Origin of the sequence: Neobacillus muris (assembly GCF_943193175.1) — a bacterium.
Lineage (GTDB): Bacteria > Bacillota > Bacilli > Bacillales > Cytobacillaceae > Neobacillus > Neobacillus muris.
In genome coordinates, this window is the sequence record NZ_CALPDF010000003.1 from 173015 (window position 1) to 230685 (window position 57671).

Annotated in this window: 59 protein-coding genes, 1 other RNA gene and 1 other annotated feature (2 of these 61 running past the window's edge); of the genes, 15 read left to right on the top strand and 45 right to left on the bottom strand. The window is 42.2% G+C overall.

Annotation, left to right across the window (positions count from 1 at the left end; all coding sequences use genetic code 11):
• From accA to dnaE, 5 genes are all read right to left on the bottom strand, one after another.
• Nucleotides 1–951: the 5' portion of an acetyl-CoA carboxylase carboxyl transferase subunit alpha gene (gene accA / locus NFS43_RS03595; RefSeq protein WP_251549549.1), read on the bottom strand. 27 nt of this gene lie to the left of the window's left edge; 951 of the gene's 978 nt are visible here — the first part of the coding sequence; its start codon is at nt 949–951; its stop codon lies beyond the left edge, outside the window.
• Entirely contained in the window at nt 945–1823 is an 879-nt protein-coding gene (gene accD / locus NFS43_RS03600; RefSeq protein ID WP_251549551.1) for an acetyl-CoA carboxylase, carboxyltransferase subunit beta, read from the bottom strand. The genes accA and accD overlap by 7 nt, the downstream gene beginning before the upstream one ends.
• 188 nt (nt 1824–2011) lie before the next feature.
• Nucleotides 2012–2590, bottom strand: coding sequence for a FadR/GntR family transcriptional regulator (locus NFS43_RS03605; RefSeq protein WP_420910287.1), 579 nt, complete (start codon nt 2588–2590; stop codon nt 2012–2014).
• A 56-nt stretch (nt 2591–2646) separates the two neighbouring features.
• Nucleotides 2647–3885 carry an NADP-dependent malic enzyme gene (gene ystJ, locus NFS43_RS03610; protein ID WP_251549555.1) on the bottom strand — a complete coding sequence of 413 codons (1239 nt, stop codon included), beginning with the start codon at nt 3883–3885 and terminating at the stop codon, nt 2647–2649.
• A 128-nt stretch (nt 3886–4013) separates the two neighbouring features.
• Nucleotides 4014–7379: a DNA polymerase III subunit alpha gene (gene dnaE, locus NFS43_RS03615; protein ID WP_251549557.1), complete on the bottom strand. Its 3366-nt coding sequence runs from the start codon at nt 7377–7379 to the stop codon at nt 4014–4016.
• A gap of 195 nt (nt 7380–7574) precedes the next feature.
• On the opposite strand from dnaE, the gene ytrH reads away from it, so the two are divergent.
• Together ytrH and ytrI are read left to right on the top strand one after the other, a co-directional pair.
• Nucleotides 7575–7913, top strand: coding sequence for a sporulation membrane protein YtrH (ytrH, locus tag NFS43_RS03620; protein WP_251549559.1), 339 nt, complete (start codon nt 7575–7577; stop codon nt 7911–7913).
• Nucleotides 7910–8413: a sporulation membrane protein YtrI gene (gene ytrI, locus NFS43_RS03625; protein ID WP_251549561.1), complete on the top strand. Its 504-nt coding sequence runs from the start codon at nt 7910–7912 to the stop codon at nt 8411–8413. The genes ytrH and ytrI overlap by 4 nt, the downstream gene beginning before the upstream one ends.
• A 44-nt stretch (nt 8414–8457) precedes the next feature.
• Here ytrI and NFS43_RS03630 read toward each other — a convergent pair whose 3' ends face one another.
• Entirely contained in the window at nt 8458–9390 is a 933-nt protein-coding gene (locus NFS43_RS03630; RefSeq protein WP_251549563.1) for a DHH family phosphoesterase, read from the bottom strand.
• A gap of 99 nt (nt 9391–9489) precedes the next feature.
• Here NFS43_RS03630 and NFS43_RS03635 point away from each other — a divergent pair, with 99 nt between their 5' ends.
• Nucleotides 9490–9804 carry a YtpI family protein gene (locus NFS43_RS03635; RefSeq protein ID WP_251549565.1) on the top strand — a complete coding sequence of 105 codons (315 nt, stop codon included), beginning with the start codon at nt 9490–9492 and terminating at the stop codon, nt 9802–9804.
• A 93-nt stretch (nt 9805–9897) separates the two neighbouring features.
• Here the strand turns inward: NFS43_RS03635 and NFS43_RS03640 are convergent, their stop codons facing one another.
• From NFS43_RS03640 to NFS43_RS03650, 3 genes are all read right to left on the bottom strand, one after another.
• Nucleotides 9898–11217, bottom strand: a complete 1320-nt coding sequence (locus tag NFS43_RS03640; RefSeq protein ID WP_251549567.1) for a CBS domain-containing protein — start codon at nt 11215–11217, stop codon at nt 9898–9900.
• 117 nt (nt 11218–11334) lie between these two features.
• Nucleotides 11335–11571, bottom strand: coding sequence for a hypothetical protein (locus NFS43_RS03645; RefSeq protein ID WP_251549568.1), 237 nt, complete (start codon nt 11569–11571; stop codon nt 11335–11337).
• A gap of 79 nt (nt 11572–11650) precedes the next feature.
• Nucleotides 11651–12334: a metal-dependent hydrolase gene (locus NFS43_RS03650; protein ID WP_251549570.1), complete on the bottom strand. Its 684-nt coding sequence runs from the start codon at nt 12332–12334 to the stop codon at nt 11651–11653.
• Between the two features lie 174 nt (nt 12335–12508).
• Here NFS43_RS03650 and NFS43_RS03655 point away from each other — a divergent pair, with 174 nt between their 5' ends.
• Together NFS43_RS03655 and ssrS are read left to right on the top strand one after the other, a co-directional pair.
• Complete coding sequence (locus tag NFS43_RS03655) at nt 12509–13609, top strand: M24 family metallopeptidase (RefSeq protein ID WP_251549572.1); 1101 nt, start codon at nt 12509–12511, stop codon at nt 13607–13609.
• 51 nt (nt 13610–13660) lie between these two features.
• A non-coding RNA gene (gene ssrS / locus NFS43_RS03660) (6S RNA) lies at nt 13661–13855 on the top strand.
• A gap of 171 nt (nt 13856–14026) precedes the next feature.
• Here the strand turns inward: ssrS and NFS43_RS03665 are convergent.
• The 3 genes from NFS43_RS03665 to NFS43_RS03675 all read right to left on the bottom strand — a co-directional run bounded on the left by NFS43_RS03665 (nt 14027) and on the right by NFS43_RS03675 (nt 14818).
• Nucleotides 14027–14284, bottom strand: coding sequence for a hypothetical protein (locus NFS43_RS03665; protein ID WP_251549574.1), 258 nt, complete (start codon nt 14282–14284; stop codon nt 14027–14029).
• Nucleotides 14285–14314: 30 nt separating this feature from the next.
• Nucleotides 14315–14506: a hypothetical protein gene (locus tag NFS43_RS03670; protein ID WP_251549576.1), complete on the bottom strand. Its 192-nt coding sequence runs from the start codon at nt 14504–14506 to the stop codon at nt 14315–14317.
• A 147-nt stretch (nt 14507–14653) separates the two neighbouring features.
• The gene (locus NFS43_RS03675) at nt 14654–14818 is read right to left on the bottom strand and encodes a hypothetical protein (RefSeq protein ID WP_251549578.1); all 165 of its coding nucleotides are present in this window, start codon (nt 14816–14818) and stop codon (nt 14654–14656) included.
• Between the two features lie 106 nt (nt 14819–14924).
• On the opposite strand from NFS43_RS03675, the gene NFS43_RS03680 reads away from it, so the two are divergent.
• Both NFS43_RS03680 and NFS43_RS03685 read left to right on the top strand, forming a co-directional pair.
• On the top strand, nt 14925–15377 hold the full coding sequence (locus NFS43_RS03680; RefSeq protein WP_251549580.1) for a universal stress protein: 453 nt from the start codon (nt 14925–14927) through the stop codon (nt 15375–15377).
• Between the two features lie 190 nt (nt 15378–15567).
• Complete coding sequence (locus NFS43_RS03685) at nt 15568–15885, top strand: DUF4391 domain-containing protein (RefSeq protein WP_251549582.1); 318 nt, start codon at nt 15568–15570, stop codon at nt 15883–15885.
• A 30-nt stretch (nt 15886–15915) separates the two neighbouring features.
• On the opposite strand, the gene NFS43_RS03690 is transcribed toward NFS43_RS03685, so the two are convergent.
• The 9 genes from NFS43_RS03690 to sppA form a co-directional block, all read right to left on the bottom strand.
• Nucleotides 15916–16428 (bottom strand): MogA/MoaB family molybdenum cofactor biosynthesis protein, encoded by a 513-nt coding sequence (locus NFS43_RS03690; RefSeq protein WP_251549584.1) that lies wholly within the window; start codon nt 16426–16428, stop codon nt 15916–15918.
• On the bottom strand, nt 16429–17271 hold the full coding sequence (locus tag NFS43_RS03695) for an EcsC family protein (RefSeq protein WP_251549586.1): 843 nt from the start codon (nt 17269–17271) through the stop codon (nt 16429–16431). It lies immediately after the preceding gene.
• 132 nt (nt 17272–17403) lie between these two features.
• On the bottom strand, nt 17404–18591 hold the full coding sequence (locus tag NFS43_RS03700; RefSeq protein WP_251549588.1) for an acetate kinase: 1188 nt from the start codon (nt 18589–18591) through the stop codon (nt 17404–17406).
• A 228-nt stretch (nt 18592–18819) separates the two neighbouring features.
• A complete protein-coding gene (locus NFS43_RS03705; RefSeq protein WP_251549591.1) occupies nt 18820–19803 on the bottom strand; it encodes a class I SAM-dependent methyltransferase in 984 nt (327 codons plus the stop codon).
• A 169-nt stretch (nt 19804–19972) separates the two neighbouring features.
• Nucleotides 19973–20473 carry a thiol peroxidase gene (gene tpx / locus NFS43_RS03710; RefSeq protein WP_251549592.1) on the bottom strand — a complete coding sequence of 167 codons (501 nt, stop codon included), beginning with the start codon at nt 20471–20473 and terminating at the stop codon, nt 19973–19975.
• 189 nt (nt 20474–20662) lie between these two features.
• Nucleotides 20663–21151, bottom strand: coding sequence for a GerW family sporulation protein (ytfJ, locus tag NFS43_RS03715; RefSeq protein ID WP_251549593.1), 489 nt, complete (start codon nt 21149–21151; stop codon nt 20663–20665).
• A 17-nt stretch (nt 21152–21168) separates the two neighbouring features.
• Nucleotides 21169–21852 (bottom strand): DUF2953 domain-containing protein, encoded by a 684-nt coding sequence (locus NFS43_RS03720; protein ID WP_251549715.1) that lies wholly within the window; start codon nt 21850–21852, stop codon nt 21169–21171.
• Between the two features lie 96 nt (nt 21853–21948).
• Entirely contained in the window at nt 21949–22491 is a 543-nt protein-coding gene (locus tag NFS43_RS03725) for an RDD family protein (protein WP_251549595.1), read from the bottom strand.
• 12 nt (nt 22492–22503) lie between these two features.
• Entirely contained in the window at nt 22504–23514 is a 1011-nt protein-coding gene (gene sppA, locus NFS43_RS03730) for a signal peptide peptidase SppA (protein ID WP_251549596.1), read from the bottom strand.
• Between the two features lie 144 nt (nt 23515–23658).
• Between sppA and NFS43_RS03735 the strand changes: the two genes are divergently transcribed.
• Nucleotides 23659–24462, top strand: a complete 804-nt coding sequence (locus NFS43_RS03735; protein WP_251549597.1) for an NAD kinase — start codon at nt 23659–23661, stop codon at nt 24460–24462.
• A gap of 36 nt (nt 24463–24498) precedes the next feature.
• Here the strand turns inward: NFS43_RS03735 and rarD are convergent, their stop codons facing one another.
• From rarD to refZ, 7 genes are all read right to left on the bottom strand, one after another.
• Nucleotides 24499–25422, bottom strand: coding sequence for an EamA family transporter RarD (gene rarD / locus NFS43_RS03740; RefSeq protein ID WP_251549598.1), 924 nt, complete (start codon nt 25420–25422; stop codon nt 24499–24501).
• 161 nt (nt 25423–25583) lie between these two features.
• On the bottom strand, nt 25584–27170 hold the full coding sequence (mbcS, locus tag NFS43_RS03745; RefSeq protein ID WP_251549599.1) for an acyl-CoA synthetase MbcS: 1587 nt from the start codon (nt 27168–27170) through the stop codon (nt 25584–25586).
• 149 nt (nt 27171–27319) lie between these two features.
• Entirely contained in the window at nt 27320–27526 is a 207-nt protein-coding gene (locus NFS43_RS03750) for an alpha/beta-type small acid-soluble spore protein (RefSeq protein ID WP_251549600.1), read from the bottom strand.
• A 99-nt stretch (nt 27527–27625) separates the two neighbouring features.
• Nucleotides 27626–28837 carry a tRNA uracil 4-sulfurtransferase ThiI gene (gene thiI / locus NFS43_RS03755; RefSeq protein ID WP_251549603.1) on the bottom strand — a complete coding sequence of 404 codons (1212 nt, stop codon included), beginning with the start codon at nt 28835–28837 and terminating at the stop codon, nt 27626–27628.
• Complete coding sequence (locus NFS43_RS03760; RefSeq protein WP_251549605.1) at nt 28834–29979, bottom strand: cysteine desulfurase family protein; 1146 nt, start codon at nt 29977–29979, stop codon at nt 28834–28836. Before NFS43_RS03760 ends, thiI begins: the two co-directional genes overlap by 4 nt.
• A gap of 131 nt (nt 29980–30110) precedes the next feature.
• Nucleotides 30111–31799, bottom strand: coding sequence for a septation ring formation regulator EzrA (gene ezrA, locus NFS43_RS03765; RefSeq protein WP_251549607.1), 1689 nt, complete (start codon nt 31797–31799; stop codon nt 30111–30113).
• 331 nt (nt 31800–32130) lie between these two features.
• Nucleotides 32131–32766 (bottom strand): forespore capture DNA-binding protein RefZ, encoded by a 636-nt coding sequence (gene refZ / locus NFS43_RS03770; protein WP_251549609.1) that lies wholly within the window; start codon nt 32764–32766, stop codon nt 32131–32133.
• Nucleotides 32767–32927: 161 nt separating this feature from the next.
• On the opposite strand from refZ, the gene NFS43_RS03775 reads away from it, so the two are divergent.
• Nucleotides 32928–33410, top strand: a complete 483-nt coding sequence (locus NFS43_RS03775) for a GAF domain-containing protein (protein WP_251549611.1) — start codon at nt 32928–32930, stop codon at nt 33408–33410.
• Nucleotides 33411–33471: 61 nt separating this feature from the next.
• Here the strand turns inward: NFS43_RS03775 and megL are convergent, their stop codons facing one another.
• Nucleotides 33472–34656 carry a methionine gamma-lyase gene (gene megL, locus NFS43_RS03780; protein ID WP_251549613.1) on the bottom strand — a complete coding sequence of 395 codons (1185 nt, stop codon included), beginning with the start codon at nt 34654–34656 and terminating at the stop codon, nt 33472–33474.
• A gap of 368 nt (nt 34657–35024) precedes the next feature.
• Between megL and rpsD the strand changes: the two genes are divergently transcribed.
• Nucleotides 35025–35627 carry a 30S ribosomal protein S4 gene (rpsD, locus tag NFS43_RS03785; RefSeq protein ID WP_251549718.1) on the top strand — a complete coding sequence of 201 codons (603 nt, stop codon included), beginning with the start codon at nt 35025–35027 and terminating at the stop codon, nt 35625–35627.
• 44 nt (nt 35628–35671) lie between these two features.
• Here rpsD and NFS43_RS03790 read toward each other — a convergent pair whose 3' ends face one another.
• The 3 genes from NFS43_RS03790 to tyrS form a co-directional block, all read right to left on the bottom strand.
• Nucleotides 35672–35863 (bottom strand): DUF6954 family protein, encoded by a 192-nt coding sequence (locus NFS43_RS03790; RefSeq protein WP_251549615.1) that lies wholly within the window; start codon nt 35861–35863, stop codon nt 35672–35674.
• A gap of 54 nt (nt 35864–35917) precedes the next feature.
• Nucleotides 35918–36097, bottom strand: a complete 180-nt coding sequence (locus tag NFS43_RS03795) for a hypothetical protein (RefSeq protein ID WP_251549617.1) — start codon at nt 36095–36097, stop codon at nt 35918–35920.
• A 205-nt stretch (nt 36098–36302) separates the two neighbouring features.
• On the bottom strand, nt 36303–37562 hold the full coding sequence (tyrS, locus tag NFS43_RS03800) for a tyrosine--tRNA ligase (RefSeq protein WP_251549619.1): 1260 nt from the start codon (nt 37560–37562) through the stop codon (nt 36303–36305).
• Between the two features lie 43 nt (nt 37563–37605).
• Nucleotides 37606–37823 (bottom strand) — a binding site (T-box leader).
• A 143-nt stretch (nt 37824–37966) separates the two neighbouring features.
• Here tyrS and NFS43_RS03805 point away from each other — a divergent pair.
• A complete protein-coding gene (locus tag NFS43_RS03805; RefSeq protein ID WP_251549621.1) occupies nt 37967–40744 on the top strand; it encodes a transglycosylase domain-containing protein in 2778 nt (925 codons plus the stop codon).
• 44 nt (nt 40745–40788) lie between these two features.
• On the opposite strand, the gene acsA is transcribed toward NFS43_RS03805, so the two are convergent.
• Nucleotides 40789–42507: an acetate--CoA ligase gene (acsA, locus tag NFS43_RS03810; RefSeq protein ID WP_251549623.1), complete on the bottom strand. Its 1719-nt coding sequence runs from the start codon at nt 42505–42507 to the stop codon at nt 40789–40791.
• Nucleotides 42508–42704: 197 nt separating this feature from the next.
• Between acsA and NFS43_RS03815 the strand changes: the two genes are divergently transcribed.
• The 3 genes from NFS43_RS03815 to NFS43_RS03825 all read left to right on the top strand — a co-directional run bounded on the left by NFS43_RS03815 (nt 42705) and on the right by NFS43_RS03825 (nt 45301).
• The gene (locus tag NFS43_RS03815; protein WP_251549625.1) at nt 42705–43337 is read left to right on the top strand and encodes a GNAT family N-acetyltransferase; all 633 of its coding nucleotides are present in this window, start codon (nt 42705–42707) and stop codon (nt 43335–43337) included.
• A 132-nt stretch (nt 43338–43469) separates the two neighbouring features.
• A complete protein-coding gene (locus tag NFS43_RS03820; RefSeq protein WP_251549627.1) occupies nt 43470–44117 on the top strand; it encodes an acetoin utilization AcuB family protein in 648 nt (215 codons plus the stop codon).
• Nucleotides 44114–45301 carry an acetoin utilization protein AcuC gene (locus NFS43_RS03825; RefSeq protein ID WP_251549629.1) on the top strand — a complete coding sequence of 396 codons (1188 nt, stop codon included), beginning with the start codon at nt 44114–44116 and terminating at the stop codon, nt 45299–45301. The genes NFS43_RS03820 and NFS43_RS03825 overlap by 4 nt, the downstream gene beginning before the upstream one ends.
• A gap of 74 nt (nt 45302–45375) precedes the next feature.
• Here NFS43_RS03825 and ccpA read toward each other — a convergent pair whose 3' ends face one another.
• From ccpA to NFS43_RS03885, 12 genes are all read right to left on the bottom strand, one after another.
• On the bottom strand, nt 45376–46377 hold the full coding sequence (ccpA, locus tag NFS43_RS03830; protein WP_277613893.1) for a catabolite control protein A: 1002 nt from the start codon (nt 46375–46377) through the stop codon (nt 45376–45378).
• Between the two features lie 221 nt (nt 46378–46598).
• Nucleotides 46599–47675, bottom strand: a complete 1077-nt coding sequence (locus NFS43_RS03835) for a bifunctional 3-deoxy-7-phosphoheptulonate synthase/chorismate mutase (protein WP_251549631.1) — start codon at nt 47673–47675, stop codon at nt 46599–46601.
• Between the two features lie 233 nt (nt 47676–47908).
• Nucleotides 47909–48238: a bacillithiol system redox-active protein YtxJ gene (gene ytxJ, locus NFS43_RS03840; protein ID WP_251549633.1), complete on the bottom strand. Its 330-nt coding sequence runs from the start codon at nt 48236–48238 to the stop codon at nt 47909–47911.
• An 81-nt stretch (nt 48239–48319) separates the two neighbouring features.
• Entirely contained in the window at nt 48320–48778 is a 459-nt protein-coding gene (locus NFS43_RS03845) for a YtxH domain-containing protein (protein ID WP_251549635.1), read from the bottom strand.
• A gap of 68 nt (nt 48779–48846) precedes the next feature.
• On the bottom strand, nt 48847–49308 hold the full coding sequence (locus NFS43_RS03850) for a DUF948 domain-containing protein (RefSeq protein WP_251549637.1): 462 nt from the start codon (nt 49306–49308) through the stop codon (nt 48847–48849).
• Nucleotides 49309–49596: 288 nt separating this feature from the next.
• Entirely contained in the window at nt 49597–50898 is a 1302-nt protein-coding gene (gene murC / locus NFS43_RS03855) for a UDP-N-acetylmuramate--L-alanine ligase (RefSeq protein ID WP_251549639.1), read from the bottom strand.
• A gap of 203 nt (nt 50899–51101) precedes the next feature.
• Entirely contained in the window at nt 51102–53726 is a 2625-nt protein-coding gene (locus tag NFS43_RS03860) for a DNA translocase FtsK (RefSeq protein ID WP_420910286.1), read from the bottom strand.
• A 163-nt stretch (nt 53727–53889) separates the two neighbouring features.
• Nucleotides 53890–54678: a DUF1444 domain-containing protein gene (locus NFS43_RS03865; RefSeq protein ID WP_251549723.1), complete on the bottom strand. Its 789-nt coding sequence runs from the start codon at nt 54676–54678 to the stop codon at nt 53890–53892.
• Nucleotides 54679–54685: 7 nt separating this feature from the next.
• Nucleotides 54686–55000 (bottom strand): thioredoxin family protein, encoded by a 315-nt coding sequence (locus tag NFS43_RS03870; RefSeq protein WP_251549643.1) that lies wholly within the window; start codon nt 54998–55000, stop codon nt 54686–54688.
• Between the two features lie 158 nt (nt 55001–55158).
• Nucleotides 55159–55641, bottom strand: coding sequence for a hypothetical protein (locus NFS43_RS03875; RefSeq protein WP_251549645.1), 483 nt, complete (start codon nt 55639–55641; stop codon nt 55159–55161).
• A gap of 119 nt (nt 55642–55760) precedes the next feature.
• Nucleotides 55761–56282, bottom strand: a complete 522-nt coding sequence (locus NFS43_RS03880) for a DUF84 family protein (protein WP_251549647.1) — start codon at nt 56280–56282, stop codon at nt 55761–55763.
• A 65-nt stretch (nt 56283–56347) separates the two neighbouring features.
• Nucleotides 56348–57421 (bottom strand): M42 family metallopeptidase, encoded by a 1074-nt coding sequence (locus tag NFS43_RS03885; protein ID WP_251549649.1) that lies wholly within the window; start codon nt 57419–57421, stop codon nt 56348–56350.
• A gap of 192 nt (nt 57422–57613) precedes the next feature.
• On the opposite strand from NFS43_RS03885, the gene NFS43_RS03890 reads away from it, so the two are divergent.
• A protein-coding gene (locus NFS43_RS03890; protein WP_251549651.1) for a PepSY domain-containing protein crosses the window boundary here: on the top strand, nt 57614–57671 show its start. 275 nt of this gene lie beyond the right edge of the window; the window shows 58 of its 333 coding nt (coding positions 1–58); the start codon lies at nt 57614–57616; its stop codon lies off the right edge, out of view.

A 57671-nucleotide genomic window follows, 5' to 3' on the forward strand; every position in this document is an offset into this window, starting at 1 on the left:
GAGACCAAACTCGCCAATACTCCTAAACCGATTGTACCGGTCGGCAATCCGTTCTTCTTCTGAGAGCGGCAACAGCTGCTTTAACGAGAGAAGCAAAGTTTTCTCGATTTCCTCTGCCTGCTTTTTAACATCCTTGTGGGCCCCGCCTTTAATCTCAGGAATAATGTCATCAATGACGCTTAATTCCTTTAAGTCAGGGGCTGTAATTTTCATGGATTCGGCTGCTTTTTGGGCAAATGCCGCATCCTTCCATAGGATTGCAGCTGCGCCTTCTGGGGAAATAACGGAATAGGTGGAGTTTTCCAGCATATAAATACGGTTTCCCACACCAAGACCCAATGCACCGCCGCTGCCGCCTTCTCCAATGACAATACAAATGACGGGAACCCGAAGTCCTGCCATTTCAAACAGATTACGGGCTATAGCCTCACTTTGGCCTCGTTCTTCCGCAGCTTTTCCCGGATACGCTCCCTTTGTATCGATAAAACAAATGATCGGACGATTAAATTTATCGGCCTGTTTCATTAGCCGAAGAGCTTTTCTATATCCTTCCGGATGTGGCATTCCAAAGTTCCGGCGAATATTTTCTTTCGTATCCTTCCCTCTTTGATGGCCGATAACGGTAACTGGCAAGCCTTTAAACTTAGCGATACCGCCAACGATCGCTTCATCATCCCCAAAGGTGCGATCGCCATGACATTCAAAAAAGTCTTCAAATAAGTAGGAAATATAATCAAGGGTCGTCGGCCTGTTCGGATGCCGGGCTATTTGAACCCGATCCCAAGGTTTAATATTCTCGTAGATATCACGTTCCAATTTTTCGAGCCGCACCTCTAGCTTTCGGATTTCCGTAGTTAGATCCACATCAGTAGTTTGGGTGAACTCCTTCAATTCAGCAATCTTTTTCCTTAACTCAATAACCGGACGTTCAAAATCAAGTTCTCCTACCATGAAAGTTCACCTCCTGGCTGATGTATTTCTAGAATGTTCGTGATTTTATCCACCATCTCCAGCCGGGAAATGATGGCATCCAGTTGGCCGTGTTTTAACAGAAACTCTGCCGTTTGAAAATCTTCAGGCAGTTTCTCCCGGATCGATTGTTCTATTACCCTGCGGCCTGCAAATCCAATTAGAGCGCCAGGTTCAGCAAAGTTATAATCCCCCAGCGATGCAAAACTTGCAGATACCCCTCCTGTAGTCGGGTGAGTCATGATAGAAATAATCAAGCCGCCATTGTCACTGAATCGCTTTAATGCCACACTGGTTTTGGCCATTTGCATTAAACTTAATGCGCCTTCCTGCATTCTTGCGCCGCCTGAAGCGGTAAATATAATAAAAGGAACTGCTAATTCATCGGCCATTTCAATTGCGCGGGTAATCTTTTCCCCTACCGCAGACCCCATACTGCCCATTCTGAACGAAGCGTCCATGATCGCCACTACTATTTTGTGGCCATTGACTGCTCCAATTCCTGTTACGACAGCTTCATTTAATTTTGCCTTAGCCCTGTCTTTTTCCAGTTTTTCTATATAATCAGGAAACTGCAATGGGTTTTTCGACGTAATCTCTTCATTCAGCTCCTCAAAGCTCCCAGCATCAATAAAACTATTGATCCGTTCCATCGAACTCATTTGGAAATGATGTCCGCAGTGCAGACATACTTTTTCATTTTTTAATAATTCTTTCGTGTACATTATTTTTTTACAAGAAGGGCATTTGGTCATAATTCCTTCAGGAACATCACTTTTTACCGCTTCTGTTGGAATGGCTGCGTACTTCTTTTTCTTTGTCTGAGGTTTGGTAAATAAATCTTTAAGCGCCAAAATGAATCCTCCCTTGTAAACAATCCCGCTAATCGGAAGTTTGCCTCGTCCTATCAGCAGTCTTTCTTTCTTACACCAATCTCATACGTTGATTGCCCGTTTAGTGGCCAGACCACTTGTAGTTGAAAAATACCCTGTCCAAGGGTATGTACAAATTTTAATATAAAATAAATAAAGTATAAAATTTGTTAGTTTTTGTCGTCATCGCGAGACAAATTTCGTAATTCCCGATAAGCTGCCAGGGTATGGGCTTCATCGCGATCTGCCAATGATCTTGCTATTTCTAAATAGTCTTCCCGTTTACATGAATGATGATTGGAAACCAATGAATCATAATATTCTTTTAAAATAATCCACATTCTAAATAACAGGTAATTGTCTGCAAGCATCATGATCCTGTAAAAAAAATCATCTTCATGAACGATGTCGGCTGTTTTTACCCATTCCAAGAGCCCCTCTTGATTTTCCTTATCCATTTTTTGAAGGGCTAATCGGAGACCATCCATTTCAATCATATTTCGCGTCTCGAAAACATCTGTTTTCGCTTTTTCATCCTGCAAAATAAACGTACTTAGGAGCTGTACCAGCCGGTGGTCGCGAAAATCGCGGATAAAAGTTCCTTCCCCTCTTCGCGTTTCGATTAGGCCCAGCATTTCTAGTGCCCTTAGGGCTTCCCTAACGGAAGAGCGCCCGAAATTCAGGCGCTCGGACAGTTCACGTTCAGAAAGAATTTTATCTCCCGGCTTGAGTCCATCAGCCGTTATCATTTCTCTTAGCTGTTTGATTATCTCTAAGTAAACCTTCGTATTCGACACTTATGATATCACTCACTTTTTCCTATAAGAGCGAGTCTCTTGGTTTTTTCTTTGACTTCCTCAGGGTCTACCTTAATCCGGGCTACACCAGTTTCCATTGCTGCTTTGGCTACTGCAGCCGCCACATTCGGTGCAACTCGCGGGTCAAATGGACCGGGAATGACATAATCTGGATTGAGTTCGTCTTCACTGATTAAGTTTGCAATAGCGTGCACCGCTGCAATTTTCATTGCTTCATTGATATGTGTGGCCCTTACATCAAGAGCTCCACGGAAGATACCAGGAAAGGCCAAAACATTATTTACCTGATTAGGAAAATCAGAACGGCCTGTTCCGATCACACGGGCTCCAGCCTCTTTCGCCTCGTCAGGCATTATTTCCGGCACTGGATTGGCCATGGCAAAGATAATCGCATCAGAATTCATGGATGCCACCATTTCTTTTGTTAAAGCTCCTGCCACAGATACACCGATAAAAACATCCGCCCCTTTAATGACATCTTCCAGACTGCCAGAAAGGTTATCCCGATTGGTGAACTTCGCTACTTCTGCTTTCACGGCATTCATTCCGTGAGGCCGTCCTTCATAAATGGCCCCTTTGGTGTCGCACATGATAATATCTCTTACGCCGTAGTGGTATAATAATTTAATGATGGCAATGCCCGCTGCACCTGCACCGCTGGCCACCACTTTAATTTCTGTCATTTTTTTCCCGATTAGCTTTAAGGCATTCACCAAGCCTGCCACTGTAACAATAGCAGTTCCATGCTGATCATCATGAAAAATTGGGATATTGGTCTCTTTCTTCAGTCTTTCTTCTATTACAAAGCAATTAGGTGCTGCAATATCCTCAAGATTGACACCGCCAAAGGTTGGCTCCAACAGTTTAACAGTCTCAATAATTTTGTCAACATCTGATGTATTTAAGCATATTGGAAATGCATCTACACCTGCAAAGCTCTTAAATAAAACGGCTTTGCCCTCCATAACCGGCAGAGCTGCCTCAGGACCTATATTTCCCAGCCCTAATACAGCTGTACCATCTGAAACAACAGCAACCATATTGCCTTTCATGGTGTAATCATAAACAGTTTCTGGTTTTTCATAGATATCCTTACATGGCTCTGCCACACCAGGTGAATACGCTAAACTTAAATCATGTGCGTTTCTGACTGGCACCTTAGATTTTGACTCTAACTTTCCCTTATTAATTCGATGCATGTGTAATGCTTCTTCTCTTAAAGTCAAGAAATGTCACCCCTCTATCCCTACCAAAAAATGATACACCTTTCCAATTCCAATTATTCCCCTCAATTAGTGGTCAGACCACGCATGTCTCTTTTCAACTATAACATATCTTGATTCGTTGTAAAGATTTATTCTTTTAAAACCACACTTTCCGAACCAAGCAATCTCTTTAAATCATTGAGTAAATTAGCAGTTGGATTGACATTTTTGTCGTCAGGCAATGCCGCAGTTTTCTTCGCAGCCTCGTAATATAAAACCACTTTAGATTTTCCTCTATTTTGCTCTAATAATTGATTGATTTGGTTAAACAAATTTTCATCTTGCTTGTCTTCGCCAATTTTTAAATACAGAACGGACTTTCGGACCGTTTTCGACTGAATCCATTGGCCTATTTCATAAGCCTGCTGAATGATCATTTGCAGCCGGCCTTCCCGTTCCTCTATCTTTCCTTCCAGCACAGCAAAATTCCCCTCCTGCAGCAGTGCGGAAAACCTTCGATAAGCTTCCGGAAAGGCTACAGTTTCCATTTCTCCGCTTGCGTCACTTACCGTTAAAAAGGCCATTGATTCACCTTTTTTCGTACGGATCACTTTCTTGGATGAAATATAAACCCCTGCTGCAATTCGGGGAGCTTTTGCAGTCAATTCAAATAAGACTTTGGCACCAGTTTGATTAAGGGATTTTTCGTAAATCGAAATCGGATGGTCCGAAAGATAGATTCCTAATGCCTCTTTCTCAAATGTTAGCTTATGGGCCTGGCTAATCGGATCCACTTGAACATATTTCGGCTTTGGAATTAATTCTTGTTCAAATAGATCAATTTGGTCATCGTTTGCCGGTTTAAATATTTGTGCATGCTCAATCGCCACATCCAAGCTAGCCAAAAGGACAGCACGATCCTGCCCAAATTCATCAAAGCTTCCCGAATGGACTAGACTTTCCAAAGTTTTTCGATTAATGGCTTTCAGGGAAACCCTTATGCAAAAATCAAACAGGTCAGTAAACTCCTTAACTTTCCTTGCCTGAAGAATTTCTTTTAAGGCAGCGATCCCTACCCCCTTAATAGCTGCAAGGCTGTATCGAATTTTGCCCTTTTCAGCTTGAAAAAAGTAGTGGCTGGAGTTGATAGACGGAGGCAAAACGGAAATCCCTTTTTGTTTTGCTTCCATTACATATTGGGCAATCTTCGCTTCATTGCCGATTGCAGATGTCAGCAGGCCAGCCATAAAAAAGACTGGATAATTGGCTTTTAAATAGGCCAGTTGACAGGCAATCATACTATAGGCTACCGCGTGGCTTCGATTAAAACCGTAATTAGCAAAACGGACAATTAAATCATAAATTTCATTGGCCAATGACTCGCTGTATCCCTTTTTTAGAGCCCCTTGGATAAAATGAGCCCGCTCGCGGTCAAGCACCTCTTTTTGTTTTTTTCCGACAGCCCGCCGCAATAAATCGGCTTCTCCAAGGGAAAATCCGGCCATTTTGGAAGCGATCTGCATGATTTGTTCTTGGTAAACAATAACCCCATACGTATTCTCCAGGATGGGCTCAAGATCAGGATGCGGATAGGCAACCTCTTGTCTGCCATGCTTTCGGTCAATAAACAGCGGGATATTTTCCATTGGTCCGGGACGATATAAGGCATTAACCGCAACGATATCTTCAAATCGGGACGGTTTCAGTCTTGTTAAGACTTTACGCATTCCTTCTGATTCCAGCTGGAAAATCCCTGTCGTTTCCCCTCTTGCCAAAAGTTCAAAGGTTTTTTCATCATCAAGGGGGATCGACCTTAGGTCAAGTTTTTGGCGTGTATGAAAATAAATGGAGGATAGAATCGAATCAAGAAGCGTTAAATTCCTAAGTCCCAGAAAATCCATTTTCAGCAGCCCAAGCTCTTCTAAGTGCTCCATGGAATATTGGGTCAAGTATACATGACCAGAGCCCTGCTGGATGGGAACTAATTCTGTTAGAGGCATCTCACTGAAAACCACTCCTGCGGCATGAGTTGATGTATGGCGCGGCAGCCCCTCTAACTTTTGCGCGGTGTCAAACAGCCTGCGATGCAGCGGAGATTCCTGAATAAACTTTCGCAGCCCCTCTGATTCTTTATAGGCGTCTGCTAATGTTCCTCCGATCCGCTGCGGTACCAGCCTTGCCATATAATCCAGTTCTTTCGTATTCAAACCGAACGCCCTGCCTACATCCCGCAATGCAGCTCTTGAGGCAAGTGTTCCAAAGGTAACAATTTGAGCGACGTGAAGCTCCCCGTATTTTTTGGCAACATATTCAATAACCTCATCCCTGCGGTTATCTGGGAAATCAATATCAATATCCGGCATCGATATACGCTCAGGATTTAAGAACCGTTCAAATAAGAGATGATGCTGGATGGGGTCTACGTCCGTTATATAAAGTACATATGCCACAAGAGAACCGGCGGCAGACCCCCTTCCCGGTCCTGTTAAAATTCCTTTTTCGCGGGCATATCTCATAAAATCCCAAACAATTAAAAAATAGTCACTGAATTTCATGCGTTTGATGACATCTAGTTCGAAGTTTAACCGTTCATAATATTCACTGGGCGGTGATGAGGAAAATCGTTCTTCTAGTCCTTGTTTGCATAACCTCTCTAAATAAACATCTGATGGAATATGATTTTCCGTTGGAAACGAAGGCAAAAAGGTTTTGCCCAAGTCGATGTTGACGTTGCAGCGTTCCCCAATCAGCAGAGTATTCTCTAACACTTCTGGCATATCAGAAAAGTCCTCAGCCATTTCCCCCGCCGATTTTAAATAAAACTCATCGCTCCCCAGTTTCTCTCTATGCTCATCCTGAAGCTTATCGCCATTTTTAATGGCAAGCAGGCATTCATGGGCAAAGGTATCTTCTTTTTCTAAATAATGGACGCGATTTGTAGCAGCAAGGGGAATCTGCATTTGTTGCGAAAGTTGAATCAGCTGATTTTTAATAGCTTCCTCTGTTGCTAGTTTATGGTTTTGCAGAGATAAGTAAAAATTCCCTTGACCAAAGATAGTGGAAAATTCCTTTACAATTTGTTCAGCTGCATTCCTATCATTTTTTAGGAGCGCCTGCTCAATTTCCCCCTCTGCACCAGGGGAAAGAGCGATTACTCCTTCTGAATAGTGCTTCAGCCATCTGATTGGAATTCCATTCTCCGCTTTCGTTTGCAGAGTGCTCGATATTTTGATTAAATTTTTAAAGCCTTCGTTATTTTCGGCCAGCAGCACTAATGGAAAAGCTTCATTTTCTGTACAAATACTTTCTACATCTGCCGTTAATCCGATTATCGGTTTGATCTTATTTTGCTTACATAATTTATAAAACTCAATCGCCCCGTACATGACATTCCTATCCGTCAAAGCAAGAGCCTGAAACCCTTTGCTTCGGGCACTTTCTACTAATTTAGGAACCGAAGCGGTACTTGTGAGCAAACTATACGCGCTATAAACATGCAGGTGAATAAAAGACATCTTTGTCACACCCTTACTTACTCATTCTATAGTCTTATTATAAACATTACATAAAAAAAAGAAAATATGTTCTCATTTTTTGAGGCAGCAGAAAATTGAGGATGCCGGCCATTTCAATCTGCTAAATCATAATTTGCTTGACTTGTCCATATATATGATAAAGAGAGGATTTACCACAAAGGGCGGTGGGAACGGATGAAAGAAATCGGCTTTTTTCCAGCATTTATCGAAAGCTATTTTATCGCACTTGGCGTTGTGCTTGGCGGCTCTTTAATTGGAGGAATTGCCTCCTTTTTAACAGGACAGCCTCCTTTAACTACCGTCTATCGGCTATCGTCCGCGTTACGGATTTGGGGAATTGTTGCCGCGATCGGCGGCACATTCGATGCGGTTTACACGTTTGAACGCGGGTTATTTAATGGAGATACTAAAGATTTGTTTAAACAATTGTTAATCATACTTTCTGCCTTAGGCGGCGCCCAAACTGGCGCACTTATCATTAACTGGCTGACTCAGGAGCAAATCTCATCATGAGGATCCCTCCTTATTATCGGAAGCCATCCTGGCAGCGTTTTTTTGCTGGAATGGGAATTGGCGGTGCTATCAGCTGGTGCATTTTTTTATATATTTTTGGAGTTTGGCAGGAGGAGAGCTCCAAGTTAATTCAAAAACAACAAAATGATATCGAGGAACTAAAGAATGATATAAAAATTTGGCAAGCAGATTATGAAGAGTTAAATAAACAAAATTTAGAGAAAATCACTGTCCAAAAGATTAACATCAAGATTACCAACGGGGATCGATATAAGCTGGATGATTTGAGCATTTTCCAGACCGAGGAAGCTGTACGGGATGACATTAAAATGGTCCTGGCCAAAGACTTAGAGACCGTTGCCAAGAGCAAGGAATTAATCAAAAAGATTATTGAAAATGAACCGGTAAAATTGAACGCCAAAAGATACAGGCTTAAGGTAACAGAAATGGTGATTTATACTACGCTTTCCATCGATTTGGAGCTGGAGTTCGATGAATAGGAACGGCCCAATTTCCTTGGCCGTCCCGATTCACTCACAAAGGCTTATTTGCATACCTCCATTAACTCATTTATCACCTCAGCCGTTTGATCCCATGAGTAAATGGATGCCCCTGCTGCAAGCGGATGGCCGCCGCCGTTGAATTTTCTGGCGACACCATTGATGACGGGTCCCTTGGAACGAAGCCGGACTCTAATTTGGTCCGCTTCCTCAATGAAAAATACCCAGGCTTTAATCCCTTTCACATCTCCCAAAGTACTGACAAGCAGGGATGCCTCGGATGGCTTGGCCTTGTATTCGTTCAACAGCTCTTTCGTCAGCTTCACACAAGCCACGCCATTGGATTGCCATTCAAAATTTTGCAAAATATATCCGTTTAGCTTCACGATGTTTGGTTCCAATTCATACATTTTGTCAAAAAGCTCTGTTCGGGAAAAATTGTAATGAATCAGCTCTCCGGCATAAGCAAATGTTTTTTCGGTAGTGCTCGGATAAATAAATCTCCCCGTATCTCCGACAATCCCCGCAAATAACAGCCTGGCGCCTTCATCATTAAGTTTTAGGCCGTTTTCCCTGCCAAATAAATAAAACTCATAAATCATTTCACTGCAGGAGCTTGCATTTGTATCTACCCATAATAAATCACCATATGGGTCTTCATTCGGATGATGGTCGATTTTAATTACCTTATCTCCCAAAGAGTACCGCTTATCGCAGATCCTTTCTTCGTTGGCAGTATCACAAATGATGACCAATGCCCCTCTATAGGTCTCATCTGGTATGGAGTCAAGTCTGCGCAAATAGTTAAGCGTCGGCTCCTCCAGCCCGACTGCATATATTTTTTTGCCAGGGTAGGACGCCTGCAAAATAGCAGCCAGCCCTCCTTGTGAACCGTATGCATCCGGGTCTGGCCGAACATGACGATGAATGATAATGGTTTCATATTGTTCGATGGTTTCCAAAATTTTCTCTTTCATAGATACTCCTTTTCCCACACATTTTTAGCAGCTATTCTGGCATTTTCCTGCCATTAACGATACAATAAATATGATTTTCAAAACTTGGAGGAACGGACCATGTTTGTATTCGTATTACTGATCGCTTTTTCCTTTGCTTTCTATTTATTTTATAAAACCAAATACTTCCGAAGCAACCGCCCGGTCGAAAAGAAATGGCTATCAGCTAAATCCAATATCGCTTTAGGTCTTTTTGTCTGCTTATTTGGCATCAACCATTTGCTGTTTATTTCGGAATCAGCTGTCAGCTACCTTGTCGCTGCCATTTTCATCCTTTATGGCGCCTATTTCAGCTGGGCAGGCGTAAAAAAATATAAACATTACCACCCCTTTGCAATAGAAGAAGCCAAAATGGCCGATGAAGTCTCTTCATAAGAAAACCACAGCATAAATAGTGCAGCCGCTTCTCCTAAATGGGAAGCGGCTTTTGGCTATTGAGCAGCAATCTTTGGAAAGCAAGCTGTCCGTTTACGACCGGTCAATCAGCTGGCAGGTCATCATCGCTTTTCCAACGAGCACACCATCATTAAATACTTCTACATCGACTTTTCCGAATTTCCGGCCCACTTCAAGAATTCTCGGTACAATTTCAATCGTCGTTTCCATCTGGACCGGCTTGATAAAATAGATCGACATGCTTTCTACTACTAAGTCGCCCTTTTTATAGCTTCTCAGAACCCGGTTTGCGGCCTCTGAGACAATCGTAGTAAATACCCCATACGAAATCGTCCCTAAATGATTGGTCATTTGCGGGGAGACTTCCAGGGTAAATACATCCTCGCCTTTTGGCTTTCCTTGAATTAAGGCCATTTGATTGGTCACAATATCATCTAAAGTTTCGCCCACCTGAGGCTGCCTTTGGTTCATTTGCAGCGCTTTTAAAACATCCTGGCGGCTAATGAGCCCCTCTAACCGATTAGAATCATCTGCGACGGGAAGCACTTCAATTCCTTCCCAAACCATCATATGGGCTGTCGAGGCAACACTTGTTTTTCCTGTCACGGTCATCGGCTGCTTGGTCATAATCTTATCAATCGATATATCAGGATCCTGTCCCAGGACATCCTTACTTGTCACGATCCCTTGGATTTTCATGTTATGATCTACCACCGGATAACGGCTGTGGCCCGTTTGGGCATTAAATTCATGCCATTTCGATACTTTATCAATTGTTTTCAAGTAAAAGGTCTCTTGAATGGGCGTCAAAATATCTTCCACCAAGATGATTTCCTTTTTAATTAATTGGTCATAAATTGCCCGGTTAATCATTGTTGCAACAGTGAACGTATCATAACTTGAGGAGATGATCGGCAGCTCTAACTGGTCAGCCAATTTTTTTACTTGGTCTTCTGTATCAAAGCCTCCAGTAATGAGAACAGCCGCACCGGCCTTTAGGGCAAGTTCATGCGCCTGCGTCCTGTTCCCCACAATGAGCAAGCTGCCTGCGTCTGTATAACGCATCATCGCCTCTAATTTCATCGCACCAATGACAAATTTATTTAAGGTTTTATGAAGTCCTGTTCTTCCTCCTAAAACCTGGCCATCGACAATATTGACCACTTCTGCAAACGTAAGCTTTTCTATGTTTTCTTTTTTCTTGCGTTCAATCCGAATGGTTCCTACCCTTTCAATCGTGCTGACATAGCCTTTATTTTCGGCTTCTTTAATAGCCCGATAGGCCGTGCCTTCACTTACATTCATCGCCTTGGCGATTTGCCTGACCGATATTTTTTCACCAATCGGCAAGCTGTCAATATATTGCAAAATCTGTTCATGTTTCGTAGCCAAGACCTTCACCCTTTATATGTTGACTTCCAATCTTTCCACCCTAAGATTGGACCTTAGTTTCATTATAAAGTGTTGAAAGCCTTGATTCAATGCAGTTTCTCACATATCGCAGCGATTTTAGTAGAACGAACGGGCTCTTTTTCTTGCCTTTTCCGGTCCCTGCTTCTGGATTCTCCGCTTAGGGGAATACAGCCATGCCGTTAGATTTCCTGCGGCCACAACCAGCGCAAAGGCAAGCCAGGTTATTGAAAATGCCCCCTGCAGCCCTTCTGCCGTCACCGATAACCTTGGCACAGCCGTGTAGAGCAAATAACCGCAAAGTAAAAGACAAAGCAAATATCTATTCCTTTTCAACTCATTTTCCTCCCTTATGAACCTGCTTGTTTCATTTTTATGCAATAAGGGAGAAAAAAAGCATGGTTAATTGGAAAAATTATAGTTCAATACTCTCGCCAGGTTCTAAAACCTTGCCATTATTGGCTTCCAGCATGGCCACAAATCGGTATGGATCCTGCTTAATTGGCGGGAAGGTATTGTAATGGATGGGGACGGTTATTTTTGCCTGCAATAGTTTAGCTGCGTAAGCTGCATCTTCAGGACCCATTGTAAAGTTATCGCCAATTGGCAAGAATGCCAAATCAATCGGGTGGCGTTCACCTATCAATTTCATATCTGAGAAAAGCCCTGTGTCTCCAGCATGATAAATCGTTTTTCCTTCATTCATAAACAAGATTCCAGCAGGCATGCCGCAATAAATAATTTGCTTATTGGCTTCATCCACATAGCCTGAGCCATGGAAGGCTTGGGTCAATTTTACCCGCCCAAACTCAAATTGATAGGAGCCCCCGATATGCATGGCATGCGTTTTGACCCCTTTAAAGCTTAAAAAGTCGCATAGATCCGCATTAGCAATGACAAGTGAATCGTTCTGCTTGGCTAATTCAACCGTATCACCTACATGGTCCCCATGGCCATGAGTTAAAATAATCACATCGGGATGAACATCCTCTGCTTTTAAATCTGTTAATCCATTACCTGTAATAAATGGATCGATAAAAATGGTTTTTCCATTGGATTTGATTTGAACTACCGAATGTCCATGATATGAAACTTGCATTTTACTATCCCCTTTCATCAGAATCCACCTAACTATTTCCATAAAAACTTAGGATTTCCTTCCCAATTATGCCCATAACATTTATATTTTAGCACATGATAATATCAGATAGTTTACATCAATCCTTAATACTGCTACTCTCAATTAAGAGATTGATATTTAGGAGGAAGAAAAATGAACCAGCGCTTAAAAATGCTGCAAACCTGGATGAGGGAAAATGAAATAGAAGTATGTTTTCTTACCTCTTCAGAAAATGTTTTTTATTTAACCGGATACTTTACCGACCCGCATGAAAGATTGCTGGCCTTAGCTGTGTTCCAGGAGAAAGAGCCATTTTTAATGGTGCCGTCCATGGAGGTGCATGATGCAAGAAATTCCGGCTGGGAACAAGAAATCATCGGCTACAGCGATATCGATAACCCGTGGGACATAGTCGCGAAAGCCATCCAGCAACGATTATCAGCCGTTTCTAAAGCAGCCATTGAAAAAGAGCACATGAATGTGGAACGATACGAACAGCTGTTAAACCTATTCCCCAAGGCCGCTTTTGTTTCCGCAGAGGAAAAATTAAGACTTCTTCGGATGATTAAGGATGAAAAAGAAATAGCAGCCATAAAAGAAGCTGCTGCCATGGCGGATTATGCCATTGAATTCGGTGCGAGCGAATTAAAGGAAGGCAAAACAGAGCTGGAGGTCCTCAATGCCCTCGAGTATGCCCTTAAACAAAAAGGGATCACAGAAATGTCTTTTTCCACAATGGTGCTGACCGGCGCAAACGCTGCCTCGCCGCATGGCAATCCTGGCACGACTAGAATCCAAAAAGGCGATTTAGTGTTATTCGACTTAGGTGTCGTTGTCGACCGTTATTGCTCCGATATCACCAGAACGGTGGCTTTTGGAGATATTAATGACAAGCAGAAAGAAATCTATGATACTGTTTTAAGAGCCCAATTAGCCGCATTAGAGGCCAGCAAGCCTGGTGTTACTGCTGCTGATATTGACCTTACCGCACGCAAAGTGATTGCGGATGCCGGATACGGCGAGTATTTCCCGCATCGGCTGGGCCATGGTTTGGGAATCAGTATCCATGAGTACCCTTCCTTAACCGAAACAAATCCACTTGTGATGGAAACAGGGATGGTTTTTACTATTGAACCAGGCATTTATGTCCCTAATGTTGCAGGGGTGCGGATTGAGGATGATGTTTTAATAACAGCAGATGGCGCTGCCGCCCTGACTAAATATCCAAAAGAACTGCAGATCATTAAGCATTAAACAGGAAATAATTCACATTGAACTATTGGCCGTTATAAGGTAATATATATCTACAAGCTGCGTTGTACGTAAACCATAATAAAGTTTTAACCTTTAGACTGTAAAAGGGAGTTTTAATTGAAGCAGGAATGACAGGCCTCTGTCTATACGACATGGAGGACATGCAAGAGAGCTTCTGCGAACACCCACTTTGAGGAGTGGTGGTTTAAAACTTTCTTATATTAATTACGGCAAATGCGGCTGTATATAACCAATTATTAAAGCCAGCTCCTTTCAATGGGCTGGTTTTTGGTTTTTTATTGCTCTCATTTTACCTTTTATAATAGGAATAAACGGGCATTATTTTGCATTTACGCCATAGAGTTACAAACTAAAAAAGCCTTGCCATTATGCACGGCAAGACTTTTTCATTCTAGATCACCAAAATCCTCCATATGGGTATCCATAATACGGATAACCAAATCCATAAGAGAATGGCGACAAAAGAGCACCTGCAGCTAAACCTGTCAAGAACGGAAAGCCAAAGCCCCACGGACGGAAACCCCACCCCCATGGGCGGCCAAAACCTCCAAAATGTCCAAAACCGTGATGAAGTCTTGCGTCATTCGGATCCAAGGCATAAATCTCCGGATAGATGACAGGAGCACCCTGCATCATTTGCAATTCTGAATTCATAGTGGCCCTCCCTTTTGTCTTACCGCTTATTTAAATGAAGAACGGAAAGCCAAAACCGACTCCAAATGGAGGAAACCCGAATCCCCAAGGACGGTATCCCCATCCAAAGCCCCACGGACGGAATCCAAAACCACCATATCCCCATAACCTGTAATCATTATCAGCATATTGGATTGTTTGATCATAGGGCAGATAACCTGGGTTCATATACATATTATTCATATCTTTACCTCCTCGAAAAAGATAACTTACACTAAAGAATATGTAATCCCGAAAATAAACTCTTGGGTAAATGCCCTAGAAACAAAGATTTCTCCCACAAAATAAGAAAAGGACTGCCCGAAATGACAGTCCATCACGATCAAAACATCAACCATTAGCATTAGGAATATCAGCACGGCCAGACTGATCATTTGCAAAATCCGCATGATCCTCTATGGACCCGCTGTTATAAGAATTCATGATCTGGTCACTTACCTCTTTTGTTCCCCTTTCATCAAAATCAAACGTATACTTCACTTTCGAATTATTCACCATATCATTCTCCTTTTTAATCTCTGCTTACCCCTTTATTGTTCGAAAAATTGCAACAACCATACACTGTTAAATATTGTATAATCAGGGTGAGGAGATGATAATCATGGGACTTCAATATCAAAATATTTTAGTCGCTATTGATGGTTCAAAGGAAGCAGATTGGGCTTTTAAGAAAGCAGTCGAGATCACCAAGAGAAACAACGCCAAGATGCTGTTAGTGCATGTCATTGATACACGATCCTTCGCATTAATAGAAGCATATGACACCGTGATTGGGGACCGGGCTGAAAAGCTCGCAAAAGAAATGCTGGAAGGATACGTCAACCAAGCGATTGAGTCAGGAATATCAAATGTGCAATACGAAATTGAATTTGGCTCTCCAAAAATCAAAATCCCAAGAGATTTGGCCAAAAAACATCACAGCGATTTAATTATTTGCGGGGCAACCGGCATGAACGTGGTAGAAAGATTCTTTATCGGAAGTGTATCAGAGCATATTGTCCGCTATTCCCCTTGTGATGTGCTCGTAGTTCGTACAGAAAAAGACTTTTCATAGATTACGCTTATTCAAAGCACGGGTCCAAAAAAAAAGGATTCGTGCTTTTTTGAAAGGTTCAAATACTTGTCGTGAATAAATTGCCATTGTATAGTAAGAAAAGCGCAAGGGCGCTGAAGCTGGGCAATTCTTAAAGACCAGATATAAATTCTATAGTACAATAAAAGTAACTTACCCCTTGGAGGCTGTCATGAAAGAACATTTTACTTTTGACCAACGGCTGGGAATTTTTACCCCTGATTTAGTATTGGATTGGGATGACTATAGCAAGGAAGCACAAGAAGAGATACTGTTTGAGTGGGAAAAAATCCGCGGCGCGATTCCAGACCGGATTATTGACCTGGAGAAAGAAATAAATCATAAACAGGCTGAGCTTTCTAATGAAAGTAATTTTGCCCGTTCCTGTCAACTGAATAGTGAAATAGCCGAGCTTGCCTCCATCATAAATGACTTGTGGCTTTGGTATCGGGCAGATCAAAGCATCACAACGGCAAAGGCACACCATTAACAAAGGGGCTGACCACATCAGCCCCTCAATTTATAAATCTTTTTTCAATTCCCTAACCACATGTCCAAGCTCTGGCAAAATTAGCTTCGTCATCGCAAGCCTTACAGCACCCGAAGAACCAGGAGTTGAAAAGATAGCTTTATTGTTTATCACTCCTGCAGCCGCCCTGGATAAAATGGCCGCAGACCCAATATCCTCTTGATAGCTCAGCATTCGAAATATTTCCCCAAACCCTGGCATCTCCTTGTCAAGCAGGATTTGTACCGTTTCAATGGTTACATCACGCTTGGCAATACCGGTTCCGCCATTGGTTAAGATCACATCGACATCTTCCCGTTCTGACCCATTCAATATTTCTGCTCTAATCGGTTCCATTTCATCCTTCACAATACAATAGTCCACCACCTTATGTCCTGCCTGTGTTAACAGTTCCATCATTAGCTGTCCGCTTTTGTCAGTAGTTCTATCTCTCGTATCACTGACCGTAACTACTTTACAATTGACCGCTTTAGGGGCTTGCATTTTATGTTCGGCTGTACTCATTTAAGCCAACTCCTCTTTTGCCTTTAGATATCGCAGTTGATAATAGTTTGCGGCGAATTCCGTCACATTTTTTGTGAGCTGATAATTAACAGCTGCTCCCATTGTCATGCCAAGCAGTGGAATTCCTTGAATTTGCTTTTTCCTAAATAAGATGATGGTGATGGCTTTAACCATTTGCTTGACTGGCTGCTCAAGCCAAGAAATATCCGTTATTTCCTCGTTTCCCTCATAAAAGTAGGAATGCTCTCCGTTCTTCCGTTCATCCATTAATGCCTGCCAGCCTTGTTTTTGCAGCCTCCGCGGGAGTGTTGCTGTATGAAACACTTTTAAGGATGTCATCATTTCAAATGGGATGCTGGTGTCAACACCATAGGACATGGCGATTAATTGGACAACTTTTAAATTAATCACAGCCATTGCCGGAATATCCGCCCCCAGCATAAGGGCATGCCCTGTTCCCGTAAGGCCTCCTTGAATCAAGGAATAGGCCTTGTGTTTTGCTGCCTCTTTATCCGCTATGTATTGTACTTGTTCCAGGTCCAGCTTTCTTAAGTCTTGAATTGCCTCAATATCAGCCGTTCCAATGGTTCGGGCGAGGGAGAGTATTCTTTTTTTTGCCTCGGTTTGCAGCTGCGATCCTTGAATAATGCCGTTCAAATGGAATAGCCAAGTATCCATCAAGGAAAAGAATTGACTTTGGATTTGTTCCGGCAATAAGGAAAAAGATTGTTCCAAGTATTTTTCAAATGTGACCTGCAGATCCGTAGCCTCAACACTCATCAAAGTCTTTTCCCATTCCTCAATGACCTGCAAAGCTCTTTGTTCCCGATCAGTCAGCGGCATTGGAATCCCCCCTTCCGAATTTACATTTAGTATAACACTATCTAAAAAATAATTCCTTGTGAAACAGGATCGTTTTTTAAGCAAAATAAAAAGGCAAAAGCGTCAAATTTTAAACGCTTTTGCCAATCGTCATTAATGGGTTAATCGAACAACATCACGAGCGATCATGACTTCTTCATTCGTAGGTATAACCATTACTTTTACTGGTGAATGCGGATAGTTAACAAATGCCTCTTCACCGCTCACTTTATTAAGGGCCGGATCCCAATAAATACCCATGAATTCCAAGCCTTTTAGTACACTGGCCCTAATTGCATGGCTGTTTTCGCCAATACCGGCAGTAAAGATAATGGCATCAACACCATTCATACGTGCTGCATAAGAACCAATATACTTGTGAATCCTGTTCGCAAATACATCCAATGCAAGCTGGGCACGTTCATTGCCCTTATTTGCTTCCTCAGTGATATCTCTCAAATCACTGGAGAAACCAGAAATCGCCAGCATACCACTTTTCTTGTTTAATACTTCAAGCACTTCATCAGCTGTTTGGTTTGTTTTTTCCATAATGTAAGGAATTAACGCAGGGTCAATGTTACCAGAACGCGTCCCCATCGTTACCCCAGCAAGAGGTGTGAAGCCCATGGAAGTATCAATTGACTTTCCGCCCTGAATAGCGGCAATACTTGCACCGTTTCCTAAGTGGCAGGAAATTAACCTCAATTGATCAAGCGGACGGCCCAACATTTCTGCAGCACGCTGAGAAACATACTTATGGCTCGTTCCATGGAATCCATACTTACGAATGCCGTATTTTTTATAATACTCATATGGGAGGCTATAGAGAAAAGAACTCTCAGGCATCGTTTGATGGAAAGCCGTATCAAAAACAGCAACAGCCGGAATATTAGGGAGTACACTTTGGAACGCCTTAATTCCTGTTACGTTGGCAGGATTGTGCAATGGTGCCAAATCTGATAATTCTTCAATTTTCTTTAACACTTCGTCTGTAATGAGGGCAGAATCATTAAACTCTTCGCCGCCATGCACGACACGGTGCCCAGTTCCTTCAATTTCATCTAGAGACTGAATGATTCCAAGTGTGATTAATCTGTCTAACAGCAGCTTAACAGCAACCTCGTGGTCAGGAATATCGAGTGTTTCCTGAACCTTCTCACCTTTGACAGTAATATTAAAAATAGAATCCTTTAATCCAATTCTTTCAATAAGTCCTTTTGTAATGACCGCTTCGCTTGGCATGTCAAACAATTGGAACTTCAATGATGAACTTCCTGCATTAATTGCGATAATTTTTGCCATAATGCTTCGCTCCTTTATATAACACTTCGATTACATATACTCTCTGTTTATGTACAGTTTTATTGTGTACAAATACGACCTGATTATCTCCCCAATTTCTCATTTAAACACTGTAATTTAGACAATACAAGGAATAATTTGTAATGGGAACGGTTACAGTAAAATATAAATTTATTCAAATAGTTTTGATTTTTATAAAAAAAGGATGACATGGCCATTTTGCCAATGTCATCCTTTGTTTTCCTTAAACCATTGATCCATTTTCACCATCATTTTATCCATTTCATGTCGGTTGGTAAGACTGGGCAGATTTACTAATAAAGCCTGTTTCGGCGCCTTAATCCCTTCTCCTTGTTTCTGAAGGACTAAAATACTTTTTGCGGCCTGTTTATTTTTAAACATATTAGCCGGGAGCTGCAGTAACCCTTGAATCAGCATGTTTTCCTTAATAAATTCATGCAGTGCCGCTGCCTGTTCACTTTCGAACAGCCCATTTGGTATGACAAAGAATAAATAGCCGCCGGGCTTCGTATGGCGAACGCTTTGTTCTATAAATAAGTGATGGGCATAGGAATGGCCCTTATCTGCTTTCAGCTGGTAATCAGCCGCTCTTACATCATTGGGATAATACCCAACCGGCAAATCAGCAATGACTGCATCTACAGGATCGATAAATAATGGCTCCAGACTATCCTGATTGAACAATTGTACCGGCTGTTCTTGAAGATTTGCATTCACATAAGCCAATTTAATCAGCAAATCGTCTACATCCACACCGATGCCTAACACATCCCTCTGGAGGTGATTTAACACAGTCATTAATAGGTTTCCTGTCCCTACTGCAGGATCAAGCAGGCGGAACGAACGTTCTTTCATAAACTTGTCCACCAAATAGGCAGCAAGCATGCCAACAGAATCTGGTGTCATTTGATGGTTTGGCTGAATATTTTCTTTCATTCCCTTTAACGTCACAAGCTGGAATGCCTTACGGATCTCTTCCTTGCTGAATTGGCTTAACTGGATGGATTCATATTGTTTTTTCAGCCTTTTTACCGTTAATTCGCTTAACTCTTCCTGAAGGATAGAGCCTTGAAAGATATTTTCACCAGTTTCAGCCAAAGCCTCTAAAAAAGAGCTGTCCATTTCCTCTTGTAAAATTTGTGCAGTCTCATTAAATATTGTAAATAATTGCTCAATAGGTGTTATTGTCATCCTTTTTTCATTCCTTTTCTTCCGCCTTCATTGGCAGATACGTATGAAAGGCCCCGCTATAGTAACGAGGCCTTTCATTGGCTAATAGAAAGTATACACTTTCTTATTGCAAAATGGCAATCGCCTTGTTCAGGCGCCGCAGCTAAAGATTCTTGTTCTGTTGAAAATTCTATTTCGCATTTCTTGCTGCTTCAAGAGCGGCTTCATAATTTGGATGATTGGTAGCTTCGCTTACATATTCCACATATGTCACATTGTCGGTTGAATCCACTACAAAAACAGCACGGGTTAATAAACGCAATTCTTGAATAGCCACCCCGTATGCTTCACCAAATGAAAGGTCACGGTGGTCAGATAAAGTTTGTACATTTTCAATGCCTGCTGCCGCACACCAGCGTTTTTGGGCGAAAGGCAGGTCAACACTTACAGTCAATACCTTGACATTGCCTAATCCTGCTGCCTCTTCATTGAAACGGCGGGTTTCTGCATCACAAACACCTGTATCAAGTGAAGGAACAGAAGTAATCAATCGAACTTGTCCCTTTGTATCGTCAAGTGTCACTTCGGAAAGGTCATTAGCAAGCACCGTGAAGTTCGGAGCCTTGTCTCCAACCTTTACCTCATTGCCTAATAGAGTTACAGGACCGCCTTTAAAAGTTACATTAGCCATGTTTACATCCCCCTTAATCGTATTCACTGCATCTGGTTCCCTATATAGAACCGGATCCGGAAAAATATGTACAATGTTACTATATCCTGTCAGAAATACTTTTGCAATTATTATGGCTTTTAAAAGAACCATGGTCGTCCATTCCTTTAAAAAAAGTTAACCTTCCCTTAGGAAGATTAACCTTTCGGCTTAAAAGTCCAAATCATCTTTTTTGGGCTGGTTGGATTCAGATCCCTTTGATCCATTTTGGTCCTTCTGTTTGGAGCTTTCATCTTTTTTAGAGAACATTTGCTGAATTTTATCGACCGCCTGTGGCGCAAGCTCCAAGATTTTTTCATAAATGTGAGTATTCTCATCAAGATGAAGCATTTTGACACCATGGGCATTCACGATTAAAAATGCTATCGGCGTGATGGAAACTCCAGCTCCGCTCCCCCCGCCAAATGGCAGCTGGGATTGTCCTTTGTTATCCCCTTGTCCTTTGTCCTGCCCCCCAGAACTATCCATTTTAAACTCACTGCCCCCGGCAGCAAATCCAAAGCCAACTTTTGATACGGTTAAAATCACACTTCCATCTGGTGTTTCCACCGGGTCGCCAATAATCGTATTGACATCGATCATTTCCTTCAGGCTCTCCATTGCCGTTGTCATCAAGCCTTGAATTGGGTGATCAGACATAGCAGCATCCTCCTAGTTCAAATCGATTTGGTTTTTTCGTTTGTAAAATCTGTTTTGTTTTTGGATGGCAGTTTCCCGCCTTTCCAGAATTTAATCAGTTTAACACCTGCCAACATAGCATGCCCGATACGGAATTGAAAAATACATGAAACATGGGTCTGAAAAACAGACGCTTGAAAATGGGGAGTAATCGAGATCTGAGGAGTTGCCTTTAATTTTAAAAAATGGCTGATAAGGCCAATAATTCCTCCTTTTGCAGACCAAAGCGCTCCAGAGGCAATCCCTGTATGGGCTGCATCTCCCAGCCCAATCAACGTCTGCCATTCAAATTTTGTAACCGATATTTTCCTCAAGAATCCCCGTACAATCACATTCAATTTATATATCCGCTGCCGTAATAGTTTCCTGTTTTTAAGCAAGGACTTAAAATCTCTTTTTGAAATTTGTTCAACATTCCCGTCAGAGGATTCGCCTGCTGAATCACCTGCATACGGATTGGTTTTAACGACAACACTCGGAGAATCATCGTCTACTTTCACAAGAGGAACTTCCAGCTTGTATTTAAGTAACCCAAACCAGATTCGAAATTCGACCTTTAAGTGGTCATCGTCGTTCTGATGCTGATAATTTACGAGAATCGTTAATTTAGTAAAAATGATAAGGACTAATAAAAGGATAAGGGCCAGCAGAACAATCAGCACCCAAAACAAATTGGTTAACCTCCTTTTCGCCTGCTAGTTTGCCCTGTATATAAAAAAATAAACCTATCAACCATGGTTGATAGGTTCTATTGATTATCAAGAAATATGGATGACGGCTGTATCGGTAAACAAATCATGAAGCCCTTGTTTTTTCGGCAGGAAGGCGACAATTATATATCCGATAATGACAGTTACGGAAATAAACCTCCCAATCCATTCGCGGAACAGCACCGTTCCCCATGTTAAGTTTTCATGCTGCAAATCAATCACTTTTATCCCAAACACCATTTTCCCCAGCGTTTGGTTAAAAAATTTGGTCATCAATACGAAATATAAATAAAAAATAACCGCTGACGCAATGGAAATAGGGGCAAAGATATTAAATTCTGACAGCGATAGATCCAGCATCCTAAATAATGGTTTAATTAATATTCGTTCCATACTCCCAATGACAACCAAGTCCAAGAGATAGGCCCAAAACCTCATCCAGAATCCTGCGTAATGGACAGGAATATTATTAGTGGAGTGTTCACAGCTGACCTTTTCTGAATGGTTTGGATCTATTGGCTCCAAACTGTTGGAAATGGAATGATTTTCCGGCATTCCATTTTGATGATTTTGGTTTTCTGTTTGATCCATTCGGTTTCACCCCTATTCCGCATAAAGATACATAAGGCGTGGGGAATTAGGCTGAGATAAGAGTTTCATTAAGCCAGCCATTTCTTGTGTTTCACCCATCCATTTTTTTGCCTGCATCTGAAATAAAGAACCAATTCCAATGTCATCTGCATAGCGAATGACAGATGCCCCTTTCAGATTTTCATTTTTTTCCATTTCGTCAATCACATCATCCAAATAGCCAAATCCATCAATCAGATTTAATTCCTTCGCCTGACGGCCGTCATAAATCCGCCCATCCGCAATCTGCTTAACTTGGTCAATATTCATATGGCGGCCTTCGGAAATCACCTTGACAAACCCTTCATAAGAATTGTCGATCATTTTTTGCAGAATTTGCCGCTCTTCTTCCGTCATTTCTCTTGTTGGACTCATAATGTCTTTATATTGGCCGCTTTTAATGGTGACGAAATCGACACCATACTTATCAGCCAGCCCTTTATAATTGATGCCCTCCATAATCACGCCAAGGCTTCCCGTCATGGTTTCAGGACTGGCATAGATTTTTTTGGCAGCGGTGGAAATATAGTAGCCTCCAGATGCCGCCATCGAACCCATAGATATGTAAACTGGCTTTTTAGCCTCCTCCTGAAGTTCCTTTAATTGGTCATGGATCTCAGCACTTTCCACTACTCCACCGCCTGGCGAGTTGACTCTAACAATAACCCCTTTAATGGTATCGTCTTCTTTAATGGCTTTTAGCTTTTTTAAAAAAGTTTGGTGATTATAGCTGGAACTTTGCAATAGCGATTCGGTTTCACCCGTATCCTGTATGACACCGTCAATATCCAGGATAGCAATTCTTTTTAGTTCGCTTCCTTCTTGGATCACTTCTTCTGTAAATGGATCTTCAGCTGCAGCCATTAGTTCAGTAAAGTCCGTTTCAATTCCCTTAAACGCAAACGAGGACAATAGATTAATCAAAATTGAAGCAATAAAAAGCACCGCTGCAATGCCAAGTGCGGCCCATCGTTTCCCACTCACACTTAAATCCCCCTATAGTATTCAATTTCTAGTCTTTACTTCCATATTGTTTCAATAAAATGATAAACTAATTTAAGACTAACCTTATTTTATCAGAAGTTAAATTTAGGATGGGAAAATTTTTCAACTACGGGAGGTACTTTAATGGAAGAACGGCGAAATGTGTATTATTACCACAAACGCGATGACGCCATGCTTGCCAAAACCGCTCCTTTATATGAGGCAACCAAGCGATTCGGATTTACCATTGTCAATGATTATCGGCAAGCAAATATCATTGCCAGCATTGGGGATGATGGGACATTTCTCCAAGCTGTCCAAAAAACCGGCTTTCGGGATGATTGCCTTTATATGGGGATTTCCACCAATAACAATTTAAGCATGTATTGCGACTTTCGAATCGGAGACACCTCCAACATGATTACAGCCATGCAAAGCGAACAGCTGGAAGTTCGCCGTTATCCTTTCATAGAGGTTTCTATTGACGGGCAGGGAACCTTTAAATGCCTAAATGAATTCAGCATTCGCTCTTCGATCATCAAGACACTTGTTATTGATGTGTTTATTGATAATCTCCACTTTGAAGCATTCCGCGGGGATGGCTTGATTGTGGCAACACCAACAGGAAGCACGGCCTATAATAAATCGGTTAATGGTGCCGTTGTCGATCCGCTCCTCTCCTGCATGCAGGTCAGCGAGGTTGCGTCGGTCAATAACAACTACTATCGCACTCTCGGCTCATCATTCATTTTAGGCGGTGACCGAACATTAATGCTAAGAGTCGTTGCGGAAGAAGACAACGATTATCCAATAATGGGCATGGATAATGAAGCCCTTAGCATCCGTTCTGTTGATAAAGTACAGGTTAAACTGAGTGAAAACAAAATTAAAACTTTAAAATTAAAGGACAACTCATTCTGGGAAAAAGTGAAGCGGAGTTTTTTATAAGTGCATGCAAAAAGCTGTCAAATTCGGCAGCTTTTTTTAAATATTGCCTTTGCTCCATTTCATGCCTTTTTGCGGCAGCAGCTTTGTTTTGGAAAGAGAATAAATCGCCAAGGCTACCCAAATAAATAAGAACGATACGAACTGGATTTTTGTAAAATGCTCATGATAAATAAAAATACCCAACAGCAAGGTTAATGTCGGTGAAATATATTGCAGGAATCCGAGCAGTGAAAGTGGAATCTTCTGTGCTCCTTTAGCAAAATACAGCAGCGGTACTGCGGTTGCAACACCGGCACCCATTAATAACAAATTCGTGGACCAGTCTGCTACCGTAAAGGAGTTTGTCCCTTTAACGATCAGCCATAACATGTAGATCCCGGCTATTGGTGTTACCACAAGGGTTTCCAATGTCAGCCCTACTGAGGACTCCACATTGATTAACTTTTTGGCTAACCCATATAAGCCAAAGGTCAGAGCAAGAACAACCGCAACCCACGGAAACTTCCCATGTGACAGGGTGATGATCAAAACCCCAATGGCAGCCAATGCAAAGGAACAATATTGATAAAATGATAATTTCTCTTTTAACTCAATCATCCCTAACAGAATGCTGACTAGCGGATTAATATAATAGCCAAGGCTGGTCTCAATCATATGGCCGTTATTGACAGCCCAAATATACGTAAACCAATTAATCGAGATTAATATAGAAGGAATGATTAAGGCATATAATTGCTTTTTATTTTGCGCAAATCCTTTTACGGTTTGGACAAATAACCCCCGCTTATTTGTCAAGAGAACCATAACTATCATAAATATAAACGACCAAAATACACGGTTGGCAAGTATTTCTATGGCATTGACATTGTTTAACAGCTTCCAATATATCGGCAGCAAGCCCCAAAGGAAGTAAGAAAGCCCTGCATAAATAGCCCCGAGCTGCGTTTCGCTTTTTTTCAAGTTTTCCAATCCCCTATTCTTTCTAGTATCGAAACAATATTACCATTATATCGTGAAACAGCCCAAATGAAATGTTTTTTCTAAAGCAGCGCATTAATTTTCAACAGCTCTCAGGCATCAAAAAACAGGCATCCAAATCGAATGCCTGCTTTAGCACGGTTCTACTTTTCCTTTGCTGCTTCGAATTCTTTTTGCCGAAGCTCAACTCGACGGATCTTGCCCGAAGTTGTTTTAGGAAGCTCAGATATATATTCTATTTTTCTTGGATACTTATAAGGTGCCGTTAATGTCTTGGCATGGTCCTGCAGCGTTTTCGTCAAATTGGGTTCGTCTGGATTAATCCCTTCTTTTAAAACGACGAAAGCTTTTACAATGGTGCCGCGGATTTCATCTGGACTTGCGACAACGGCACATTCTTTTACATAGGGGTGTTTTACTAGTGCATCTTCCACTTCAAATGGCCCAATGGTATACCCCGAGCTAATAATGATATCATCGCTCCTGCCTTCAAACCAAAAGTAGCCTTCTTCATCCTTTCTGGCCCGATCCCCTGTCACATAATAATCGCCGCGGAATTGTTTGGCGGTCCGCTCAGGATCTTTATAATAATTTTTAAATAATGCCGGCGTTTCAACATGAACGGCAATATCTCCGATTTCTCCCGGAGGACAAATTTGCCCCTCTTCATCGATAATTTCGACTCGATTCCCCGGTGTCGGCTTACCCATAGAACCTGGTCTTAATTCCATACCCTTTGTTACGCCAACCAGCAAGGTATTTTCTGTCTGTCCATATCCGTCCCTTACGTCGATCTGAAAATGTTTTCTAAAGATATCAATGACTTCCCGATTTAGCGGCTCTCCGGCTGAAACAGCACTATGAAGGTTCGGCAAATGATAATCCGCCAAATGATCGACCTTTGCCATTAAACGGTATTCAGTCGGTGTGCAGCACAAAACATTCACTTCATATTTTTGCAGCAGGCTCAAATATTTGCTTGGTTCAAACCGGCCATGGTAGACAAAACCGGTTGCTCCTGAGCCGAGTACTGAAAGAAACGGACTCCATATCCATTTTTGCCAGCCTGGTCCAGCAGTAGCCCACACTGTATCGTTTTCGCTGATACAGAGCCACTTTGCTGCAGCTGTCCTCAAATGGGCAAATGCCCAGCCATGAGTGTGGACCACCGCTTTCGGATTGCCGGTTGTTCCTGAAGTATATGATAAAAACGCCATGTCATCACGATGTGTATCAGCTAACGGATAATCTTCAGCAGCTGTTTCCATTTCCTTGTCCAGGTGATTCCATCCTTCTGCTTTGCCGCCAATTGTAAATTTCACAAGCGGCTGTGTTCCCACGATATTGGCAAATTGATCGGCATACGGGTAGTAACTGATGATTGCTTTTACGTCACCATGTGTAATCCGATATTGAAGGTCTTTTTCCCTTAACATTTCTGAGCATGGGATGACAACCATCCCCGCTTTTAGTGCTGCCAAATACACAACATAGGCTTCAATTAACCGTGGCACCATAACAAGAACAATATCCCCTTGCTTTAACCCATTTTGGCTAAATGCACGGGCCGCCCGATTCGCCTGCTTTAGGAGTTGTTCATAGGTAAACTGTCTGGTTTCCCCTAAGTCGTTTTCCCATTTGATTGCTAGTTTGTTTGGAATTTCGGCAAACCGCTCCATCTCAGACACAAGATTATACTTCTCTGGTGCAATCAGTTCTTCTCGGTTCATTTTTACTCCCCCTAACTTATCACAAGAATATTATATTTACTATTAATACCTGATACTAATTATAAACCCTATGAATCCTTTTGGCAAAAATAAAGAGAGAGTGAGAAAAATTCCCACTCTCTCTGTAGCCATTATATTGAATTTTTTGGTTATCGAGTAAATCCGCCGCCTAATTGTGATTCAGCCATAGATACTAGGCGCTTTGTGATTTCTCCACCAACAGATCCGTTAGCGCGAGAAGTAGTGTCTGCACCAAGGTTAACACCAAATTCTTGAGCAATTTCATATTTCATTTGATCAAGAGCTTGTTGAGCTCCAGATACTAATAGTTGATTTGAACTGCTGTTATTAGCCATCTATACTCACCTCCTTGTGAGTATAGAATGTGTAGAATAAGGATTGTTCATTCTTATTATCCACTGGTAATTGTTCACAAAAATTTCAAATTTACACAATTAGAATAAATCATCAAATTCTTGGTGATGCTGGTCTCGATTCGGCTGAATAATCAAGGTTTCAACCTCTTGAACAGCCTCCTGAATTAATGGTTCAAAATCGAAGAAGCTTTCGTATTGCTTGACCTTTTCTCTCTTCGGTCTCGTTTTTGGAGATGCCGGCACAAAAATCGTACAGCAGTCTTCATACGGACGATTTGAAATTTCAAGGGTATCAATCTCATTTGCGATTTTTATAATATCGTTTTTGTCCATTGAAATCAAGGGACGCAAGATCGGCGTATTGGTTACTTCATTGATGGCAAACATGCTTTCGAGCGTCTGGCTGGCCACCTGTCCGAGGCTTTCCCCTGTAATGATCGCCAGCCCTTCTCGTTTTTGCCGTAATTCGTCGGTAATCCGCAGCATCATTCGTCTTGTTGACGTCATCGTATAATTTTCTGGCACTTGCTCACGAATCGCCTGCTGAACATCGGTGAAGGGCACTACATGTAATTTAATAGGAGACCCATAAATTTCTGCCAATTTTTTAGTTAGATCGATTACCTTTTCCTTTGCTCTTTCGCTTGTAAATGGCGGGCTGAAAAAATGGACGGCTTCTAACTCCAGGCCCCGCTTCATTGATAAAAAGCCTGCCACAGGGCTGTCAATTCCTCCGGACAACATGAGCATTGCTTTCCCGCTCGACCCAAGCGGAAGGCCTCCGGCACCTTGAATAGTCTGACAAGACAGGTAAATAGCTTCCTTCCTTACTTCTGTCCGCAAATTGATATCCGGATGTTTAACATCCACCTTGATTCCCGGGATGTTTTGCAGCAAGTGGCCGCCAATGGCATGATTGAGTTCATCTGTATTCAGTTCAAATGTTTTATCAGATCTTTTCGTCGTTACTTTAAAGGTTTGGCCATCCTGATATAAAGAGGACACCAAATCGAGAGAAGCCTGTTTTAATTCCTCTAAGTCTTTTCTGACTTTTACTGCAGGGCTAAATGATTGAATCCCAAATATATGTTTTAATTTTTCAATGATTTCTATTCCATTTTCTCCATTTAGCAGGACGTACATCCGATCATGGCTTGCTTCTATTTTTACATTTGGAAACGGTGCAAGAGCAATCCGGACACTCTTGCGAAGCTTATCGACAAACTTTTTGCGATTTCTTCCTTTTGTAGAAATTTCGCCATAACGGATTAATATACGATCATAATTCATGGTTTCATAACCTTCCTTAATTGTTCTACGGTTGTCTCAATGGCATCTAAAACCGCCTTAGCCTCAGCTTCTGTATTTTCAACCGATAAGCTTAGGCGGATACCGCTTTCGGCCAGATCCTCCGGGACTCCCATTGCCAGGAGTGTCTTGCTTGCTGACTTCCGTTTTGAAGAGCAGGCACTAGTAGTCGACACAAAGATGCCTTTTTGCTCAAGCGCATGGATAAATACTTCCGATTTCATCCCTTTTAATGAGAAATTCAGAATATGCGGTGCCGCATTTTCTAATGGTGTGTTGATTTGGATATCCTCTATATGACCCAAGCCGGTTCTTAGCAGTTTTTGCATGTTTTTCATCACAGTAAGTCCAGTTTCACTTTTTTGCATGTAAAGTCTAAGGGCTTTCGCCATCGCTACTGCTCCTGCCACATTTTCAGTACCGCTTCGAATGTTGCGCTCTTGCTTTCCGCCGGCAAATAAGGGCGTCAGCCGGATGCCTTCCCGAATAAACAGTGCCCCTGTCCCTTTTAAGCCATGAAACTTATGCCCTGAAATGGACAAAAGGTCAATCCGATTTCCAGCTAAGTCCATTGGAACTTTTCCTACTGCTTGAACAGCGTCCACATGAAACAGGACGGAAGGATAGTTCTTCAGCATTTTTCCGATTTCTTTCACTGGCTGAATAGTCCCAACCTCATTATTTACATGCATAACAGAAATGAGAATCGTATCTTTCCGGATAGCCTTATCGACCGCTTCGACCGAAACTTGTCCGTCACCATTTACTGGGAGATACGTAATTTCAAACCCCTCTGATTCAAGCTGCTCCAGGCAATCGCTGACCGAAGGATGCTCCACACTTGAGGCAATAATGTGCCGTCCCCGATTTTGATAGGTGAAGGCAGCCCCTTTTATCGCTAAATTATTGCTTTCAGTGCCGCCTGATGTAAAGTAAATTTCTGCTGCCTTTACGCCCAGCAGCTTGGCTATCTGCTCCCTTGCCTGTGACAAGAGTTTTTCCGCCTGCCCGCCGCAGCTGTGAAGCGAAGAAGGATTCCCGTAATAGTCACTTGCTGCCTTAACATAAGAATCCAATACTTCTTTATATGGTTTCGTTGTTGCACTATTATCAAAATAAATCATTGAAACCTACACCTTTCTTTAAAAACCGTACCTCATACAGAAATAAATCTTATCATAACTTAACGATTTGAAAAAGAAAAGAAGAAACCAACTAACCTTCTAATGGCCGAATCGGTTTCTTCCTTATTTTGTTACTCTGTATCAATTGTCGCTTTGATTTTCTTCAACGCTTGAGGGTCAATACTGTCCAATGAGGCAGCGGCCTGTTCAAGTGCCTCTTGGTAATCGTATCTTCTAAATGCACTTTCCGCTTCCGCCAGCCCTTTGGCAACCGACGGATATTGGCTGCGGTAACGATTCCCATATTGGATGGCCTTCTCCGCTAACGCAGCATTTTCAATCAATTCAATGGTGGAGTTAACGAGTTTTTCAACGGTTAATACGGCAATTTCTAAATATTGATTAAGGGCAGCAATATTTAGCGGCTTTTCCTCCAATTGCAGACGGACATTTTGAATGCTTTCATTGGTATCTTCAATTAAGTATTGGTAATCGTCCGGCAATCCAGGCACATTGCTTTTTGATACATGCCTGAGTGTTTCGCCAACTTTTTTGGTCAGCTCTTTGACCTTTTCCCTTGCCTCCAATTCATCTTTTCTAAGTGCTTGAAGCTTTTGGGCATAGATTTCCTGTCCCTCGCGGATTACATCCAGCTGCTCCTTAATTTCTGCTAATTCCTCACTGATTGCGGATTGGGCAGTATTATTCAGCTTTAATTTTTCCAATAAAATATTATAGCGTTTGTATACTGCGGTAAATTCCATATCCATATTCGCAAGCAAATCCAAATCCTCATCTGATAGCTGATAGCTGTCCTGCAATAGAAGCACTTCATTTGAGAGCTGTCTATGCTCCTCCATCGCTGCGGCAAGGAGAGATCCTGCCAGCGGCTCGTTCTTCATAATAAAATGCTTTGCATGAACTTCTTGTTCCAGCAGGTCAAATAATACGTCAATTCGTTGTTTGACCTCCTTCATGCCCTCTTCCGCCTGATTAATTTCCGATTGTTCAATCAACCGTAAATTCTCAGCTGTTTTTTCCTCCAAGCGTTTAATTTCCTCATCTACCCGTATATGGTCTAAATAATAGCCCTGCGCTGTCATTTCTCTTAATCCGGCCATTGCTTCTGCAAGCTGGTTAGGGATTAATGATTGGCATTCAATTAAAAGCTGGGGGATAGCCTGCATATTATTTTTAATCGAATCTAGTTTGCCATGAATCATTAAAACCACTTCACGGGCATCCAAGTAGTTGCCCTGCTCTGTTTTTTCTTCGTATTCATGAAATTTTTCAGTAACAATTGCCAGTTCCGATTCCAAATATTTCTCCGCACTTCCAAAACTATGGCGATGGGCAAGCAGCGTCTTTTTTGCTTCACGATAAATTTCTTTTAATTTTTCAATTTCTACTCGGTTATTCTCTTCGCTTCCAACCAGTTCATGAAGTTCTTCCAAAATTTGTTGGACCTGATTCTCTGTTTGCTGCAATTTTTCCGAAATCAAGGCTTGGACTTCCTTCGCCTTGTTAAATCTGTATCGGTCTATGTACTCTTCCGCATCAAACAGCATTTCTTCTAAGTCCGGAAGCTTCACTGTTATAACATCATCCCATTGGCTGCGCCATTGTTCAAAAAGCTCTTCCGTCTGCCCTGTCATATTCAACTGTTTGACTTTTGACATTTCATCCGGTATTGGACGGTTAAACAAATCTATTTTCCAGGCTTCTAGCCGATCCATTTCTTTAAAGTATTTTTTCTTTATAAAATATCCTACTACAAATAAGGCTAGTACTAGGATGAATAATCCAATGATATATTTCACAATGTTAAGCCCCCTTATCCAACACACCAAGCATTCTTGCCAATCTATATTAAAACGTTCTGTTCTCATCACTTCAATGCCTTAATGATACCATGACAGCGACAATTTTTGACTATTATTTTCATTTTTTTTGTAAAAGTCCGCGAAAATATAAAGCCATTAAGAATTATAGTAAAATAAATCGATTAAGGACCGGATCATTTCAGCATCCATTCACTAAAAAGGGCAAATAAAAAAGCACCCTGCCAGACGAATCTTGTCTTGGGCAAGTGCTGTTAACTGGAAAAAACCCTTGGCTTCAATCCTTACTATATGGGATTTGGATGGGCAGCTATTTGCTGAGGACTTCCCTTTTTACTTCAATGGGCAGACTTAGGACGACGCTATCTATCCATAGATGAAGGTCCTTAAGATATTTCTGTTCGAAAAACCTTTCGCTTGGAAATACATATAAAACCTCTCTCATATAATTGGTATTCATAAACGGCATCATCAATAAACCCTTTATCTGCATAATTAAGTAGGGAATCGAGTGCGGGCGGAATTCTTTCCATTCAAAGCCTCGTTCAAAAATCTGCTGAAAAAAATATTTTTCCTTTATGGAATAAGTGGACATGATTTCCCTAGAGATTTGCGAATCCATGGACAGTTCCCGATACACAAAGCTGGCCAGATGATTATTTTTGCATTGAAAATGAAGCAAATCTGCTGTAATTCGTTTTAAGCAGGCTGTAGCACCTTTATCGATGGAGGAATAAGCATCTTCAATGATACGGATGTATTGTTCAAAAAAATAGGTGAAGCAGTATTCCAACAAGCCTGCCTTATTTTCAAAATAGTAAGCAATGGAAGCTGTATTTACTTTTGCAGCATGAGCAATATCCCTGATTGAAGTACCCGAATACCCTTTGGAATTGAACAGCAAAATAGCAGCCTGCATGATCGCCTCTTTTGAATCCTTCTTCATCGATTTTCTTCTCCTCCTTTTTTGAACAGACAGCTTCCCCTTACATAAGAGTTCTTTATACCTATACAGGATTCCTGTATGAAAAAATCGACAATGTGTGCTTCATTTCGCTATTTCTGTTAAAATAAACTAAATATAAAAGAAGAAATAGGTGAATTTTCATGTTTAACGTCGAAAAATATCGCGGAGACCGAGAAGATAACTATGAATTGGTAAAAAAACAGCTGCATGCATTGATTCATGACGAGCCAAGCCAGATTGCCAATCTCAGTAATGCCTCTGCCTTGTTAAATCAATTTCTGGATCGGATTAATTGGGTAGGGTTTTATTTAATGGATACCCATGATGAGCTTGTGCTAGGACCTTTCCAAGGGCTTCCAGCCTGTGTCCGGATTCCGTTGGGCAGGGGCGTGTGCGGCACGGCGGCTTCCAAAAAGGAAACAGTGCGTGTCGAAGATGTCCATCAATTCCCTGGCCATATTGCTTGTGACGCTGCCTCCCAATCGGAAATTGTCATTCCAATGATAAAAGACGGCCGGTTAATTGGGGTGCTAGACATTGATTCCCCGGAAACGAACCGCTTTGACGAATTAGATCAGGTTAAACTTGAGGAATTTGTCGCCATATTGGTCAGTCACATATAAAAAGCCCGCCAAGCAGGGTGCTGTTTTCAAATTGGCAAACAGCACCGCAGACGGGTTTTCTTTATACCTTTTTGAGTGCCTGTTCCAGGTCTTCCACAATATCCTCCCATGCTTCCAGACCTGCTGACAGGCGAAGAAGGTTATCCTCAATCCCCATTTTTTTCCTTTCCTCCACTGGGATGACAGCATGAGTCATCGAGGCAGGATGTTGAATTAATGTCTCAGGGTCCCCCAGGCTGACAGCTATATGAATCAATTGCAATTGGTCAATAAACTGCTGGGCGGTTTCCTTTGTCCCTTTAATCGCAAACGAAACCATGCCGCCAGGCTGCTTCATTTGCTTTTTCATAATCGCGTAATCTCCATGCTCTGGATCGCCTGGATAATAAATATTTTCGATTTTGGGGTGTGTTTTTAAAAACTGGAAGATTCGCGAGGCATTTTCACAGTGGCGGTCCATCCTAATCGGGAGAGTTTTTATTCCTCTTAAAAGCAGCCAAGCATCAAAGGGAGAGATCACCCCGCCAATATCTTTTTGGGTGGTTTTAGAAACCTGGGTGATAAATTTCTCGTTTCCAATCACCAATCCTGAAACAACATCCCCATGCCCGCCAATGTATTTAGTGGCACTGTGGATCACGATATCACAGCCTTTAGCAATTGGCCTTTGCAGGTAAGGGGATGAGAAGGTGTTATCGACGACAACGGGTATCCCCTTTTGTTTAGCCATTTTTACAACCAGTTCTAAATCCACCAGCTTCATAGTGGGATTAATCGGCGTCTCGATATAAATGCAGGCCGTGTTTGGCTGGATTTCCTGTTCTAATGTTTCTGGCGAATCCATGCTTGAAAAATGGCAGTCAATGTTATATTTCTTTTTTAATAATTGAAGCAGTCCGAATGTGCAGCCATAAACCCCTTGGGAACAGAGAATATGATCTCCGGTTTTTGTCAGCGATACTAGGACCGCGCTTACCGCTGCCATGCCGGAGGAAAAGGCCAGGGCTGCTTCTCCTTCTTCCAGCACAGCCATCCGGTCCTCGAGAATTTTCACGGTTGGATTTCCTAACCGTGAATAAATATAGCCAGCTTCGGAACCAGCAAATCTCCGCTCCCCTTGTTCAGCATTATCAAATATAAAGGCAGATGATTGATAAATTGGCGGCACTAAGCTTCCTAAATGGCCTTCACTGTCATATCCAGCATGGATCACTTCTGTATCAAACCGCATCTTCTTCTGTTTCATCACTGCGCCCTCCTCATTTTGAAAACGGTCTCGTTTTTGTATAGTATATGTGCCACAAAGTCTAAGCGTTAAGGTGGAGAATTTGCTTGCTTTTTTGGCTGCTATCAAAGCTTTGAAATGGAAAACGGTTCTAAACCGAAATGTACTTGACTAATAACCGTGAAAAATTATATAATACTCCTTGTGTAAAATATTGCAGCCTATGGAAACGACTTTAATTCGTTCATTTTGTTCCTCGCAGATGGCGATGGTGCATCGAGTAACCCTCTGCTGCTAGGGCGATGGTGCATGAAAACAAAATGGCAATTATCGATGTTTTCGCAGCGGTTTTTATTTTACAAAATAAAAACTTGAAGGAGGAGTCTTTCATGGCTCGTTATACCGGCCCAAGCTGGAAATTATCTCGTCGTCTTGGAATCTCTCTAAGCGGCACAGGCAAAGAATTAGAAAAGCGTCCTTACGCTCCTGGACAACATGGTCCAAACCAACGCAAAAAGCTTTCTGAATACGGATTGCAATTACAAGAGAAGCAAAAGCTTCGTCATATGTATGGTGTAAATGAGCGCCAATTCCGCAACCTATTCGTTAAGGCTGGCAAAATGCCTGGCGTATACGGTGAAAACTTCATGATTCTTCTTGAGTCACGTTTGGATAACCTAGTTTACCGTTTAGGTCTTGCCCGCACTCGTCGTGCAGCACGCCAATTAGTTAACCATGGCCATATTTTAGTAGATGGTGCTCGCGTAGATATTCCATCTTACCGCGTAATGCCTGGTCAAACAATTGGTGTTCGTGAAAAATCACGTAGCCTTGATGTAATCAAAGAAGCTATCGAAGTGAACAACTTTGTTCCTGATTATTTAACTTTCGATGCTGACAAATTAGAAGGTACTTTCACCCGCTTGCCAGAGCGTTCTGAATTACCAGCTGAAATTAACGAAACTCTTATCGTTGAGTTCTACTCTCGTTAATTTTCACACGAAAAATCCCCTGCCAAAGTTGGCTGGGGATTTTTTTATTTTCTATTTCTAGACCAGAGAATGACTTTTCCATATAAAACAGCCAAAATAATATAGATGAGAACAACAATCGCTGCCGTGATAGTTCTTTCTTGCATACTGCCGTCTGCCAACAGGACAGGCCCTAATCCAAATAAGGTGACAAGCGCTATAAGAACGATAAAGACGGTATGAATTATGAATCTCATACTTCCCCCCCAATAGACCTCTTTCTATATTAGACGAAACCTCCGAACAGTATGTTACACAAGAACCAATACCCAAGTGCCGGTTACAACAATATGCTTGAAGACTGTTTTATGGTTTCTAATCCGCGATTTGTCTTTAAGAGGGCTTCTTAAAGACATTTCATCCTGCTTTTTGTTGGCTATTGTCTTCAAGAGCCTTCCTTGAAGACCATTCCTTCGATTTTTTACTGGCATTTGTCTTCAAGAGCTCTCCTTAAAGACACTTCTGCCGTTTTCTTGCTGACCTTTGTCTTTTAAGAGACTTCCTTGAAGACCATTCCTTCGATTTTTTGCTGGCATTTGTCTTCAAGAGCTCTTCTTAAAGACCATTCTTTCGCTTTTGTCTTTTTTGACTTCCCCAGAAAGAAAAGGGACCTGGAAAATCCAAGCCCCTGCATTTTTAATATTTAATTAAAGTATATTTCTTTTTCCCTCTTCTGATGATCGTAAATTGAGCTTCCATTCGATCAGATTCCTGCAAGACATAATTGGTGTCTGTAACTTTATCTCCGTTAATCGAAATCGCTCCGTTGGCAATATCCTCACGCGCCTGGCGCTTAGAAGGCGAAATTTTTGCGGCCACCAGCAAATCCACAAGCCCGCCGTCAAATTCACCATTCACGTTATATGAAGGAACATCCTTAAAGCCTTGTTTAATCTCGGCAGCCGTTAAGCTTCGGACATCGCCGCTGAATAACGCTTCGGAAATTTTAATCGCCTGCTGCAGAGCTTCCTCCCCATGAATCAGGCGGGTCATCTCTTCCGCTAAAGCCTTTTGCGCTTTTCGAAGATGCGGTTCTGCCTGAACAGATTCCTCTAATTGTTCAATTTCTTCATGCGAAAGGAACGTAAACAGTTTTAAGTATTTAACCACATCGGCATCAGCTGTGTTAATCCAGAATTGGTAGAACTCATAAGGAGTCGTTCTTTCCGGATCCAACCAGACAGCCCCCCCTGCAGTTTTTCCAAACTTAGTCCCATCTGCTTTTGTAATAAGCGGAATCGTTAGCGCAAAAGCCTTGGATTCATCCGGGTGAATCTTACGGATTAACTCCAATCCTGAGGTAATATTACCCCACTGGTCACTGCCGCCGATTTGCATCCTGCAATTATGTTGTTCATACAAATGCAAGAAATCCATTGCCTGTAAAATCGTATAACTAAACTCAGTAAACGAAATCCCGGTCTCGAGGCGGTTCGCAATCGTATCCTTTGCGAGCATGTAATTAATCCCGATGTGCTTGCCAATGTCACGCAGGAAGGTGATTACATCCATCGAATGGGTCCAGTCATAGTTATTGACCATGATGGCACCATTTTCTCCTTCGAACTCGAAAATGGCCTCTAACTGATTTTTAATCCCTTCCGCATTTTGCTGAACCGTTTCTACGGTCAACAATTTTCTCTCTTCACTTTTGCCGCTCGGGTCGCCGATTAATCCAGTAGCGCCGCCAACCAGCACGATGGGACGATGCCCATGCTGCTGAAATCGTCTCAAGGTTAAGAATGGAACCAAATGGCCGATGTGCAGACTGTCCGCTGACGGGTCGGTCCCACAGTATAGAGAAATTTTTTCTTTATTTAAAAGTTCGTTTAAGCCTTCTTCATCTGATTGTTGATAAATGATCCCTCTCCATTCTAAATCCTGCAATAAATCCATTGTCTTTTCCCTCCTATCAAAATAAAAACGTCCCTGCATAAAATGCAGGGACGTAATGTACGCGGTACCACCCAGCTTGAGGAAATTATTCCTCCAACTTGAACAAAATAACGGTTAAAACCGTTCTCTGCTACTGCAAGGTTCACAGAGAAAGCTCCAGGATGTATTTCATTCCTCTATTTGTGTCAGCTTGCACCGGCCGCTGGCTCTCTAAATAACAGGGATAGAAGAACTACAGTTGGTTCCTTTCAACGCTTTTATAAAAAATTTATTTAAAGCATTTTTATCATATCTAGCCGCTGCTGTCAAATCTCAAATGGAAATTTCAGAAAAATGTTGAAAGTTGTCAGTTTTTACACATGCGGTATGTTATAATGTAGTGTGATTTTAAAAGAGGTGATGCTATGAATGAAAAGTTAAAACCATGGCTGGAAAAAGCAAAATCCTTGCTTCATTTAATTACCAATAAAAAAACCATCAAGGGAGTCCGAATTACCTCCCAAGTAGTTTGGAACCTATTTCTGCTCGTATTAGTTATTGCCATACTTGGAGGGTCTTTTGCTGCAGGTGTGGGCGCCGGTTATTTCGCCTCTCTTGTTAAAGATGAACCAGTCCGTTCCTATGATAGTATGAAAAAGGATATTTATAATTATTCGGAAACATCGGAATTATATTTTGCTAATGACGTTTATCTTGGGAAGCTTAGGACAGACCTGGAACGAGAGGAAGTCAAACTCGGCCAAGTTTCAGATTATCTGATTAATGCCGTTGTCGCAACAGAAGACGAATATTTTTATCAGCATAATGGAGTTGTCCCCAAAGCGGTTTTCAGGGCTTTATTTCAAGAGGTGACCAATTCCTCGATTCAATCAGGCGGCAGTACGCTGACACAGCAGCTCATCAAGAACCAAATCTTGACGAATGAAGTATCATTTCAGCGGAAGGCCAATGAAATCTTATTGGCGCTGCGCCTCGAGAAATTTTTCGATAAAAAAGAAATTCTTGAAGCCTACTTAAATGTTTCCACCTTTGGACGAAATTCATCCGGACGAAACATTGCCGGTGTCCAAGCAGCTGCCAAGGGAATATTCGGCAAAACAGCCAATGAATTAACACTGCCGCAGGCTGCCTTCATTGCTGGCCTGCCGCAAAGCCCGTTTGGATATACCCCGTTTACTGCCAAGGGGACCATTAAAAATAATTTGGAACCCGGCCTCACACGGATGAAGACTGTTTTAAAAAGGATGTATGATGGCGGTTATATTTCACAAAAGGAATATGCCGAAGCTTCTGCCTATGACATTACCAAGGACTTCATACCGCCTAGTACAAGCAATCCGCTCGAAGATTATCCTTGGCTGACCTTTGAAATTGAAAGCCGGGCAAAGGAAGCTCTCACAACTGTATTAGCCAAAAAAGATGGCTATACCGAAGATGATTTAAAAAAGGATGAAAATCTGGCTTATAAGTATAAAACACTGGCAAGCCATGATTTAAAGCAAAATGGCTACAAGATTTATACAACCATTGATAAAGACATTTATGATGCCATGCAAGTGGCAAAAGATAATTATAAGTATTACGGTCCTGATAAGCCACAAGAAAAGAAAGATCCTGAAACCGGCGAGATGGTTACCGTAACAGAGCAAGTTCAGGTAGGAGCGATGCTGATTGAGAATAAAACCGGAAAAATCATCAGCTTTGTCGGCGGACGGGAATATGACAGTGAACATCAGCTGAATCACGCGACCAGTGCCATACGGCAAAATGGTTCCACGATGAAACCGCTGCTTGTCTATGGACCGGCCATTGAACTTGGCAAAGCCTCGCCAGGAATGCCGCTGCCAGATGTAGCGTTAAAACTGGACCCATCGAAAGATACACCATGGCCGCATAACTACGATTTAAAATACAGCGGCATTGTGTCAGCAAGATACGCTTTAGCAAAGTCCTATAATGTGCCGGCAGTTAAATTATATACCGAAATACTTGATCAAAATCCCGCAAAATATCTTGAAAAAATGGGCTTTAGTTCCTTGACAAAAGGGGACCATGAGCACGCTGCCGCTTCGATCGGTTCGCTGGACAATGGAGTGACCATTGAAGAGAACACCAACGCGTTCAGCACCTTTGCCAATGGCGGAAAATTTATTGATGCTTATTTAATCGACAAAATCGTTGATAAAGATGGGAAAGTCGTTTACCAGCATGAAGTAAAGCCAGTAGATGTTTTCAAGCCGCAGACAGCTTGGTTAACACTCGATATGATGCGTGATGTCATCAATTCGGGTACGGCTGCCGGAGTCAAAAGCCAGCTTAAGTTTAGTTCGGATTGGGCCGGTAAAACTGGAACAGGTTTCGAATATTGGGATTCCTGGCTCGTTGCCACAAATCCGAATGTTACATTTGGAATTTGGACCGGCTATGATACACCGAAGTCGTTACAGACCAGCGGCATGTCTTACAGTCAGCGGACCAATACCCTTTGGGCACAGTTAATCAATGCAGCCTACGAGAAACGGCCGGATCTGATTGCCCCAAAAGAAGAATTCACCATGCCGGAGGGAATTGTTCAGCGCAGTTTCTGTGCAGTATCCGGATTACTTCCGTCGGAAGCATGCTCCAAAGCAGGATTGGTCGAAACAGATTACTTTAATGCAAAGGATGTCCCAACAAAAGTGGACGACAGTTTGATTGAAGGAAAATATGTGACGATCAACGGCAAAAAGTATTTAGCCTTGGATGCTACCCCAAGCGAATTTTCGCAATCAGGAGTCATTCTTAATCCTGACTTTGTCAACAGGATGACTGGAGGGAACTTTAAGGATATTAAACAGCTGATCCCTAATCGTGAGCGCTGGGGAAATGTTCTTGTCGCTGATGCCAAAATGTCGGATAACGGAAAGAGACCTGACAGTGTCAATCTTACCGTATCAGGGAATGCCATTTCCTGGTCAGCACCAGCTGATAATGATGTGATCGGCTATCGGGTTTACCAAGGCGGTTTTTCCGCATCCAAAGTAGCCAGCATAAAGAGTGATGGCAATTTAATGTATTCAGCAAGTCCAGGATTTTATTATGTGACAGCTGTCGACATTGCCGGAAATGAATCAGCGCCATCCAACTTTGTTGAAGTCGGTGCCGCTTTAGGAGGACAGCCGGAAGAAGCTGCGCCTCAGTAATGAAAAAAACCCCGCATCGTGTGGAAACGGTGCGGGGTTTTTCATTAGTCTTCCATGGTGGATAAGTCGCCTGTCGGCAGGTCCAGCTCCCATGCTTTTAATACACGTCTCATAATCTTGCCGCTTCTTGTTTTAGGCAATTTATCGCGGAAATCAATTTCCCTTGGAGCTGCATGGGCTGCAAGGCCATTTTTAACAAATTGCCTAATTTCCTCTTTAAGCTCATTGGAAGGCTGATAACCATCTCTCAAAGCGATGAACGCTTTAATGATTTCTCCGCGGACTGGGTCAGGCTTGCCGATAACCCCAGCCTCTGCAACTGCAGGATGCTCCACCAGCTTGCTTTCTACCTCGAATGGACCAACTCGCTCGCCCGATGTCATGATGACATCATCGACCCTGCCCTGGAACCAGAAGTAGCCGTCCTCATCCATGTAGGCAGAATCGCCTGATACGTACCAGCCAGCCGGCATAAAATAGGACTCGTATTTCTGCGGATTATTCCAGATGGCATGCATCATCGACGGCCATCCTTTTTTAATCGCCAGGTTCCCCATTCGATATGGAGGGAGCTCGTTTCCTTGGTCATCGACAATCGCTGCCTTTACGCCTGGAATCGGCTTGCCCATGGAACCGGGCTTAATCGGCATACAAGGATAGTTACAAATTAACTGTGCCCCAGTTTCCGTCATCCACCAGCCATCATGGATTCTGCGATTAAACACCTTTGCTCCCCATTTAACGACTTCAGGATTCAAAGGCTCTCCAACACTTGCAATATGGCGAAGGCTGGTTAAATTATATTTCTTAACCAATTCATCCCCCGCACCCATCAGCATCCGAAAGGCTGTTGGAGCGCTATACCAAACCGTTATGCCAAAATCCTCGATTGTCTTATACCAGTCATCAGGGCTGAATCGTCCGCCGACAATGACATTGGAGGTCCCTGTTAACCAAGGCCCGAAGATACCATAGGAAGTTCCTGTCACCCAGCCAGGATCAGCTGTACACCAATAGACATCCTCCTCTTTTAAGTCCAACACCCATTTTGCTGTCTGATAATGCTGAATCATCGCATTATGTACGTGCAAAACACCCTTCGGTTTCCCCGTTGAGCCGGATGTGTAATGAAGAATCAATCCATCCCTTCTGTCAACCCATTCAATATCAAGATTATTACTGGCAGTCCCGAACTTCTTTAAAAAGTCAATGCACAACCCGTCTTCCTGAACATTTTTGCCGACTACAAATATATGCTTTAACGCCGGCAAATCTTGAACTGGCACCCGTTCAAGCAATTCTGGTGTAGTGACCAGTACTTTTGCTTCGCTGTCCTGAAGCCGGTCTCTGACAGCCCCTTCCATGAACGCTTCAAATAACGGTCCCACAATTGCTCCGAGCTTTATTGCGCCCAATAAGGCAAAATATAGTTCAGGAGAACGAGGCATGAAAATAAACACGCGGTCGCCCTTTTCAACACCGCCATACTGTTTTAATACGTTACCGGCTTTGTTTGTAAGATCTTTCATTTCTTTAAATGTATACTTCTCATTCCTTGATGCATCCTTGTAATAAAGGGCCACCTTATTCTTCCGATAAGTGTTCACATGGCGGTCAATCGCCTCATATGCCATATTGACAAGACCCGTTTTACTCCACGAAAATTCTTTTTCCGTTTCACGCCAATCAAAGCTATTATACGTTTCTTCGTAGTTTTGTAAATTGTGGTCCCCTTCCACAACTGGTAACGCTTCCAATTTCATATGCAAATATCCCCCTTTGTCGCTTTTGTGATTATTATATTACAAAAAACAACTATTCACAATTTTAAAAAAATAATTTTTTCAACTTATAAATCTTTTCTGCCATAAATAATCCAGAAAATTTTGTGAAAACACTTTCAATAGAAAAAAATTATGTATAATAGAACTATCTATTCACTATTCCAGGTGGTGACCAAATGGAACATAAAAAAACCTATTATTCAAAAGAACTAGAAACGCCCGATGGGACATTATTCATTGAGGGTCCCATTACATCAGAAACACTGGCAAGCTATGAATTTCATAACGAACTTACTGCATTCCGCCCTGCAGAGCAGCAGCATAAGGCGTTGATTGGGATAGCAGATTTAGTGGAAGGACGGATTATTGTTGCCAGGCATCAGAATACAGTTGTCGGCTATGTCACCTACCTCTACCCAGATCCGCTTGAACGATGGTCTGAAGGAAAAATTGAAAATTTAATAGAATTGGGAGCGATAGAGGTCATCCCAAAGTTTAGAGGCTGTTCTGTCGGAAAGAATTTGTTAATGGTCTCGATGATGGATGACGCCATGGAAGACTATATCATCATCACCACGGAATATTATTGGCACTGGGATTTAAAAGGGACGAACTTGAACGTTTGGGAGTATCGGAAGGTCATGGAAAAAATGATGAGTGCCGGCGGCCTTCAATGGTATGCCACCGACGACCCGGAAATTTGTTCTCACCCCGCCAACTGCTTAATGGCCCGAATTGGGAAGCGCGTTGACACTGAATCCATCCAACGGTTCGACCGTCTCCGATTTATGAACCGATTTATGTATTAAAGAACACGTATGAAGCCCCCAGTAAGCGCCGACGACCAGGACTGCTTCGATGATTAACCTACAATGCCTATCGACCGTTTGCTTCGGGCACGAAAGTTTATGTGCTATTCGATTAGAACGGAGGGATTTCATATGATTGTAGAAGAAATAATGAAAACCAATGTGGTAACCTTACATCCCATGGACTCGATTGCTGACGCTATTCAGGTAATGGAGTCCCATAATATTCGCCATATACCCATTGTCGATGACAAAGAAAAATTAGCCGGCCTTGTCACCATTTCAAAATTAAAAGAGATAATCCCATCTACTTTCCGGACGAATGAAAACCCGGAGGATTTAAAAAAGCCGCTGGAACTGATCATGGAGAAAAATGTTATAACTGGGCATCCGCTTGATTTCGTGGAAGAAGTGGCAGCCGTATTCTATGAACATAAAATTAGCTGTATCCCCATTATTAAAGACAAAAAATTAGTTGGCATCTTAACTGAAACGGATTTGCTCAGGACCATGGTTGAGTTGACTGGTGCTCATCAGCCTGGTTCACAGATTGAGCTAAAAGTCCCTAATATTACGGGAGTCCTCTGTGATGTGGCAGGAATTATCCGCAGCCGCAACGCGAATATTTTAAGTGTCCTAGTTTACCCGGATAAACAGGATGAGCATATGAAAATCCTGGTCATCAGAGTGCAGATGATGAATCCGACGGGATTGATTGAAGATTTAAAAAAGGCCGGCCATCAGGTGCTATGGCCAAATCTTCCGGGGATTACTTTATGAGCGATCAATGTGCGTTTATCTACTCAGAGGAGCAGCTGAATTATAAGTTCTCAGGCCATCATCCCTTTAATCAATTCCGGCTAAAACTGACAGTAGACTTATTGGAACGTCTGCATGCACTCAATCCAAACCATATCATCCCGCCACGCATGGCTACAGAGGAAGAGCTAACTCTTATTCATGATCCAAGTTACATAGAAGCTGTTAAAAAAGCGGGGTTGGGCGAGCTGTCCAATGAGATTGCAGAGAATTACGGCTTGGGAACAGAAGACACCCCGGTATTTGCCCATATGCATGAAGCCAGTTCCCTGCTGGTGGGCGGTACGCTGACAGCAGTGGATGAAGTGATGTCTGGACGAGTTCTGCATGCAGTTAATCTTGGCGGCGGGCTCCATCACGGCTTTCGTGGAAAGGCATCAGGATTTTGCGTGTATAATGACAGTGCTGTTGCTATTAAATACATTCAAAAAAGGTATAATGCCCGGGTTTTATATGTAGATACAGATGCCCACCACGGTGATGGAGTCCAATGGGCCTTCTACGATGATCCGAATGTTTGCACATTATCGATTCATGAAACCGGGCGATACTTGTTCCCGGGCACAGGAAACGTCAATGAGCGGGGCCAGGGTGCCGGTTATGGCTATTCCTTTAATATCCCGGTGGATGCTTTTACAGAGGATGAGTCATGGCTCGATGCCTATACACATGCATTAAGGGAAGTGGCTGATTTCTACAAGCCAGATATTATTTTGACCCAGAACGGAGCAGACTCGCATTATTATGATCCTTTAACGCATTTGTCGGCAACGACAAAGATTTATCGGGAGATTCCAAAACTCGCCCATGAAATTGCCCACCGATATTGCGGAGGCAGATGGATTGCCGTTGGCGGTGGAGGATATGATATCTGGAGAGTTGTCCCAAGAGCTTGGGCTATGATTTGGCTTGAAATGACTGAAAATCCGAATTGTTTCGGCAATCTCCCTGCTGACTGGGTTTCTTACTGGCAGCCGCATGCACCAGTTAAACTTCCACAGGAGTGGGATGACCCGGCAGATATCTATCCGCCGATTCCTAGAAAGGCGGAAATTACAGAAAAGAATCTGATTACGCTCGAAAAGGCATTGTACCCGATTCGCAGCAGGCAAAAGAGTGAATCAAACAAGACAGAAAGCTTCTAAGCCTGCGTTACCCTAGTTTTATTTTACTAAAAAAGGCCGCCCATCTAAATGGCGGCCTCACTCAAATGAATTATTTATTTTGTCGATTGGCGATATTCAATCCGATGCGGCAAGACGACGATGTTTTCAGAGACTTTTTCTTTATTCATCAGCTTCGTTAATAATCGCATTGAGACAGCGCCAATATCATATAGAGGCTGGACGACCGTTGTCAGCTGCGGGCGCACCATAAGCGACAGTCTAGTGTTATCGGAAGTAATGACTTCAAAATCAGCCGGAATACTATATCCTCGGTCTTGTGCCCCATGAACGACACCAAGTGCCATCTCATCAGCACCGACAAAAATCGCTGTTGGCTTTATCTCACCATCTAACAACTTTTCAACAGCTTCAATACCTGAATCGTAAGTATAATCTCCCTCTACCACAAGCTCTTCATTAAAAGGTATCCCAGCCTCCTGCAGCGCCCGCTTATAACCATCCAATTTTTTATTGGAAATATCCGGCTCATAAATCGGACCCATCACAATTGCAATATGTTTATGGCCTTTTTCGATAAACTCTTTTACGGAATCATATGCCGCCTGTTCATAATCAATATTGACGGAAGGGATTTTTTCAGATTCCTCCATGGAACCAGCAAGCACAATCGGCACCGGTGACTTCTCGAATTCCTCGACATGTTCAGGTGTAATTTGCCCGCTCATAAAAACGATTCCATCCACCTGCTTGCCAAGCATGGTATTGAGCAAGTGCAATTCTTTTTCTTTATTTTGGTCGGAATTGCTTAGGATGATATTGTACTTATACATTGTTGCAATATCTTCAATCCCACGAGCCAGTTCAGCAAAAAGAATATTTGAGATATCAGGGATGATCACCCCAACGGTTGTCGTCTTCTTGCTCGCAAGTCCTCTCGCTACTGCATTTGGGCGATAGCCAAGTCTCTCAATTACTTCCAGCACTTTTTTCCGGGTAACCGGTTTTACATTCGGGTTCCCGTTTACTACACGCGAAACTGTTGCCATCGATACATTCGCTTCCCGGGCAACATCATAAATCGTTATATTATTCACTGTAACACTCTCCTAAAACGTTCCTTGTTTTCTTTATTTTACAGCAGTTAATAAAAATATACTCATTTTATTTCCGCTTTTTCTTATGTGATAAAGTAAACAATCTAAATTATGTATTTAATGATACGATAATAAGTTAAAAGCCGCAATCGTTTCAGCCTATTTTTTTGCCAAAAGAAAAACCTTCTGCAAAAAATGCAGAAGATTTAATGTTGTGACTATTAAACCCTGATAAAATTTGATGCAAGGAGTTCATTGTAGAACTCGTCAAATTGCCCTAAATCCATTTGCTGCTGAGCATCAGATAAGGCAACCGCAGGATCCGGGTGAACTTCAGCCATAACTCCGTCTGCGCCGATCGCAATGGCTGCTTTTGCTGTTGGAAGCAGCAAATCTCTCCGGCCGGTAGAGTGAGTGACATCTACCATGACAGGCAGGTGGGTCTCCATTTTTAAAATTGGCACGGCGGAAATATCCAGCGTATTTCTTGTAGCCTTTTCGTACGTACGAATTCCCCGCTCACAAAGAATAATTTGGCCATTTCCTTGTGACATAATATATTCAGCAGCGTTGATAAACTCTTCAATAGTTGCAGAAAGGCCGCGCTTCAATAATACGGGTTTATTGACAGCACCGGCAGCTTTGAGCAATTCAAAGTTTTGCATATTGCGTGCGCCAATTTGGATCACATCAATATAGTCACATGCCATTTCAATATCCGCTGGGTTCACGATTTCGCTGATAACTGCCATATCATATTCCACGGCAACACGTTTTAAAATTTTTAAACCTTCGACTCCTAAACCTTGGAAATCATATGGGGACGTTCTTGGTTTAAAAGCGCCGCCTCGCAATAGCTTTAAGCCCTTCTCCTTCATTGCTTTGGCAACAGTAGCTACTTGCTCATAAGATTCTACCGAACATGGGCCGAAAACAAAGTGCGGTTTGCCATCGCCAATATTCTCGCCTTTTAACGAAACAATAGTATCTTCCGGTTTCTTTTTTCTTGAAACCAAGAGCGCTTTTTTATGGTCATCCTTTTGTAAGTCAAGGCCGGCCTTGAAAATTTCCTTAAACAAATGATCGATGACGGCATTATCGAATGGCCCATCATTATGCTCCTTGATTTTATCAAGCATCATTCTTTCACGGACCGGATCGAAACGGTATACCCCCTGGCTTTCTTTTACCCGTCCAATCTCTTGGACGAGCTGAGCTCTTTCATTAATGAGCCTCAACAATTCCAAGTTTACTTCATCGACACGAGCCCGTAATTGGTCCAAATTATCATTGCTCATCCTAGTCCCGTCCTTTCTTTGTAAATCAGTAAAGTTATCCTTTGAAGGAACACTTCCTGTTATACAATCTTAGAATTTTTTAAAATTTATAATAATTAGGCTTAATTATAGCTGAAAAAGATTCCTTTGTCACCACTTTTTTCTTTAATAATTAAACGCTTTTAAGCGTTAAAGCGTTTAATTATATATATTATACTATTTTATTCAAAATAACCAGAATTTGTTCAACTCCATTACTTTTCGGTTACTGCGGCCTGCAAAGTTTTATTCGTAATTTTCCAATGGGAGGCATTCCATAAAGCCTCTCCGTTTGAAAATAGGATGGCTTGCGGGGATTCATGCTTAATCGAAAACTTTTCCGCCACTTCATTTGATAATGGCCGGGCCTCTTGTACCGCTAAATAGTAAGTAGAGAGATGTTGGTTTTCCTCGGAAAATTTTTCATATTCCTTGTAAGCTGCCTGGCTGATAGGACAAGTCAAGCTATGTTTTAAAAGAAAAAAAGAAGGTTTATTGTTTATAATTTGATCAAATTCTTCAACGGTTTCGATTTTTTTCAGCATTTTTTTTTGCCTCCTAAAAAAAAATAAACGGTGAAGTAATTTTAACACTTCACCGAAAGGTATACAAACAAACAGTCTTTCTTATATTTTTACTCTGCTTTCCTCTTCTTCAAAGGCTTTCTGAGCTTCCTCTAGTTTTTTCTTAATTGCTACACTGTCCATATTATTTGGGGCTGTGATTTTCTTCTCGTTCTGGACTTCTCTTGTACCTTTAATAGGTATATAATTAATTTCGTTTTCCTGCTCTGTTTCTTCCTGTTTGCTTGTTACTTTATTTATAAATTCCGCTGATTGCTGGACAATTGGCAAGGAGGTTGTTTTAGATTTTACAGTTTCTCTTAGCGGAGCGGTTTTATCCATCACCAGCCCAGCTTGGCCCACGATGGCATCCCGCCATTCTTTTCCTGTTTTAGTTGTTAATAACAGGGCCGTGGCAGCCCCGACTACACCCCCAATTAGTGCACCTAAAAGAAACGTCCCCGAAGAATCTTCTGTACGATTTTGATTATTATCACGTGTTTCATACTCTCGTTTTGACATAATCTAACCACCTCAATAAAAAATATATTCTCATCTATGATTGCAAACAAAGCTATCTGTTCCTTGTGCTAATGTGACCTTGCTCTTTGCAGCTCCTTTACATCCGATTCTTTTTTGGCTTGCCGTTTTTCCTGCCACTTATCCTTCAGTTCAAGGAATACATTGCTCCATTGAACGATTTGAGAGATTTTATCCTTATTCTCTTCGATTTGCCTGTCGACCGTATGTGTTATATTTTGCAAGGATCCATTAAATTTGCTGACTGTGGTGCCGACATCTTTCACAGCCTCGACAACCGTATTGAGCCGTTCTGATTTTTGCTGGAGATCTTCAGCAAGGGCGTTTGTTTTTTGCAATAGCAAGGTGGTCTCACTTGTAACTCCCTCCAACTGTGTTTCTAAGCCTTTTAATGTGTCTGAAACACTATCAAGTGTACCCCGCAGTGATTTTAATGTGGATGCCAAATAGATCACCAGCACAAAAAATGCTATGGCCGCTATGGCAGCGCTTAAGTATAAAATAATTTCCATCCTAATACCTCCGCCTTTATCCTATCATTATGTATTACCTATCTGCTAACGATATAAACCTTCACTCTAATCTTATACTACATCGTTTTATTTGTCTTGTCTTCCTGCTATTTGATTCTGTTTTGCTTCATCTGGATCAAAGAGCTTTTAAGCTGCATGCAACAAAGGGGCTGTCCAAAAGGCAAGGGGCCAGACACCACACCACAATTTATAGACGTATTAAAAAAAACGTTCTATAGATTGGTCTAGGTGTGGAATCAGCCCCCTTAATGGACAGCCCCATGTCTTTTATTGTACTAATTGTTTCTCATAAGCTTCTTGGAACTTTTGAATGTCTCCAGCACCCATAAAAAGAATCACGCTGTTCTCATATTGTTTTAACGTGTCAGTGGATTCTTCCGACAAAATTTCCGCCCCAGCAATTTTATCCTGCAAATCTTTGATGGTGAGCTTTCCTTGCTTTTCGCGTGCCGACCCAAAAATCTCACATAGATAGGTTTTATCTGCAAGTCTTAAACTTTCAGCAAAATCCTCAAGAAATGCTTGCGTTCGCGAAAAAGTGTGCGGCTGAAAGACCGCCACAATATTCCGGTCCGGATATTTTTGTCTGGCCGCTTCAATGGTCGCTTTAATTTCCGTCGGGTGATGGGCATAATCATCAACCAATATTTGCGTGCCTGCAGTTTTTTCGGTAAATCTTCTTTTTACTCCTTGGAAGGTGGTTAACCGCTCTTTAACGATTTCTTTATTGATGTCTTCATAGTGGCACAAACCGATAACCGCCAAGGCATTTAACACATTATGGTCTCCAAACGCAGGAATGGAAAATGTATCATATAAGTTATTGCGGATAAATACATCGAAGGTTGTGCCTTCTGTCGTTTTTACAATATTGGCCGCCTGATAATCATTTTCTTCACCGAATCCATAAAATAATACAGGGACCTTTGCCTGAATTCTTTGAAGCTTTTCATCATCGCCATATGCAAAAATCCCTTTTTTCACTTGCAGGGCCAATTCTTGAAACGCAGAAAAAACATCATCAATATTGGCAAAATAATCAGGGTGATCAAAATCAATATTCGTCATGACCGCATAGTCCGGAAAATAAGAAAGGAAATGCCGCCTGTATTCACATGCCTCAAAGACGAAATACTCGGCATCCTCTTCTCCTTTTCCTGTGCCGTCCCCGATTAAATAAGAAGTAGGCTTGGCACCTGAAATGACGTGGGACATCAGCCCTGTAGTCGATGTTTTCCCATGTGCCCCAGTGATGGCAACACTCGTGAATTTTTGCATAAAATCACCCAAAAAGCGATGATACCGTACAATAGGAAGTCCGAGTCTCATGGCTTCTTGAATTTCTTCATGCGTGTCAGGAAAAGCATTTCCTGCAATAATCGTCATACCTGGCTGTATATTTTCCTTTTGAAACGGAAGGATTGTAATCCCCGATTTTTCAAGGGCCAGCTGTGTGAAAAAGCGCTTTTCGACATCGGATCCTTGCACCTGAAATTTCATATCGTGAAGAACTTGTGCGAGTGCACTCATTCCAGACCCCTTTATACCTACAAAATGGTAAATAGTCATAGAAGAACCTCCAACCAACGTCTATCTGTAAAACAGTATATGACATCTGTCTGTAATTGCTAACATGAAAACGAGTCATGTCCGATAGCTGATTTTTATTACTTTAAAAATACAATTCAATATTATAGCACTGTTTACTTATAAAAACTATTTTGTTAATTAGAAAAGCGTAATCGCCTTGTGGTTTGGTCTCCTAAAGAAAACTACGAATGAAGCATCGAATCTTGGATCGATTCCAACTCCGCCTCAGTGATCAGCACCTCGCGCGGCTTGCTCCCGTTTGCTCCGGAAATATATCCGTTATCCTCCAGCATATCCATTAATCTTGCTGCCCGATTATAACCAATTTTAAACCGCCGCTGCAAACTGGAGGTAGATGCTCCCCCTTGGTCAATGATAAACTCACAGGCATCATAGAACAGTTCATCTTCATCCGAAGTGGCTTGTGTTTTTTTCAACAATTCCTCCTGTTCAAATAAGTAATCGGGTTCCCTTTGACCTCTGGCATGATCCGTTATCCGGTCAATTTCCTCATCTGATACGAAGGTTCCCTGGAGCCGGACTGGTTTCGAGGAGCCATTCTCTAAGAACAGCATATCTCCCCGGCCAAGCAGCTTTTCAGCGCCGCTTATATCAATAATCGTCCGGGAGTCCACCTGTGATGAAACAGAGAAAGCAATCCTTGTCGGAATATTAGCCTTAATTAAACCCGTTATAACATCAACAGACGGCCTTTGTGTGGCGACAATCAAGTGAATGCCGCAAGCTCTGGCTTTTTGGGCAATGCGGCAGATGGCTTCTTCCACATCTGCCGGCGACATCATCATTAAGTCCGCCAGCTCGTCAATGACAATAACGATATAAGGCAATTTATCCGCATATTGCTTGTGCTCGACAGCCAGTTCATTAAATCGATTAATATCCCGGACCCCTGTATGGGCAAAAAGCTCATAGCGCCTTTCCATCTCATCAACTGCCCATTTTAATGCAGCAGTGGCCGCCTTGACGTCGGTAATGACCGGGCTGACCAGGTGAGGTATTCTATTATACGGGGCCAATTCCACCATTTTAGGATCAATTAGCAGCAGTTTCAATTCATCGGGAGTGGCTTTATATAACAGGCTGACTAAAATAGAGTTAATGCAAACACTTTTTCCCGACCCGGTTGCACCCGCGATTAAACCATGCGGCATTTTTTTCAGATCCGTTACAATTGGGCTGCCTGCAATATCGAGCCCAAGGACAGCTGTTAATGGTGACGGTGAGTTTCTGAATGCACTGCTTTCAATAATTTCACTGATGAATACAGGCCTAGCCTTTTTATTAGGCACTTCAATCCCAATTGTATGCTTGCCCGGAATCGGTGCCTCCATACGAATATCCCTTGCTGCAAGGCTTAATTTAATATCATCACTTAAATTCGTGATCTTGTTTACTTTCACTCCCGGTTCGGGCTGAACCTCGAAACGGGTAACGGAAGGCCCCTGCGTTACATTTACAACGCTGGCACCCACATTAAAATTCTGCAACGTTTGATTTAAAATATCCTGTTGATACGCCAGCCACTCTGTATCACCCGGTTTCATGATAGGCGGTGTAAGCAAGGAGGGCTCAGGAAATTGAAATAATCCCGGATTGGATTTTTGCTCCAAATGCCGGATCATATCCGGTTGAGATTTAGATACCGGTACGCCCGCCGAATGATTACTAGCAGCAGCCGGTTCCTTTTTTACATCCTGAAGTTGTTTATCCTTTCTAACGGCCCATGATTCCCTATCCTGCTTTAGCATTAAAACATTAAATGGCAGATGGGACCGGCGCGGCTTTTTCTCCGCTTCATCAGGCTGCTCCTGATGCTGGCCGGAGTGTTCAGGGGCATCTTCCTTTTCTTCAGGAACTTCAGGCGTTTCCACAAAGTATGTATGGTTTTCGGCCGGAACAGTTTCAGCTGCAGCATGGGCTGTATCTGTTTCAACAGACTGAATAGGACTTTCCATAATCGTTTTTATTATCGCCCTCGCATCTATATGTTCTTCATTTCTGTCAGCTTTCAAATCATTTTCCATCGATGCGATGCTATTGGCAGGCTCCATGTCATTCTCTATAGCAACGATGTTATTTGCAATGGTCTTTTCCTTGGCCATACCGCTATCGCCAGAGTCCAGTGCAGCTGCCAAGATCACACTGTCATGATTGGCAGTAACTGCTGCACTATCTGCTTCGGCATGTCTTTTTGAAGGGCTATTGCTTACAACTGGCTCCCTTTCATCTGCCTTTCTAAGCCTTTCAGGTTTTAATAATGATTCCTCGATACGGCTGGTATCCTTTTTTAAAAAATCCCCCAGCTCATGCTCAATAACGGGAGCCTGTTTTTTCGGGCGATTGAACCCAAACACAGGGGAAGGGATTTCCGTCGGATGGAACGGGCCGCGGCGTTTGGAAACGGGCTCCTTTTCAATTGTTTTTTCCTTCTGCGGAGTTGGCTCCTTATGAGAAACAGGTTCTTTTTTGGAACTAGTCTCCATTGGGAAAATAGGCTCCTGAACGATTTCTATAGCTGCCAGATCAAGGCTTTTCCTTCTTGAAAGTCTTTCCTGTCTTGCACTTGGTATTCTTGGTTCACTTGTTTGATCGATTGGACTTGAGCGAAGGGACGTTTTTGGATATTGGTAGGATATTCTCGCGTCCATATCCTTTACGCTGCTGCTGTTATTATGAATCAGCAGGCCTTCCGGTTTATCATTATGTAAAAATGGTTCGTCAAATTCGATTTCATCTTCTTTTTTTAATTTTTGAATCAAGTCTTGGATCCAGCTCAAAACTATCACTCTTTCTTCCTCATCTATCTTTCTATTTTAGCAGTATTTCTTATTTTTTCGACAGGATTCTTTAGAAACAGCCGATTTTATTTATGAAATGACAATTGTTTGGAAAAAGCCCATGAAAAAAGACCACTTTTTTAGAAGTGATCTGTCAGGTTTAAAACAGAAATCATTTATTCTTCCCTAAGATAAAAATCGGTTCTAATTCTCCGTTTTCATATAAGAAGGATAAGGCTGTAATCGGAGTCCGGCCGCTCGTAAAGAAACTCATTGCCATTTGGGCCAATACATCGTATCCTCTGTCATTCCGGATATCACCGATAATTAACACATCCTGATGGGGAACTGCCACAACCATGGTCCCTTCAATCTTTTTTTCCATGTCGTTCAGGAATCCCTTATTTAGGATTCTGGAGGCATCATATCCATCATTGGTATTTAAGAAATAAAAAATATTCCCGGCGACTTGGTCTTCTTTTAAAGGTGTTGGCAATGACCTGGCATTAAACAAGGCAATTTCCTTTATTCGTCCCGGTTCCCAGGCTTCCTGCTCCATAATGCGCGAATCAATCAGCCGATAGGTATTCCCCATGTCATATGCATAGTATACCTTAGTCTCTGCGGTATGGTCATCAGTTAGAAACGGGACACCCTCCGCTGCTTCAGCAGGAAAAGAGGTTGAGCGGATGACCGGAAAAATGTTTTTTTCATGATCGGTTAATTGGACCTGGCTTTCCATTGCCCGAAGCCCTTCCTCGACATAATAAACAACCTCATCAATAGCCTTCTCTTTTTCTGTATTCCATTTCGCGGCGATTCCCGGCAAAGAAACCGAAATTCCTTTTCCGGTTCGTTCACTTTCAATCCGGAGCTGGTCTTTTTCTCGATCGTAGGTTATCCGCCTGCTCTCCCCCTGCAAACGGGATTCTAACTCACGCCGCATTTTTTGGCTGTCCATTTTCACTTTAGCTCAATCCCTTGATAAAGGATTCTACTTCTTCTTGGGTTTTGCGGTCCTTGCTGACAAAACGGCCTAGTTCCTTCCCATGATCGAATGCTACAAAGCTTGGAATGCCAAACACATCAAGCTGCTGGCATAAATCAATAAATTGGTCGCGGTCTATATGGACAAAGGTATACTCAGGGAAGTTTGCTTCGATTTCTGGCATGACTGGTTCAATAAAACGGCAATCCGGGCACCATCCTGCGGAAAACATAAAAATCGCCTTACCTTGGCTTTGTATTTGTTCAAATTGTTCCATTGACTCTAAATTTTTCATCAGAAAGTCAACCTCCATTTTTCTTTTTTTTCATCATAACAATCTTACAGCTATACAGTCCAACTAAATGCAATCAGCTGTTTTTGTATTATAGTTTTATTATATACATAAAAAAGTTGGAAATAAAAAAAGGAGGATCCCTCCTCCGCTTTCCCTAGCTAGTATTGAACAGACCGTACAATCTGCATCATGGTTTCAGCCTCTTCGGCCATACTGCTTGTTTTCACTTGCGTAGTCATTTTAGCCCCGCCGACACCGACAGTGACTTCATTTAAATTCTTTTCAGCCTGTTTAATGGCCAAGAATCCAAACCTCTCGTCTCCTGTAAATTTTTCCTTCGCATCCCAGTTTTTGTATTGGTCGATTGTAGCCTGATAAACCACTTCACTGGAGGAATCCTCCTTAGGATTCACAAATAGGATATACGTTTTTGAACCATTTTTTAGAATAATATTATTGGGAGTTTTATCTTTTATTTCATAACCGAATGGTACATAAAACTCAATATTTCCGCTTTTTTTATTCGGCTTTTTGGCCTTTTCTTCAAAGGCACCTTTTACAGACTTTTCAGCTGTTTTACTTTCTGATTTGAAAGATGCATGACTGCAAGCGCTTAAAATAAAAATAAATAGGATAAACATGGAGATAGATTTAAAGAATTTCAGACACTTTCGCCTCCTAAAATAAATGCTACCTCCATCATACCTGCCAAATTATTCAAATGACAAGAGTTTTGTCGAAAATCGCTGTCGAAAAAATATTATTTTTGTGAAACTTTCTGCTGATAGGCAAACTGGCCAACTAACAATGACATCACATGAGTAAACATGTCAGCACGATTGACCATGCCATTTGTAAAAATTCCTACGGCTCCTTCTTGCTTGCTCACATTCTGTTTTTTGGCGTAATCGTCCATTACAGGTCCAAGTTCCTCACCTGCACGCAGCCGTTCGGCGATTTCCTCCGGGAGCAGGAACCTTGCTCCACCGGCAACAATAGGATTGATGTCGTTCGTGACGATGGCCCCCCAATTGCATAAAAGCAGCCCAAGACTGGTCTCCTGAACTCCCCCTTCAAGTCCGACACCTATATCCCCGTTTCCTTCAGTTAATGCGGCTTTAGCCCGGTTGATCGCGCCCCTAATCGTTTCCTCATCAGAAAACGGCTGATCGCTTACACCAGATGACACGTCAAGCGAGACAAACTCTGCTTCAAAACTGGCGAAACCTCTGTTTACAGCCGCGATTTTTGTTGGGTTTTTCGATCCGATGACTATCTTCATTTGAACATCTCCTTAAATAATGGAAACGAGGCATGAGCGTGTGTCATCATGCCTCGTTTTAAGAATCAGCTGTTCGCTTTAATGGATTCTACAGTGGTTTTGTCACAGGCCTTCACAAGCTTTGTCACTAGTTCTTTTGCCGCCGCATAATCATCCACATGAATGATGGATGCGTGCGAATGTATATAACGGGAGCAGATTCCGATCACAGCACTAGGAACACCCTCATTTGACTGGTGGACGCGCCCCGCATCCGTGCCTCCTGGAGAGATAAAGTATTGGTACGGGATATTATGGGTCTCCGCTGTATCAAGAATAAATTCGCGCATCCCTCGATGTGTTACCATGGTCCGGTCAAATATGCGAAGAAGCGCCCCTTTGCCCAATTGGCCGAACTGATTTTTATCCCCCGTCATATCATTTGCCGGACTGGCATCAAGGGCAAAAAAGATATCGGGCTTAATCATGCTGGCAGCAGTTTGTGCGCCTCGCAATCCAACTTCTTCCTGAACGGTGGCACCAGAGTAAAGTATGTTTGGCAATGTCTCGTTTTGCAATTCCTGTAAGAGCTCGATGGCTAATCCGCATCCATAACGGTTATCCCATGCCTTGGCCATGATTTTTTTACTATTGGCCATCGGAGTGAACGGACAAATCGGCAATACAGCCTGGCCAGGTTTAATGCCGATTTTTTCAGCATCCTCCCTGTCATCTGCCCCGATATCGATAAGCATATCTTTGATCTCAGGAAGTTTGTTCTTCTTGGAATCGTCTAAGAGATGCGGCGGAATGGATCCGACTACCCCGATTACCGGGCCCATTTTCGTCAGGATTTGAACACGCTGGGCAAGGAGCACCTGGGCAGACCAGCCTCCAAGCGGTTGGAAACGAAGCATGCCATTGTCAGTGATGGCGGTAATCATAAAGCCAACCTCGTCCATATGGCCGGCTACCATGACGGTTGGGCCGTCACCGTTTCCTTTTTTCACACCAAAAATACTGCCTAGTTTATCTTGGACGATTTCGTCGGCATACTTGGATAATTGTTCCCTCATAAATTTTCGAACCAGATGTTCATTTCCTGGTGCTCCTGGAAGTTCCGTCAGGGTTTGGAAAAGCTTTAGCGTTTGTTCGTTCATTTTTCGTTCTCCTTACCATGCTTTTTAGCATCAATCTATATGTATATATTATTTATTTTAGCTAAACTTTATGGCTGTTACCAATTTTTCAATTAATAAATGTAATATTACCTATTTCCGGTTAAATACGATATACTGAGAGAGAAACTATCATGTATATTTTTCCAAAATAAATTTTGGAGGTCCTGCCAAATGAACTGGAAATCGTCGTTTATCCTGGGTGCCGTTATCGGTGTGATTGGGGGATATG

Bases quoted from the DNA above. Each gene is read 5' to 3' on its own strand.
- NFS43_RS03865 (WP_251549723.1), bottom strand. From the start codon at position 54,678: ATGGACAGCCAAAAAATGCGGCGTGAGTTAGAATCCCGTTTGCAGGGG.
- NFS43_RS03605 (WP_420910287.1), bottom strand. From the start codon at position 2,590: ATGATAACGGCTGATGGACTCAAGCCGGGAGATAAAATTCTTTCTGAA.
- dnaE (WP_251549557.1), bottom strand. From the start codon at position 7,379: ATGTCTTTTATTCACCTGCATGTTTATAGCGCGTATAGTTTGCTCACA.
- mbcS (WP_251549599.1), bottom strand. From the start codon at position 27,170: ATGAACCGAGAAGAACTGATTGCACCAGAGAAGTATAATCTTGTGTCT.
- refZ (WP_251549609.1), bottom strand. From the start codon at position 32,766: ATGAAGAAGGATTCAAAAGAGGCGATCATGCAGGCTGCTATTTTGCTG.
- NFS43_RS03820 (WP_251549627.1), top strand. From the start codon at position 43,470: ATGATTGTAGAAGAAATAATGAAAACCAATGTGGTAACCTTACATCCC.
- NFS43_RS03790 (WP_251549615.1), bottom strand. From the start codon at position 35,863: ATGAGATTCATAATTCATACCGTCTTTATCGTTCTTATAGCGCTTGTC.
- acsA (WP_251549623.1), bottom strand. From the start codon at position 42,507: ATGAAATTGGAAGCGTTACCAGTTGTGGAAGGGGACCACAATTTACAA.
- ytfJ (WP_251549593.1), bottom strand. From the start codon at position 21,151: ATGTCTGATCACCCAATTCAAGGCTTGATGACAACGGCAATGGAGAGC.
- thiI (WP_251549603.1), bottom strand. From the start codon at position 28,837: ATGAATTATGATCGTATATTAATCCGTTATGGCGAAATTTCTACAAAA.
- NFS43_RS03875 (WP_251549645.1), bottom strand. From the start codon at position 55,641: ATGTTTATCCTATTTATTTTTATTTTAAGCGCTTGCAGTCATGCATCT.
- NFS43_RS03700 (WP_251549588.1), bottom strand. From the start codon at position 18,591: ATGGCAAAAATTATCGCAATTAATGCAGGAAGTTCATCATTGAAGTTC.
- NFS43_RS03760 (WP_251549605.1), bottom strand. From the start codon at position 29,979: ATGATTTATTTTGATAATAGTGCAACAACGAAACCATATAAAGAAGTA.
- ytrH (WP_251549559.1), top strand. From the start codon at position 7,575: ATGAAAGAAATCGGCTTTTTTCCAGCATTTATCGAAAGCTATTTTATC.
- ytrI (WP_251549561.1), top strand. From the start codon at position 7,910: ATGAGGATCCCTCCTTATTATCGGAAGCCATCCTGGCAGCGTTTTTTT.
- NFS43_RS03725 (WP_251549595.1), bottom strand. From the start codon at position 22,491: ATGGATCAAACAGAAAACCAAAATCATCAAAATGGAATGCCGGAAAAT.
- NFS43_RS03670 (WP_251549576.1), bottom strand. From the start codon at position 14,506: ATGAATAATATGTATATGAACCCAGGTTATCTGCCCTATGATCAAACA.
- NFS43_RS03630 (WP_251549563.1), bottom strand. From the start codon at position 9,390: ATGAAAGAGAAAATTTTGGAAACCATCGAACAATATGAAACCATTATC.
- NFS43_RS03880 (WP_251549647.1), bottom strand. From the start codon at position 56,282: ATGAAGATAGTCATCGGATCGAAAAACCCAACAAAAATCGCGGCTGTA.
- NFS43_RS03650 (WP_251549570.1), bottom strand. From the start codon at position 12,334: ATGCAAGTTTCATATCATGGACATTCGGTAGTTCAAATCAAATCCAAT.
- NFS43_RS03815 (WP_251549625.1), top strand. From the start codon at position 42,705: ATGGAACATAAAAAAACCTATTATTCAAAAGAACTAGAAACGCCCGAT.
- NFS43_RS03870 (WP_251549643.1), bottom strand. From the start codon at position 55,000: ATGAAAAATTTAGAGTCAATGGAACAATTTGAACAAATACAAAGCCAA.
- NFS43_RS03850 (WP_251549637.1), bottom strand. From the start codon at position 49,308: ATGGAAATTATTTTATACTTAAGCGCTGCCATAGCGGCCATAGCATTT.
- NFS43_RS03825 (WP_251549629.1), top strand. From the start codon at position 44,114: ATGAGCGATCAATGTGCGTTTATCTACTCAGAGGAGCAGCTGAATTAT.
- megL (WP_251549613.1), bottom strand. From the start codon at position 34,656: ATGAAACAGAAGAAGATGCGGTTTGATACAGAAGTGATCCATGCTGGA.
- NFS43_RS03685 (WP_251549582.1), top strand. From the start codon at position 15,568: ATGAAAGAACATTTTACTTTTGACCAACGGCTGGGAATTTTTACCCCT.
- NFS43_RS03805 (WP_251549621.1), top strand. From the start codon at position 37,967: ATGAATGAAAAGTTAAAACCATGGCTGGAAAAAGCAAAATCCTTGCTT.
- NFS43_RS03705 (WP_251549591.1), bottom strand. From the start codon at position 19,803: ATGACAATAACACCTATTGAGCAATTATTTACAATATTTAATGAGACT.
- NFS43_RS03655 (WP_251549572.1), top strand. From the start codon at position 12,509: ATGAACCAGCGCTTAAAAATGCTGCAAACCTGGATGAGGGAAAATGAA.
- NFS43_RS03690 (WP_251549584.1), bottom strand. From the start codon at position 16,428: ATGAGTACAGCCGAACATAAAATGCAAGCCCCTAAAGCGGTCAATTGT.
- tyrS (WP_251549619.1), bottom strand. From the start codon at position 37,562: ATGGATTTATTGCAGGATTTAGAATGGAGAGGGATCATTTATCAACAA.
- NFS43_RS03635 (WP_251549565.1), top strand. From the start codon at position 9,490: ATGTTTGTATTCGTATTACTGATCGCTTTTTCCTTTGCTTTCTATTTA.
- tpx (WP_251549592.1), bottom strand. From the start codon at position 20,473: ATGGCTAATGTAACTTTTAAAGGCGGTCCTGTAACTCTATTAGGCAAT.
- NFS43_RS03885 (WP_251549649.1), bottom strand. From the start codon at position 57,421: ATGAACGAACAAACGCTAAAGCTTTTCCAAACCCTGACGGAACTTCCA.
- NFS43_RS03835 (WP_251549631.1), bottom strand. From the start codon at position 47,675: ATGAGCAATGATAATTTGGACCAATTACGGGCTCGTGTCGATGAAGTA.
- ytxJ (WP_251549633.1), bottom strand. From the start codon at position 48,238: ATGCTGAAAAAAATCGAAACCGTTGAAGAATTTGATCAAATTATAAAC.
- NFS43_RS03845 (WP_251549635.1), bottom strand. From the start codon at position 48,778: ATGTCAAAACGAGAGTATGAAACACGTGATAATAATCAAAATCGTACA.
- murC (WP_251549639.1), bottom strand. From the start codon at position 50,898: ATGACTATTTACCATTTTGTAGGTATAAAGGGGTCTGGAATGAGTGCA.
- NFS43_RS03795 (WP_251549617.1), bottom strand. From the start codon at position 36,097: ATGCCAGTAAAAAATCGAAGGAATGGTCTTCAAGGAAGGCTCTTGAAG.
- NFS43_RS03665 (WP_251549574.1), bottom strand. From the start codon at position 14,284: ATGAATTCAGAATTGCAAATGATGCAGGGTGCTCCTGTCATCTATCCG.
- NFS43_RS03750 (WP_251549600.1), bottom strand. From the start codon at position 27,526: ATGGCTAATAACAGCAGTTCAAATCAACTATTAGTATCTGGAGCTCAA.
- NFS43_RS03775 (WP_251549611.1), top strand. From the start codon at position 32,928: ATGTTTAACGTCGAAAAATATCGCGGAGACCGAGAAGATAACTATGAA.
- NFS43_RS03680 (WP_251549580.1), top strand. From the start codon at position 14,925: ATGGGACTTCAATATCAAAATATTTTAGTCGCTATTGATGGTTCAAAG.
- rpsD (WP_251549718.1), top strand. From the start codon at position 35,025: ATGGCTCGTTATACCGGCCCAAGCTGGAAATTATCTCGTCGTCTTGGA.
- NFS43_RS03735 (WP_251549597.1), top strand. From the start codon at position 23,659: ATGGAAGAACGGCGAAATGTGTATTATTACCACAAACGCGATGACGCC.
- NFS43_RS03695 (WP_251549586.1), bottom strand. From the start codon at position 17,271: ATGCCGCTGACTGATCGGGAACAAAGAGCTTTGCAGGTCATTGAGGAA.